Source organism: Pseudoclavibacter soli DSM 23366, assembly GCF_000423505.1.
GTDB classification, from domain to species: Bacteria; Actinomycetota; Actinomycetes; order Actinomycetales; family Microbacteriaceae; genus Pseudoclavibacter_A; species Pseudoclavibacter_A soli.
In genome coordinates, this window is record NZ_AUIC01000006.1 from 1 (window position 1) to 55,318 (window position 55,318).

Genomic DNA, 55,318 nt, shown 5'->3' on the forward strand with positions numbered 1-55,318 from the left:
CGCCGAAAAGCATCATGCCGACGTTGATCAGGCTGAACACCATGTAGCCGACCATGGCGATCATGAGGATCTTGGCGCCGCGAGCCGAGGCGCGCACCTTGCCGCTGGCGAACAGCGCGAGCGTCACGCCGAACACCGAGAAGGTGGCGATGACTGCCTGCACGACAACACCGGGGTAGATGCTCTCGAATACGCCCGAAATGGCACCGATGAACACGCCCTCGGCTGCGCCGTAGAGCAGAATCAGCGGCACAGAGGGCTGCTTCTTGAACGAGTTGACGAGACCGAGCACCAGGCCGACGATCATGCCGGGCACAAGAAGTGCGGGGATCATCCAGCCGATGACCGCACCCGCGATGAGAACGCCAAACAGGGTGAACGACTTGACGATCACGCCGTCGTAGGTGAGGCGGTCGGCTGAGTCTGCCAGGGGGCGTGTCTGCTGGCCTGCAGCAGCGGGTTGCGCCTGCACTGGCTCGGCGGCGGCTGGGCGGTCGTAGAGGTCGCGCAGCTGCTGGGCAGTGGCGGTCTCGCCGACGGCGGGCGCCTTGCCATTGAAGTATGCGTTGTTCGAGAGAACGGGGTTGTCCAGAGCCACAAGGCCTCCTCAGTCAGCGGAGTGCCCGCCTACACCACCTATATGCGTCAGGCTTCGGGCTCGTGCCAGAAGAGGTTGACGCCAATACCGCCGACACCTTCGATCAGACGTGTGCCTTGGGTGCCTGCGCCCGCTCTGTTCGTGGTGCGCAAGGGTGAGCCCGAACTGATGGTGCCTGCAAGCCCGTTCTGGAAATTTTCGAGGGCTTGCGCCCTGTCAGCGACCTTCGAGGTACCCGTGTCTGCCTCGATCACGAGGCTGCGGCTGGTGTCCCGGCTGGCTTCGATGGGATCGCCCACGATGGTGCTCCGATACTGGTACCCGACCAGCTGAGCAATCCGTTCCGCCTCCGCGTCACTGATGTCCCGGTCGAATTCGAGCCGCATCGCCGTCGGTGGCCCCTGTGGCGGGAACAGGCGCGGATCTCTGAATTCTCGGTCCCCGACACGTACGATTCCGGCTCCGATGTGCCGTGTCTGTGCCTCCCCGGGAGCGTCTCCGTTGATACCGCGCCGGATGGCGTGCTCCAGTGCTTCGTCGACCACCACAGAGGGCTCCCGAGCGCGGAGGTTGCGTTCGAGCTCATTGGCACGCGGGAGGTCGCCGCGTTCGAAGGCGTCGCCAAGCTGTTCCAGAGCATCGCCTGAATTCACGGGAATCCGATCCCCATACGTGGTGCCGTCCGGCTCCGCGACATTGGCGAGGAAGCCCTGCTGATGCATCTGGATGGCATCGGCGATCAGCATGCCGACCATCTTCTCCTGAGGCTTGGCGCGCAGAGCCGTGATTGCATCCGCACCAGCTGCGTAATCACCTGCGGCAAAGGCGCTGCGAATGCTCTCGTAAGTGAGCTTCCTGGGGGCGGTATCCAGACCTATTTCGGCGCCTGTCTGCTGCTTGGTGGCGAATTGGCCGGCATGTCCGGTGAGGGCGTTACCGCGGGGGTGCTGGTTGGGGTCGAAGGTGCTCATGGGAGTGGATGTGGGCGGCGGCTCAGGCGATCGTGCGGTTCTTCCCGCCCTCATAGCTGTCGACGAAGGCAACACCGGAGATTCCGGCATCGCGTGCGGCGGCCCATTGCTTGGAGACGCGGTCGACGTCGCGCACATGGACGTTCTCACTGCCGAGCACCATACTGCACACCCAATGGTTCGCCTTGCGTCTGGCGCTCAGCTGCATCCGTTTCAGTGTGGTGCCCGGGGTGTAGTCGTCGTAGACGTCAAGAGCGTCGGCGATCTGCTCCACGGTGTCTCTGGCCTCAGGGCGCTCTTGCATCTGCCCGGTTTCGAGTAGGACAAGTACCCCCTGAGCGTAGAGTCTCGCCTCGTCGGGGGTGCCGAATGCCCCTGCCGCGGTGGTGATGCCGTCCCATTTCCCGACGGCGACGCCGGTGGGGGAGTCGAGCTCGAAGCGGACGAGGGCAGCGTTCGCAACCACGTTGGCTTTCAGCTCGGGCGGGGTGGTGCCGCTCGGGCTGCTGAATTGGAGTTCGCCGGTGTCACTGGTGAACACATAGTGCCGTCGCCCCTCAGTATCTCGGATGAGCAGAGCCGGAGTGACACCGGGGTGGTCCGCCCCGCCGGAGATTCGTGTTCTGACAACGTCGTACTGTCCACTGCCGAGCACATCAACGAGGCGTGTGGCAGCGTCCAGATGAGCTTCGGGCACGCTTTGTGCTTTCGCAGCGAACTGCCCCGCATGGCCGGTGAGGGCGTTACCGCGCGGGTGCTGGCTGGGGTCGAAGGTCATTGCTGCTCCTGCGCACGAATGTAGTAATTGCCGGTGCTGGTGGCACCTGCAGGCGGTTTATCGGTGAGGAACTGGTAGGCATCCTCCACGCGGGTGGAGTACAGGTTGTCCCAGAGGGCGTCATTCAGCTCATCGTAAAGTCCGTCCGGGTCCGAATACTCGAGGTCCACGGGCTGGCCGTCCACATCGAGAGCACGGACAACGGTGAAGCGATCAATCCCATCATTGTTGTCACCGCCGTCAGATTCAAGTTCAACGGTGGCAACGTCCGGGTACTCCTCCCTCAGCAGCTTGCGGAAAACTTCGACCCCCTCCTGATTCGCCCGCTTGTCGTATTCGGCTGCCAGACTCGAGGACGAGTTCTCAGTGCGCACCGCGGTGTAGAGATCCGACAATTCGGCAAGGTCGATCTCCCCGTGTTCGAGGGAGCCCGAACCGTCGTCATCCCACTTGGAGATCACATCCCAGTCGGCGAGCGTCTCGGGGTCTGTTTCAGTCCAGTCCCAGTCAAACTCTTCAGCAAGGACGGAACCGGATGCGTCGCGGACTTCAACCCACGAGCTCACACCTCCGTCCTCAGTGGTGTGGACACGGATACTCCGAGCATCCGGATGGGCGGTGACGGTGCGCGCAGCGTTCTCTGCCGCTTCTGACACAGCCGCTGCACGGGCCGCTCGGCGGGCATCCGCAACAAATTGGGCGTACTTTCCATGGTCACGATGCGTGATGAAGCTGAAATCGGGCGCAGAGAGGGTGGTCTCGGCGCCCGTCTGCTGCTTGATGGCGAACTGTCCGGCGTGCCCGGTGACTGCATTCCCTCGGGGGTGCTGTGTGGGGTCGAATGTGCTCATGCGCGTGGATGTGGGCTGGGCGGTCAACAGGTGTAATACTCGCCAGTCTGGAGCCTGAGCTGTTCTTTCAGATGCCGCTCCCGCTGACCAGCTTCAAGCAGAGGGTCGATCCGGGAGACCAGCTGCTGCACGTCTTCCGCATGGTCCGCGACCGTCTTCTCATAACGACGCTGCTTCTGCGAACCATCGCCCCGGGCATGGACGGTGCCGTCTTGGGTGACGAGGATGCGGAACGGGCGTGAGCCGTCTGCGTTGGAGCCCCAGATTGACAGTGCCGGGCCGGCTCCGGTAGCGGTTAAGGCGAAGTCTTTCCGGTCGCAGGAGTCCACGTCACGATTGTCTGGCAGGTCCCTCCAGATGCGCTCATTGGCCTCGTCGAACAGTACCTGGCAGTGATAGGACTCGTCGCTGGCTCGCCAGATCTGCTCTCGCAGACGCACGACCGGCGAGTCATCGACAGCACCGACGAAGCGGTAGCGGTCATCACTGCTGGTGTCGACCTTTCGCGGTGCGCCCTCGCCGTCGACGAACTGCTCCGCTCCACCAGTGGTGACGAGAAAGTCCTCCGGCCGGGCGGTGGTGGTGTCTTTGTCCGCTGGGAGGAATGCGAGCCCGGGCCCCCAGTCGGCGCGACAGAGGAAATGTCCGTGGTACGTCATCTTCGAGGTCGGTGCCGGATCGTTGAGGAAGCGTTCGGTGATCTCGGACAACAGCTCGGTGCCGAGATCGATCTCTGCGCCCGTCTGCTGCTTGGTCGCGAACTGGCCGGCATGACCAGTGAGGGTGTTCCCGCGGGGATGCTGTGTGGGGTCGAAGGTGCTCATGGGAGTGGATGTGGGCTGCGCGCCCGGCTCAGGACAGCGCTCGATGGGTGATGGTGCCCTCGGGATCCATGGCGAACTTGGTCACCTTCTCGCCGTCGGCGCCGTCCTCCACTGTGATGACGTCGTACCAGTCATCTTCGCCGTCAGCCTTGGAAGTCTGCCCGTCGAGGACGTATGGGGCAAAGTCCTCGTGGCCGATCACCTCGCTGATGTACGTGTTGAGCGCCTCCGGAATATAGGAGTTCGGGCCTTCCGTGAGCTTGACATCTGGGTTCGTCTACTGCCTGGTCGCGAACTGGCCGGCATGACCAGTGAGGGTGTTCCCGCGGGGATGCTGTGTGGGGTCGAAGGTGCTCATGCGTGTGGATGTGGGCTGCTCGCCCGGCTCAGGACAGCGCTGGTCGCTGCGAGCGCTCAGGCCTTCTTGCGTCGCTTCAGCTGTTCAGGCGTGGGCGGGTACTCGTGGTCGTGTGTGGCTTGTGCCTCCTTCATGACCTGATCGAGCTCGCGGAGCATCTTGCGTCCACGGGTGGCGCTTCCGCGCCCGAGCCCGCGGATCACGCTCTCTCGCTGAGCAGCCTGGTCTCCAAAGGCGATGCCGCCATAGCCTCGCCATTTCCGACCGCCGTGATAGTAGAGGCTGGTGTTCCCGAGCGTCTCACCGGGCAGAGACACCCATGCTTTGCCGCCCGTGGTGTGAACGTCCATGCGTGTTCGAGCCCACGCATCGGCGTTATTCGGGCTGTGCCGGAGCCTTGCGGTGATGTCCACCGACAGCAGGGTGCCTTCGATGTTGTTGCCGAGATCCCCCCGTGTATTCGGGAAGACGGTATCGCGTGGGGATAGGTTGCGGGGGATCCAGTATGTCGAGTGCGCGATCTGTTTCTGGTCGGCATTCTTGACAGTGATGTACCCGGTACCGGATCCCGTGCCCATCCGCTCAATGACTTCGATGTCGAAGGGGTGCCCCTTGTACTGCAGGCGCCCCTCGAGCGCCTCATATTCGCGGCCGTTCTGGGTGATCTTCTTCACACCGCGTGCGAAGTCCACCGAGTCGACACCGTCGAAGAGGGTGATCGTTCGGGCTGCTCGTTCGATGTTTTCGGGCGACCACGTTCCGGTGCCTCCGGTCATTTCGGGCGAGAGACTCACATCGGAGCTGGTCTGCTGCTTGGTCGCGAACTGGCCGGCGTGCCCGGTGGTGGCGTTACCGCGCGGGTGCTGAGTGGGGTCGAATGTGCTCATCGAGATTCCCCGCTATAGCTCGGATTGCTGCGGACCTCATAGCTCACCTTCTTGTCCTCGTCAGTGCTGAGCAGCTGGAGGTCTTCTTCTGGTGTGTTCGGGTGCCTCGCGACAAACCATCGAACGAGTGCTGATTTATCGCGGGCAAGGCGACTCAGGGTGTCCGAGTTGGTGTTTCTGTGGCCGGCGACCGCTGCTCGAATGCTGGTCTTGCGCTCTCCGGCAAGACGACTGAGGATACGACCGTCAGCCGATGGGTTCGAGGCAACTTGAGAACGGACCTTCGGGGAATCATCGAGAGACAGCTCGTCCAGTACGTTGGGCGATGTCTCAGGGTCACGGGCGAGACGTTCACGCTCGCCAATGTCCTCGGGAAGGTTGTGCAGAAGGGCTATGTCCGCATTGGTCTGCTGCTTTGTGGTGAACTGGCCGGCATGACCGGTGCTGGCGTTACCGCGGGGGTGCTGGGTGGGGTCGAATGTGCTCATACGCGTGGATGTGGGCTGCCCAGTTAGTACAGCTCGCTCACGTTTGCGATGCCGTCGGTCACGTCGTCGCCAGTGCGAAGCGCATCGGCGAAGGTTCGTGGGGATTGCACTGGTACGTCGATTCGGCCACCGTGGCATTGCAGATCCGAGAGCCGGATGGAACCGTGTTCGCTGGTCAGTCCGGTTCCGGGCGGGAAGACGAACGCGCCGTTGATGATCGGGTCGTCACCGTCTGGTGTGATGTCAGTCGCGTAGATGACGGATCCGCGTGCGGGGCCGTCGCCGAAGTCGGGGCCGTTGTAGACGAACACCGCGTTGACATCATCCGTACCGGGTTCCCCCTCAAGCGGTATGCCGTCGACGTCGGCCCTGCGAGTGGCTGGCAGAGTCTCTGCGGTGCGTCGGACAATGGTCTCCATATGGTCGGCATCGTAACCGTCGCGGACGTCGATCACGTCTAACTGATCGACCGTATACGCCTTCGACTTGGAGCCTTTCAGCACAAGGTAGTCCTTGCCCTGCAGGTTCATCGCACGGCCTTCGATGATTCGAATGTCGCCGGCCCGACCTGTGGTTAGAACGGTCACTTTCCGCTCCTGCTGGCCGGTGAGCATCCGTCGGTTCGCCTCCGCGTCAGAGCGCCACCGGAGCTTGTTCGTGAGCATGCCGGAGAAACCCTTCCGATCGCCGTGATTGGCGCTCACACGCATCCGCACGATACTGGGGAAATCCGGATCTTCCTCTTCGAAGACGGCTGCGTTGAACAGCTGGCGTTCCGCGCGATTGAGCTGCTCCGTTTTCAGCATCTCGAGGCCGGTTCGACGTGGCGTCGTGCCAAGGCTCACCTCAGCGCCTGTCTGCTGCTTGATGGCGAACTGGCCGGCGTGACCGGTGGAGACGTTCCCTCGTGGGTGCTGTGTGGGGTCGAAGCTGCTCATGGGAACGGATGTGGGCTGCGCGTCAGAGGTCGAACAGGGGAGGGGGTTCATCGACCACCACGTCGTGCTTGCCTGCTGGCAGTCGGAGCAGGCGTCCGTCCACTTTAGATTGCGCATGCCAGCCGTCGGTTCGAGCAGCGCGCGGCGGAACCAGCCCAGCTCTTTCGAGCTCACCTCGCTGACCGCTCTGGGCAGGGCTCTCTGGGGAACCGGTGCGGACGCTCACCTCTGCGGCGGTCTCAGCCGAGCGTCCGATGAGTCGGCAGGGCTCTCCTTCCCACACCACAACATCGTTCGCTTTCGGTATCCGTCGGGTAGTGGCCAGCTGTGGGTATAGGGAGACCTCTGCGGGGGCTTGCTGCTTGGTGGCGAATTGTCCGGCCTGCCCGGTGGAGGCGTTACCGCGCGGGTGCTGGGCGGGGTCGAAGCTGCTCATAGAGCCGCATGTGGGCTGGCCCCACCTTTTGGAGCAGAGCGCCGGCCCAATCGCTCAGGCCCTCCGCCGGGCCACGATGATGGCGCTTCCCAGAAGCATCGCGGCGCCCCCAGCGGCGATGATCGCCGAGGACTCGTCACCAACACCCGTTCGGGCAAGCTCACCAGTTGACGAGTCCTGCGAACTGACCTCTGGGGTGCCCGTGTCATCAGCCGTATCGTTTGTTTCCGCGACCGGTGTAGTCTCGTCGTCCGGGGCGGTCGAGTCATCCGTCTCGGGGGTCTCGGGGGTCTCGGGAACTTCAGTCTGGTCTTCGGCCCCGACGATGCGCTGGATGAGTGGGGTCTCACCAGCCTTATAGCTGGCCACGCCGAAGCTTACGTTGGTAGCTTGCACCTGCCAGATGTCGCCATCGATCGCAGCGGAATGTGCCTTGCCATCTAGGTAGATGGTGTCGGTTCCTGCCGCGCCACTGCCATTAGCCTCATCTTCGGCTGAGTTGATGATTCCCCAGAAGCTGTCGACTTTGTTCCCGCTGGCATCAAATTGGTTCCAGACATAGACGTACCCAGGGATTCCGCGAACAGTCACCTGAGTGTCACCGGCATTGATCGGGTCGATGCTCAGTGTGCTGCCGTCCACGATCTTCACCTCGTCATCGGGCACGGTGATCTGCCGCAGCACCTGATTGCCGTAGCCGTCCGTGTATCGGAGCTCGATGACCTGGCCTGCTACGATGTCGGGGTAGAAGAAGCTTAGACTGAGCGACCGGCTATGAGATGTCCTGAGCCATTCGCCGCCGTCAACGCGGTACTCCCAGCCACCCGAAATGAGCTCATCCGCGGTGAGATCCCGGTACGCGTTACCGAAGATCACCAGTGTCCCTGAAGAGTCGTAGGAGTACCTGAGCAGCCCAGCATCGACGGAACCAGTGCTGTCCACACGTTCCGGCTGTTCAACTCCGCCGCCTCGAATCGACGGCTGGACAAGACCGACGCCGTATTCGAGCTGGTAGGAACGCTTGAAGGTCGAGCCCTCGGCGTTCTTAGCATACAGTCGAATGAGGATCCGGTCACCTTGCTTGAGTTCTTTGAATGCGGATGCGAAGGGTTGGTCGGCCATGTTTGCGAGGCTGTCCCAAGAACCGTCGGAGTTGGTCGTCCATGTGGCGCTGTTATTCGGCCAGTCGCTCGAGTCGGGGTCGATCTTCCCCACACTGATCGAGTATTCACCGGGGACGCTGACCTTCCCGGAACCATCGGCATTTATCGTTGCCGCAAGCTGGTCGTAAGTGTCGGTGTTGATCGTCACTGTTACGGGTGCGGTGGCCTGCCATGCGTTCGTGTATCCGACCACGGTGACCACGTCTCCCTTTTCCGGCAGGACCTGGGAGTACAGGGACGTGGAGTTGATATTCTCCGAGAAAGTCAGCACCTCTTTGTACTCGATACCGTTGTGCGTCCAAGTCGCGACCGCTGCGCTGATATCTGAACCTTGTGCTCGTGTAACCTTCAGGCCACTCCACGGGGTCGGCTCGTCATCCACAGTGATCGCCTCGGACGTGGCCCCGGGTGTGGGGATCGTATAGGAGATCGGATCCCCATAGAAGCTGCTGGAGAACGTATCGCCATCAAACGGGGTCAGCTTGAGGACGTTATAGCCATAACCGCTGTCTTTGCCGTAACTGCTCAATACAGAACTGATGTCCAAAGTCCACTCCCCATCAGAGGCAGGTTTCACCCAACCGCTCCGGTTGAATTGCGCAGCGGTGTAGCCGGTGGTCGCGACAGTCAGACCCTTGCCGGTCTTGAATTCGGGGGTGCCGAAAGAATAGCCCTGCAGGTCACTGGCGGGGAGAACTTCGCCCTCGAAGAGAACCTCGGCATCGGCAGATTCGCCGGCTTTAGCAGTGAAGTGGTCGCCGGCGCGCATCGACGTGGAGAATTTGCCGTTACCTTCCTCGTCCAGGAGGACGGTGAAGCTGTAGGGGCTGTCCCCGTCACCAATGATGTACACCCTGCCATTCGGTGTGCCGCTGACGATGCCGCCGACACCCTGATAGATTGCCAGCGACGAGATCTCAGTGGCATCGACCGTGGAGGCTGTGGCCTCAGCTGAGCCGAATGACCCGGCCGCGGTGGCAGCCGTGGCCGGGAGTGCGCCGAGCCCGCTAGTGAGGACGGCGGCGAGTGCGGCAGCGGCAATGAATCGGGTGCGTGTCGACAAGATAGTCCCTTTCCTGAGTCTGTTAGACACTTATGCGGAGGCGGGCAGTTCGACGACCACACCGCCGTCGTCCGTCGGTCGCACCTTGTACCCGGCGCCGGAGATGGACTGTTCACGGGCGTCAAACATCTCGTCCCACTGGTACGTGAATTCAGATGTTTCGTCGAACGTGCCGATTACCTCGTCGTTGGCACCGCGCACGTCTTTGATGCGCACATAATCGCTTCCGTCCAAGTCGGCGGTGATGCCAACGGAGGCTGCGCCAGGGTAGGTTTCGCGCAGCTTACCGGTGAAATTCTGGAGGTCCCGCTTGGTCGCTTCGGCCTGCGCATGAAACGCCCGGTTGACTGGGTTGAGTGCGTACTGCGCTGCTGCATCCAACCGACTGAGTTGAGCGAGGTCAACCGTACTGCTGTCCCGATCAAGGATGTCGAAAGCTTCGAGGTCGTCGAAGTCGAATTCTCGAATATTCAGGTAGACGTCCTCGGCGATCTCGTTGCCGTCTCCGTCGAGGACGTCGGCAAAGGCTGAGATGTCATTCAGCTCGCCCATATGGACACGGATGCTCTCGGCTGCAGGGTGCTCAGCGATGATTCGGCGGGCGTTGTCTGCCCAGTTGACAATCGCAGCGTTGCGGCGAGTCTGCCACGCGAGCAGCTGGGCTGCTTTGACGTCAGTATGATTCGGCGCGAACCGCACCGCCGGGGTCTCGAGTGTCACGTCAGCGCTCGTCTGCTGCTTAGTCGCGAACTGACCGGCGTGACCGGTGACGCTGTTGCCGCGCGGATGCTGTGTGGGGTCGAATGTGCTCATAGAACCCCATGTGGGCTGCTACAGCCCCTGTGTGAAAAAGGTCACGAGTGCGCTGTACACCGGGTTGTTGGGGTTCCAGCGGAACATTCGAGCGAGCTCAGCGCCGATCTCTTCGGTGTCAAACTCGGCTCCATGAGCAAAGTCGACACATGCCGAATAGACCTCGGCGTCGTTGATACGCATTGCAAGCACATAGCGTATGGCGGCCACGGCCTCGGCGTCACTGTACTCACGCTCCCCGGCGATATCTAGGGTGGTACCCCAGATATCCCACATCTCATCGGCGCCCCGCGCGGCTTCAGCCAGCCTTGAAGAGGGCCAGTCACTGGTCAGCCGCAGCCGATAGCTCTCAGCGTCGAAGCTGTCGAACCCGGCCTCGATCAGTTCCGCAGAAGTGAGTCCCGCGGGCCATTCCCCGGTGAAAGCATCCGCGGTGTCTAGTGTGTTGCCGCTCCGGTCGACGAGCCTCTCCGGGCGCAGGCTGCCAGAGCTGTCTGGGCTCACGACGAGCGCGTCGCCCGCGTGCAGGCCGGCACTGCGCATCTGGGACTGCAGGGTGTCGACGAGGGTGATGAGTGCATCTGGTGCGGCTGTTGTGTTCATGCCGTCCCTTGTGCGCGGAGACATCAGGCGTCCTGCTCTCCAGCCACTTCGAGAGCGTGCTGGTACCAGTCTGTTCTGTCCTGATAGTGAAGGTGCGCTGGCTGGGGTCGTGTTTCGTTTTGTGCCCACATACGCAGGTCGCGGTGGCCGCGGCCCATTTGTCAAGCACGGTTGACGCATCATCTGCACCGGGCTGTGCCGCTCTATGCGCGACCTTCATCGAGCTCATGCCACTGGCTGACGATCTGATCGAAGACCACTTGATCTTCGCCGTCTTCGATATCCTGCTGTGCTGTCAACTCCACCCACTCGCGCTCGGTGATCTCACCGGCGTCGAGACGGTGGTCGCTCGGCCGATCAACGTAGAACACAGCTCGCAGCGTCTCCACTACACCCGCGTGCAGCTCGTCATCGTCATACATGCTCAGCACCTCGCCGACATAGAACTCCTCGAGCGGCTCGAAGGCATTCTCAGCGTTCGCGCAGGCGGTCGCGTAGTCTTCCGGGCCGTCAAAATCTTCGGCGGTGTGCCATGCCGGATAGATGCGCTGCAGGTGGCTCATGCGGTCACGGCCCCGGCGACCGAGCTCTGCGCGCTCTTCGGAAAGGAAGTCCAGACCAATCTCGGGGTTCGTCTGCTCCTTGGTCGCGAACTGGCCGGCGTGGCCGGTGAGGGTGTTACCGCGCGGATGCTGGGTGGGGTCGAAGCTGCTCATGAGTCCGGATGTGAGCTGCTGTCGTTCGCCCGATTCACAGCGTGCGCCAGCCCCGCCAAAAACAGGACGCGCCGAGCCAGCAGGATTGGGTCTCCATCTGCCGAAGTCAGCCAGCGCGGCTGGACGGTTGCATGCACCTCGAGACGTCCGTCGTCGGTACGGCGAGCACTGGTGTCGATGTCGATCTCCACCGAAGCCGGGTCGATGTCGAACAGGTTCGCAAGCGGCGCGATGGTTTCTGCGGAAAGCTGCTGATGTCCAGTCGGCAGTGCCTCCAGACCAAACTCGGCCCCCGTCTGCTCTTTGGTGGCAAATTGCCCGGCGTGACCGGTGAGAGTGTTGCCGCGCGGGTGCTGGGTGGGGTCGAAGGTGCTCATGGGAGCGTATGTGGGCTGCACTGTGACGAGATTAACTCGCGTTTCCAACGTCTTTGGTCTCATTTGTCTGCAGCCGGTGGGTGAACGCAGCAACCGCGATGTCCCGGGCCACGGAGCCGCTCACTGGCAGTGCTGGTGCGTCTTCGGTGACGGCGGGGATTTCTGCGCTCCAGATTGAGTGCACGGTACTCACCCCAGCGCGACCGGTGTACGCAGCGTATACCTGCCCGCTTGGAACCGTGTACCCCGTGAGGTACCAGTGCCAGCCGTCCAGATGCAGCAACACGTCCAATTGGACGTACACGAGACGTTCGGCATGCTGATCCCAGATGCGGCGGGAGATTGCGTCAAAGATGTGCGAATCCGTATTGATCAGCCATCTGCGCATCACTGGGTCTGAGAAATCCTCCGACCCGATGGCCTCAGCCACCAACGCTTCGGCGTGCTCGAATTGGTTGATTTCCAGACTGAGTCGAGCAAGGTCGTCCTCCGCCCATTTCAGCTGAGACTGTGCCGAAGAGAGTGCCGCACGAGCCTGCTCGACTGCTGCCACAGCATTCTCCACGCGCACTCGATCGGACGCAGTGGCACCGTCACGAACAAAAGTCATGGAACGCAGCCCGTGTTGCCACGTCACAACCCGGATGTCGGAACTCTCGAACTCACTGGTGTCTTCGTCGTGCGTGGGTATATGCCAGCCTGCGTCCGGATCGAAGAACAGCTGTGCAGTCTTCGCCTCGTGCTCGTTGATGCAGCTCAGGCTCGGGTCTCCCTCCGCGCCCCAGAATGTGTCCACCAGATAGGCTTCGCCAGTGTCGCGGTAGGTGTGAGCGCAGGCGATGCCCTCGCGGCAGTGCCGGTCTTTGGGGGTGTAGCGGTAATAGGCGCCTGGAATCAGCTGATCGGTCATATGAGCCTCCCTCGTCAGGGAGGCTGTGCGCGGACGGCCTATTCTTCGTGTTGATGCCGCATAATGGCGAGCACGTGAGGCCGCATGATGCGGGCGACCTCGGCGATCATGGGAACCACTACGGAGTTGCCGAACTGTCGGTAGGCCTGTGTGTCGGAAACGGGGATGCGAAAACTGTCGGGGAACCCCATGAGCCGTGCACACTCGCGCGGGGTAAGCCTTCGGGGGCGTTCACCGAACCCTTGGGCGACGAGAATTTCGGAGCCGTCCTTGTAGTACCGAGCGGATAGCGTCCGTGAACGATCGTCCGGACCGACCAGCCCGTAGCCGAAGCCATTGCCTGCGGCTCGGTGCTTTGCCGCGTAGTTTTGCAGGTACTCCCACAAGCGGGGCGTGAGCGTGTATTTGTCCTGCACTTTCTGCGACTCGTGGTCGAAAAAGCGATCCCCGTCCCACGGCAACCGTGGTTCGGTGCCGTCAGTGCGGTGCAGAATGTCTCGCATGACGGGTTTGTGCTCGGGGAACACCATGTCGTCGAAGCTGAAGTCGGGTCGCGGTTCTCGAAACCCGACAAGCATGATGCGTTCCCGGTGCTGCGGCACGAACGCGCCGCCATCGATGACTCGTTCGTGCAGATCGTAGCCGAGCTCCTCAGTCAACGTCTGTCTGATCACCTCGAATGTGCGCCCCCGGTCGTGCGACTTGAGATTCTTCACATTCTCCAGCAGGAAAGCTGCTGGGCGTTTAGCGGCGATGATGCGAGCAACGTCGAAGAACAGTGTCCCTTGGGTCTTGTCTTTGAAGCCGGTCGGTCTTCCCAACGCGTTCTTTTTACTCACGCCGGCGATCGAGAACGGCTGACAGGGGAAACCCGCCAGCAATACGTCGTGGTTCGGCACCTCGTCTTCGGAGTATGTGGTGATGTCGCCGATGAAGGGGTCGGTATCGTTTCCAGCGAGAGGGAAGTTCGCACGGTAGGTCTTCTCCGACCACTTGTTCCACTCGCTCGTCATGACGCACTGACCGCCTGAGGCCTCGAAAGCACTGCGAATCCCGCCAATGCCAGCGAATAGATCAATGGTGTCGAAAGCGGGGGAGTCCACCTTCCCCATCGGCGCCTGAGCCAGCTGTCGAAGAGCAGTGACGAGATACGGGCGCTGCGGTGGGTTTCCGCTGAGCCAGCGCTGCACCGTTCGCGTCTGCACACCAAGCTGTTCAGCTATCCACTCGAGCGAATAGGACTTGTGTAGATCTTCAAGGAGGGCGAGAGTCTCATCCGCTGGCGCAATTGGGGAATCCATTAGGACATTATGTCGCGAAGATGACACATATGCCAGGCGGGCGCTGGGCGCGTCGCTCGAGCGGATAGAATCGTCGGACCTGCTGAGCGCAGACATGAGTGTACGGCAGGCGTCTGACACGAATGGGTCTTCGAGGGGCGAACTATGGGGCGGATACCCGACATCGATTATGGGCGGTGGCTGAACGACTTGACGGTTGACGGCATTCGAGACCGTCTCGCAGACCTCGGCTGTGACCGTGCAATCGTGAAACGGCTGAGTCAGAACCACAACTCCAAGAACCAGATCTACGTCGGCAAAGACCTCACTGAGCTCAATGGACTGCCCATCGGACCTTTGAGCGCATCCGAATCAACCTCATCCAAGCACGGCGGACCAACGAAACCGAAGTTCCAAGCGCCGGTGGCTCTGAGCTGGCTGGTACCAGATTCATCCGTCACAGTGCCAGCGCCCAGCACCAAAGTGATCTACTATCCCCAGTACCCGGAAGTGCGCCTGTCCGGGTTCCTGAAAGGGTGCCCGGAATCGCCGGCTTTCCTGATGAGCCCGGATGCGCGTGGCAAAGACGAGGGGCGAATCCTCATCCTTGGTCTTGCCGCCGAGGAGGGCGACACATGCCCGTCGAACAGCGTGTTCGCGATCGTCTTGCCACCGGAGGCTCGTGCCGCGGAAGCGGTCTGGGAACTGGCCACACCGGCCGAGGGTGGATTTCGGCTCTGGAGCATCGGGCAAGCTGAGCCGGCCTCAGCGGATCCGCGTAGATCTCTGATCTCACGAGCGAGCGAGATCAGAGGCCGCGGGTGGTTGCCGCTCACGCGAATGCTCCCGGATGGTTCAGTCATCTCCTATAACGCGCAGAACGCCCACGGCTATACGATTGAAGCAGCATTCGGGGTGCGCCCGAATGGGCGGGCGGAACCAGATTTCGAAGGCTGGGAGCTCAAATCGCATGTAAGTGCGTCAGGCTCAGGTGCAGGCAGCCCGTTGACGCTGCTGACCCCCGAGCCTGACGGCGGCATGTACTTGACGGACGGGCAAACAGGGCTGCTCTCATTCATGCTTGCTGTGGGGCATCGTGTCCCGGAGCAGAAGTCAAGCGCGTCGCAGCCGTTCGGCACCAAGTGGTACTTCACCGGCGCGCACCAGGTCGGGATCGTCAACGCGAAACCAACCCCGACACTCCTGCAGCTCAGCGGATTCACCGACGCTCAGACATTCGATGCGCAAGGGCACGTGGAGCTGTTAGGACCCGGTCAAAACGTTCTCGCCTCCTGGAGCTTTTCGAAGCTGCTCGATCATTGGAAGACGAAGCATGCGTCAACCTGTTATCTGCCGGTGGAGCTCGATCGCGCGAACAACAGGTTGCGCCTCAAAGACGAGATATGGGTCGCTGAAGGTACGCGTTTCGGACTGTTCCTCGATGGTCTGTGTCGCGGTGACGTCTTCTACGACCCCGGTACGTCCGCCACGCTCATGGGAAGCACCGGACAGTGGCGTTTCAAACGACGCAACCAGTTCAGAGCAAAGCCCGGCAATCTCGCCAGCCTGTATGACTCGTTTGTCAAGATCCCACTGGCTTAGGCTCGTCGGTCAATGCCCGGCTTGGTATGTCTCGTCCAGGTGCACCGCGGCCGATAAGTAGAGTCGATAGCCACCTTCGTCGCGGCGGTCTGCAAGCCCAGCTCGCTCGAGGCGGGCGATGTCGTCATCTGACCACGGATTCTCTGTCGAGCCGAGCGGGGTGTCTTTCGCACCACGGATGCTGAGCTGGTCGCTGTCATCAACGAAGGCGTACCGTGCCCCCGGTAAATCGGACATCAGCTGCCTTGCCCAGTCCGCGCTGCGAGTCACGATAGTGCGATTGGTGGCTGTGGCCTGTGCCTCTTCCGAACGCAGACCGGCAGCGATTTTGACTTCAGCTCGACTCTGGGGTTTGGTCGCGAACCGGCCAGCGCTGCCTCGGGGATGCTCTGTTGGGTCAAACGAAGTGCTCATGGGAGTGGATGTGCGCTGGCGCACTAGAGGGTGTAGGCGACCTCCGCAGTGAATGCAGCTGTCAGCGCAGCAACACCTGTGAGAGCGATCACCATAGATGACCCTCGCTGTGAGCGAAACACAACAGGCAGTGCCGTAAGAGCTGCAATGGGAATCAGATACCTGCCCTGCACACCCGTGACGATCTCCGCGTCTACTGGGGCGAAGGCAATGTACATGGAAAGGGTGACGATCCCCAGTGTTGCTATGGCGATCCCTGCTACAGCTACGCTCGCAGGGAGGGGAAAGCTGTGTGTCACTGTGTGGAGGCCATAGCTCACGCCGAGCAGAAGACCGAGCACCACAAGAGTCCACAGTGGGGCTCGGACGCTGTTCCACATCGCGGATCCGGCAAATTGCTCACCGATCTGCTGGAGACTGAGTGGATCGATCCACGTCCGGACGGATGCAGTCAACACGCCGAGTGGGTCGTTTACCAGCCGGTCGAGCTTCTGGTGCAACCCCACCTCACCCTGATAGGCGTTCGGTGCGCCGGCGTTGACCACTGTCTGCCAGAGCACGGCCGGCAATACTGCCAGCGCAGCCCCCGAAACGCTCAACCAGACCCACGTCCTTGATCGTGCTCGCCGCGCGAGAGGAACTACTATGAGCAGCGCGGTCAAAGGCGCATACGCCGATTTTGACAGCACCAACGCGGTGAGGGCGACACCTGCCCAGACTGACGCATTCCAGGCATGAGCATCCGACTCGGCTCTGATCGACCTAATGACTAAAGCTACACTCAACAGCGCCAGTGAATTCACCACAGCGTCTGCTCCCAACACCGCGCTCTGAGCGACAGTCACTGGAAGACAGGCGATGACGGCGAGCACCGTAGCTGAGGCGCCGCCTGCGAGCCTGACGGACAATGCCGCTGCGCCGGCTGAGAAGATGACGCCGGCCAATCGAGCGAGGTAGACGATTGCAACCACCGGAAGTCCAATTGCAGTGCCAGTCATAACGGTGAACGTCTGCGGTAGATATGCGATCGGTGAGTATATGGCGACGTTGTAAAAACCAGCGTCAACGACCGCCTCGTGTGAGGGCAGGGACCATACCGCGCTCCAGTCAATTTGGGAGGCATGTTCGCTCGGAACCATCTGTGACCACGAGAGCGGATATAGATGGACGGCCTTGATCAACCGAATGACTGACAGCTCTGTTGCGCCGCCCCATGCCGGGCCCGTGCTAAAACCGAAGAGGCTTTCGAATGCATCGCTGCCGGATACGTCATGGCCCACAGACTGCCCGTGGGCGATCTGCCAAATTCTCATCATGTGGACTGGTTCGTCCTGCCCGTATGCAGGAGGGATCATCAGCGCGAGTATGCCTCCGAATATGAGCACCGTGACGAAGGTCCACAATTCAGGTCTGCGGAGGTGTTGCATGCCACCACATCCGTTCATGGGCTGCTATTGCATCTATATGGCGAACCGCATCTTTGACGGGGCGTATGTGACTCGAACGTCCTGCCAGCGGTGTCTTCAGACGAACTGGTGGCTGCACAAAACGGAGTCCCATATCTGCTGCGTCAAGGATGCTCGTTGACGCCCATTCAAAGCCGGTGGAGCCGCGACCGAGCCTGCGCACCGTCTCTGTGTATCCACCTCTCATACCGCAATGGAAGTCGCGTACATCGACCTTGGCTATTGTCCGACCGAAGGCGCTCAGAATGCTGGTCCCGATTCTGTTGAGTAGGGGGCCGCGCGACCCGGTGCCGTGAGCCCACCGATTGCCGACGACAAAGCTGTCCTCAGTCATATCAGCCAAGAACCGACGTATTGTCTCTTGATCGCCGACTGGGTATGTGTCGTCTGCATCAGCGATGATCACCCGATTCGTACGGACGTGTTCTAGGCCGTAACGTATAGCAGCGCCATACCCGTGCTGTGTATCCCGATCTAGCGTGACCACACGGGCTCCAGCTTCGAGTGCAAGCACCGCGCTGTCGTCAGTTGAGGCGTCGTCCGCGACGAGCACTTCGGTGATACCTTCGATCCCTGCCAGGCCGTCCACGGCGCGGTAGACGGTTCGAGCGACGGTGCGTCGCTCGTTCAGACAGGGGAGCAGTATTGTCAGCCCCGGTTGGAGTGTTGAGTCTGGCAAAGTTCCTCCTGTCATGTATGGCTATGCGAGCGGCTGTCAGGACTACTGCAGTGGCACCGATCAGATCGATGACCAACCACCATGGGAAGGACACCTCGGGGACGTCCAGTGTGGTTGCGTCATCAGTAGTAGCCACCCGCTCCGCATTGACGACGAGGCGCTGAGTATTGATGCCGATCGGGGTGCAGGTAATCAGGCTGATCATGTCTTGGTTCGGGTCGGCTTCCAAAAGGTCGATACGATCTGGGTCGATCGTTTGAATGTCGGTGACTTTGTAGGTGAGCACCCGTCCGAATGTGCTGATCTGTATCGTCATCCCGACCGTCGCGTGGTGCAGCGGGGTGAACAGCGCGGCTGATTGCAGTCCGGAATGGCTTGTCAGAACCGATCGAGTTCCCGTTCCACCGACTGGCAGGTCGGATCCGGGCAGATGTCCAATACCGGTGCGCAGGACGGTATCGGACACTCCGTGGTATATCGGGAGGTCGATGTTCAATTCTGGCATCGTCAACTGAGCCATTGGCGAGTCAGAGCCGACATTGAGCTGATCAATGTACTGCTGAACAGACTCACTCGCCGAGTCGTCTCCGAAAGGGTCCGCCAACGAACGAGCGCCCTTAGATCGGTTGTAGTCTTCGGCGGCTTCGAGCACGTCAGAGCGCTCGCCTTCCGGCAGTTGAGCGACTGTCTGCTGGTAGGCGAGACTTGCCGAACGGTGTTCTCGCTGTGCAAACCAGTCGGCTGTAGCTGGGTAAGTCGCCATGAGCAGCCCAATGAGGAGTATGGCGCCGGCTGCTGCTGCACGGGGAAGGGGCACTCGACGGTGTTGACGCGAGTGCCCCTTGTCGCCGCCCATGCGCTTATGCGTCAGCCGATGTGAGCGCGGCGCTGTGCACGAATCAGCAGCCCGGCACCGATCGCTGCTACGCCAAGCCCAGATGCGATGAGCAGCCATGTGCCGGCACCGCCAGTGAGCGGCAGAGTCCCACCCGAGGTGTAGTTTGTGATGGTGACCGTCGTGGTCTCACCACCGGCGATTTCCACCTCAACGGGCTCGGCCTGGAGTACGTAGCCGTCGGGCGCCTTGGTTTCCACGAGCCAGTACGTCAGCTCAGGAACAGTGCAGTAATCTTGGCAGGTTCCGGCGGTGACGGGGGAGCCGTTAGCGAAGTCACTGGCAGTCAGACCAGTAAGCGTCGCAGTACCGTCTACAGTGCCAAAGCCTTCATCAAAACCCGTAATCGAGTCGTCCAGCAAACCGGGATGGTAACCACTGGTGAGATCCACAGCCAGACTGCGGCTAAGTACGGTGTTCCAGCTCACATCCCGCGATGCAGTGACCGCGTCTTCCTTGCTGGCAAAGATGGCGAACTCGGCCCCGTCACTAGTAATCGGCTTGCCGGAACCATCGACCTTATTCACAGTCAGGCTGCCTCGCCGGTACTCCACCTCGTTCGACGATGCGGGTGTGCCCGCATCGATAGCGCTTTGGCTGGCGTACAGAACACCGGAGTTCAGGATTGATGAGTTGTTGACGTCATCGAGGTTTGTGGAGATGTCACCGTCGTTGTCTGTGATCGCAGTAGCTGAGACTGACGCCGTAAGCGTGTGAGTTGTCGAGTTCTTAGCGAGCTCCAGACCCGGGGCAAGAAGAGAGATCGTCACAGTGTGTGTGCCGTCGCCATTCTCAACGTTGGTGTACTCCCAGTCGACCCCTTGCTCGAGCTCCGTACCGTCGATTGTGACTGTCTCGGGGTAGACATTGATGAGCTGTTTGTCCAGCACATCCACGATTTTGTAGGCGTCAGTACCACCCACCGGCAAAGCTGCGGTGAATGTGTAGTTGATATTCTCGCGCCGATCGGTGCTCGTGGTATCGGAGATAGCCAGCGACAGGCCCGCACGCTCGTTCTTCGGATAGACGTGGATGTCGGTGTTCCATGTGGACACATTGATCTCGCCCTCGTTGGAGCCGAAATAGACGCTCTGGTTCTCACCGGGCATGGGAATTGTCACCAGGAAAGGCTCAGCAAGCCAGTAGCCTGCCGCGATCTGGTCCGCGGTGAGTGGCGATGGCGTCACCAGATACTGACCGGTTTCGCCCCAGACGCTCACGCTTGAGTCTGTGCCCTCTTCGTTGATATGGGTGGTGACCGTCACGACCGGCTCTTCCTCGTCGTAGAGGTACACGGAAGCACTGGTGTCGACTGCAGGGTACGTGCTTGTATCCCCTGCAACGAAGTTGGTCTCATTCAAAGCTGCCTGCTGCCAGCCGCTGTTCGTCGTCAGATCAACGCCGGTCACCTTGTGAATGTCGTAGGAGACACCGTCAATGGGGGTGGCGCCGTTGAGATCCTCGATTAGCGATCCATCTGCCTCGCCAAGATCTGTGTCTCCTTGCTGAAGAGAGTGGATGGTCAGATAGCCCGAGTCAGGAACGTCTAGGCTCTCAGCACTGGCCGCAACGGGCAGTGACAAGCCGAAGAGGGCAAGTGCTCCGGTAAAAGCCGCTGCAGCCCGTAGCGCGTGTGGTCTGGTGGACATGTGTTCTCCTCGCTTGGCCTGTGCGCCGGGTAGGTGCACAGGGTTGTCGTATCAACGAACACTTATGCGTAGGGGGTGCACCCCTTCGAGAGACATGCGACGTGCACCGCTCGCATAGCCCTCTCTAAGCCGAAGGCCAAGGAGGGTCAGGGAGGTGCATCATGGGCAGACGGGGACAGCGAGAACGTGAGTCGACAGCACAAGCGCGCACGTCGGCAATCACCACGCAGACATTGATTGATAGGTACAGGAGAGGCGCCGGTGAGACTGGTGAACAGGCGCAGGCTGACGTTGAAGCATGGTGCCGCGAGGTACGGGCTCGCGCCCTCCAGGAAGCGTCAGATGCGCTCTTAGCACTATCCCAGGAGCGCATGAGCCGGGCTCCCGGCGAAGTGGAGACAATGAACGAGTGCATGCTGCTGCACAGCGCCAGCAACCTTGTCCGGTCGCTCTGAACGCCCGCTGCTCAGAGCTGGTTGCGCACCTCGTCCCAGAGACCCTCCGGGAGGTCGTCGGCGTCAGCCAGGTGCAGCTGATCGATGACCTCATCTCGGTACACTGACGGGTCGATGTGTGCGTAGAGGTCGGCTGCCGGTTCCTCTTCGACAAAGCCGCGCCTCTGATCCTGACGGATCATCTGGGCAATCAGTCGAGGGGCCGCATCGGCCACAGTTTCGCGACTCGGCCAGTCATACACCCCCGAAGCGGCACCAGTGGAGGTGAGCTCCAGTCGCCCGATGCCCTCTTCCTCATCAATGCTGGTGCTCGCTCCGGCCGCTGCGAGCCATGAGTCGCTCTCAATGCCCTCGGCAACCAGATCGCTGGGGATGAGTGAGTCGGCGGGCTGCCACTTCCGCTCGCCGGGACGCAGAATCCAATGGGGGCGCCAGCGCCCGTCGGGGTGATCGTTCTTGAAGTCCAAGCGTGTTCCGACCGGCTGCTGCTCCAGTGCACCGATGAGGCGACGGCTCAGCCGCTTGTCGTGTGTGTCGGTGCTGGAGTCCCTCTCGGACACGTCCGCAGCCAGGATGTCGAGCGCACCCTGCACACGCGAGATCGGCACATCCATCACCCGCTCCAACTCATCTTGACCATGGGCGTCTCGGAAATCGTCCTGCAGCCGCTCTCGAATGAAGCGGTCGGCGAGATCGGGAGAGAGGTTGACGCCGTAGTCTTCCCAGACTTGACTGAGGTAGCCCGCATAGGCATCGTGCCCGACATCCAACGTGGTCTCAGCGCTCGTCTGCTCTTTGACGGCGAATTGTCCGGCGTGGCCGGTGACGGTGTTCCCGCGGGGGTGCTGGTTGGGGTCGAAGGTGCTCATAGGAGCTTATGTGGGCTGCGCTGGTTCAGGCTCACTCACGGCCGGGCGCCGGAATGGCATCCCAGAGTTCTCTGCTCACGGGGTAGTAGGCCCCGAGGGGGGAGCCCTCCTCCCACTGCTGCTCCAGCCAATACGTTCGTTCACCGGTGGCCTCATCGGCGTGGACGAATTTCCCAGTGAATCCATGCTCTTGCGCGATCTCGCGAAGAGTCGGGGAGGTGCGGTCCGCCCGAGGTCGGTCCAGTTCCTCGTTGACTCGCGCAAGGTCCTCGCCAACCAGCCCAGACGTGTCCACACCCCGATATGAGGGCGGCGCCACCACATCAGCGAAGGTGTGATCCGGTTCGATGAACGGCACCCCATCGGGAGAACGCACGAAGCCGTTGTAGTCCTCATCTGAAACGTGGAACCGATGCACTACGTCGGGATCGTCCGCGTCCAGCGCACTCACCACGACCAGACCGGCCCGCAGACGCTGCACACCAGTGACCATCAGGTGTTCGGGGTGGGACCGGCAGAACCGGGCCTCCGCCTCGGAGATCTCTCCACCGAAGAGGTCGACCTCAGCTTCTGACTGGGGCTTGGACGAGAACTGACCGGCGTTACCGCGGGGGTGCTGGGTGGGATCGAATGCGCTCATGGCAGTGGATGTGGGCTGCCACCCCGATGGTCAGCCCACGCCTGCGCGATCCCCATCAGTAGCAATACCAGCCGTTGCCGGCGTTATATGCGCCCTCTATGACTCCGTTGCCGTCGCCCCAGAAGCCGCGGCTGAACCCGAGCGCAGCACAGGGGTCACTGCCACTGCTGGAAGAACCCGAGCCGCCCGATGACCCTGAGCCCGAGCCCGACGAGCCTGAACCGCCACCTGACGAGCCGGATGAGCCCGACCCGCCAGTGCTGGGTGACATGGTCTGCTGCTGCGGTGTCGACGAGCTCCCGCTGGAGCCGGAAGAACCACTGCTACCTCCGCTGGAGCCGGAACTTCCCGGAGCTGCCAGAGCTGCTCTTGCCCGAGCCAGTGCTCGAGCCTGTTGAGCCTGATTTCGAGCTGCCAGAGCTGCTCTTGCCCGACCCAGTGCTCGACCCGGAGCTGCCCGTGTTGCCGGTCGAGCCCGTGTCAGCGGTACCGGTATCGGTGGCTTCGGGGGTCTCTGTTGTCTCGGCGCTGTCTGCGGGGGTCTCTTCGGTGGGCTCCGGCGAGGGTTCCACGGCCTCGGTCGTTTCCGAGGTGGTCGATTCTGGGGAGGTCGTCTCCGGCGTGCTTGATCTAGTCAGTGCGATACCGGTGGTGGCCAGCCCCACGGTGATGAGGGCGGCCACCCCGATGGTCAGCCCACGCATGAGCGGCGTGGACCAGCACGCCTGCGCGATTCCCATCAGTAGCAGTACCAGCCGTTGCCAGCGTTATATGCACCCTCTGTACCTCCAGTGCCGTCGCTCCAGACGCCATTCATGCCCATCGCTGCACATGGGTTCGATCCACTACTTGACGAACCCGAGCTGCCCGATGACCCCGAGCCCGACGAGCCTGAACCGCCACCTGACGAGCCGGAAGATCCGGACCCGCCAGTGCTGGGAGAAGTGGTCTGCTGCGGTGTCGACGAGCTCCCGCTGGAGCCGGAAGAACCACTGCTACCCCCGCTGACGCCAGAACTCCCGGAGCTGCCAGAGCTACTCTTGCCCGAGCCAGCGCTCGATCCTGACGAGCCTGATTTCGAGCTGCCGGAGCTGCTGCTCTTCCCCGAGCCTGAATTCGTCCCGGAGCTGCCCGCGCTGCCGGTCGAGCCCGCGTCAGCGTTACCGGTGTCGGTCGCTTCGGGAGTCTCTGTTGTCTCGGCGCTGTCTGCGGGGGTTTCTTCGGCGGGGTCCGACGAGGGTTCCACGGCCTCGGTCGTTTCCGAGGTGGTCGGTTCCGGGGAGGGCGTCTCCGGCGTACTCGCACGGGTCAGTGCGATACCGGTGGTGGCCAACCCCACGGTGATGAGGGTGGCCACCCCGATAGTCAGTCCACGCCTGAGCGGTGTGGACCAGCACGCCTGCGCGATCCAGTGCCCTACAGTGTTGATCCCTGCTGAAAGTGCCATGATGCAACTCCTTCTGTGTTCATCCTAGTCGAGCCCGGGTTGGACTCGTCGAACACAGTGTGCGCGGCGACTCAGTTCAGGCGACGACGGGCCAGCAGGATCGCACCGGCCGCAGCAGCCAGCGCCCCGGCAACACCCAGCGTCCACAAGGTCGCGGATGCCCCAGTGACGGCGAGAGGTGTCGCGACGGTGATGGTCTGGTTGTCGTCGTTGATGTCCTCGTGAACGGCGACCGGTGACTCAGGTGCACTGGCGTCGTAGAGCTGCTCGAAGACGACCAGCTTGGAGCCGGCCAGCTTGGTGGCGTCGTCGGCGCTGAGGGTGAACGTCACCTTCGCAGTGCCGGAGGCGGTCTCGGGCGTGAACACCGCCTCGCCGGTGATGCCGGTGTCGGCACCGTCGCCGGTGACCAGTTTGCCGGTCAGGCGGTACTCCGTACCCGGGGTCAGGTTCTCGTAGGAGACCGTGTCCGTCACAGTGGCGCCGGTCAGCGGGACAACCTTGTTGTCGGCGGCATTGTCAGTGGTCGCCTGCGTGGCGATCTTCGGCCCCTCGGCGACGGTGATGGTCTGGTTGTCGTCGTTGATGTCCTCGTGAACGGCGACCGGTGACTCAGGTGCACTGGCGTCGTAGAGCTGCTCGAAGACGACCAGCTTGGAGCCGGCCAGCTTGGTGGCGTCGTCGGCGCTGAGGGTGAACGTCACCTTCGCAGTGCCGGAGGCGGTCTCGGGCGTGAACACCGCCTCACCGGTGATGCCCGTGTCGGCACCGTCACCGGTGACCAGTTTGCCGGTCAAGTGGTACTGCGTACCCGGGGTCAGGTTCTCGTAGGAGACCGTGTCCGTGACAGTGGCGCCGGTCAGCGGGACAACCTTGTTGTCGGCGGCATTGTCAGTGGTCGCCTGCGTGGCGATGGTGGGGGTGATCTCGCCGGTGGTGACCACCGTCTCCTCCACCGCACCGCACTCGCCCTCATGGACGTCGATGGTGTTGCGAGCCACATCTGATGCGCTGGTATGCTCGCCGCCGAACACGAACGTCAGCTTCTCCACCCACCCGTACGTTCCGAGCTGGTCGATGGTGGTTTCGTCGGAGACATGCGTGCCGTTACGGTCGATGACACGGGCTTCCTGCGTGAACTGCGGAGTCTGGCAGACCGGCTGCGCAGCACCATCGACTGAGTTGTCGAAGCGGTAGAGGTTGAAGCCCAGCAGGGTGCTGATGTCATTGGTGCTGTTGGCCACGGGCACATCACCGGTGACGGTCGCCGTGTCGTGCACGGTCGCGGGGATCGAGACCGCCTTCGTGGTCTGTGTGGTCACACTCGGACGAGTCAGATCGTATGTCTCATCCGGCTGCAGATGCTTGCCCGTCCACGGGGTTGTGTCCTGCGTGCCTGCAATCGATTCCTGCCAGTACAGGTTCGGCCAGCTCAGGTTCGCCAGACGATCAGCTTGGTCGTACGGGTTCTCCGAAGCGGACTCATACCGGGACTTCTCACCAGCCCAGTCGAGGATGCGCGTCCATGGGACATCGACTGATTCGGTCTCGTAGGTTCCGTCACCCTTGATGGTGGTCTCCACAGTGGCGACCAGCTCCGCATCGGCGGGAGCCGTGTCAGTGCCGCCCTCCACTGCGGCTGCGTCAGTCAGATACAGCTTGGAGACAACGGTGAGCTCACGATTCGGGTTCGCCCCCGTCACGACCAGCGTGTCCGAGATGGTGCCGTCAGCGACGCCCGACGTCTCAGTGGAGACCTCTGGGGTCCACGGGATGATCTCTTCCTCGTTCTCATCATGGAAAGCCGCAGTCCAATCACCGCGGATATACGTCTGCACGTCCGCGGCCTGATCGTCCTTCACCACCGAGATGACGGGGTAGTAGTACCCTTCCTTGTCGGCGGGTTTGGTCGAGGTGACGTCATAGCTGCCCTCGCCGTTGGCGGTGAAGGTAGTTGAGTCGAACAAGACCGCGTCATCGGGGATTTCCGCTGATTCGGGGAGTTGGGTCTCGTTGTAGTACCAGTCGACGTTGTAGATGACATTGACCGGGGTGATCTGACCGTTGACGACCCGCTTGGCCCAGACGTTGCCGACAGTGGAGTCACTGGTGTCGATGGCGACGTTGACCTTATCCTTCAGCTTCTCGCCGACGAGCTTTGCATCTTCGGCCTCCGTGCCGACCTCGTACGTGTCCGACTCACTGGTGGCGATGGGCTGGAAGTTGTAGTCCGCCAGATGGGGATCACCGGCAGCTTGAATGTGCCCGACGCTCGGTGCACCCAGCGCCATCATCACCTGACCGGTGCTCTTCGACGGGTAGGCGATCTTGAGGGTGTAGCCGCCGGGAACATCGGCGTTCACCGTCACCGTGTATTTGCCGTTGCCGGTCGCGGTGACGGGCACGGTGGGAGACTGGTTGCCTTGATAGGTGAGGGTCTGTGTGCCGTTGTCAAAGACGCCCGGGCCGCTGATGGTCGCGGTCACCGTGATGGACGAGACGTCTGAGCTCGACGAAATGTTCGGGAGCGTCCAACTCCGGACGCGTGTGTCTGAAATGCTGCCGGAGCTGTCCGGCTTGCCGTTGAAGCTCGCATCGGTGATCGCGGTACCGGCATTCGCCTGCGCCTCAGCGATCATCTGGTCAGCGCGGGCCGCGACATCGTTGGTGTTGTACTTCCAATTGCCTCGTGGCTCCGTGTCGATTCCGGTGGCATTCTCGTAGATCAGGTGCTCGGCGCGGTATACGGCGCGTGCCTCGTTGTTATCCGATGTGCTGCCCCACGTGCCGACGATATAGGCCAGCTGATTGTAGAGCGCGCCAGAGATGTTTACCCCACCGGCATTGGTGAACCCCGCCGCAGAATTGGTTTGTACCCAATCGCCCCACGAGAGAGAGGAATCGTCGTGGGGGCCGGCTTTGCTGACGTCCATCGCACACCAGACAATGGTGCCGTCAGCCAGCCGATAAGAGCCGACCCAGTAGCCATTGCCACTGCCGTACTGCGCCCCGTAGGCTTCGTCGCCTGTACCCGCGGCGGCATTTGCAGCTTGGATTGGCAGCAGCAGGGACGAGGCAGCAACCGCCCCGATGCCAATGGCGGCAAGTGCGCGGCGCGTGGTGCGGCCGAATCGGCTGCTGAGTCTATTCAGCACGGACTGCGTCTTGGTGGACGTCATGAAACTCGCTTTCAACAGTCTGTTCGTTCCAAAACATGCTTATGCGTAGGACGGTTTCAGACTCGGGCGATCGCCTCATCCAGCGTGGATCCAGAACGAATCGCGTCGCTGAGACGACGGGCGCGGTACTCGCGATCCTCTGTGAACACGAAGCCAGCTGAGGTGTCAGCGCAGGCGAGGGTATAGCGCTCAGCTCGAACTTGCAGGGCGCGTTGGGCTTCGCCTGCCCGCTGAGTGCTCAGAGCGGCGGACTTTCGGCTCAGAGCGGCCAGCCGCTTCGTCACCTGCTCGGCGCGTTCGAGGGAGATGTCATCCACACGCACTTCGAGGACGTCTCTGGCAATCTGGGCGACCGGCTGTCCTGTCTGCTCACTCAGTTCAGTCAGGGTGACTGCCTGTCGTTCGATCGAGGCGTCGTCGAGGGTATCCGCATCCGCGCTGCACAGCAGCATGTGCACGGCGGCGACGTGTGCTTGCGCATCATGCTCGAGCTGTCGACCGTCGGGGGTGCGTGAGACCGCAGAGAAGTAGGCCAGCACGGATTCCGCAGGAGTCGACGGGGTGAGGTCTGGGCCCTCGAACTCAGTGTGCCGCACGGCTGCGAAACTTCCCGGGGTTCCGTTACCGGGGGTGAATCCGGCGTCGCGTCCGCGAACCTGCTGTGTGGATGATGGCATGTGTGTTCCTCTCGTCATACGAGAGATGTGTGCTGCATTCACGCCGCGATGGCCCCCTCATTTAGACCTCGCACGAACATGAGTGCGATCGGGCTCAGTCCGGTGACGAACACCGCGCCATTGCGCCGCCGCCCGAGCGCCACACCATGCCGGTTCAGTGCGGAGCGCAGCAGATAGTCGACTCGGTTGTCTGGGTCGTCGAAGTCGTAGGTGGCGATCTCCAGCGTTCCGGTCTCGTCGGCGTACTCAAGTGATTCATCTGAGACGATGACTGCGCCGAGCAGTCCGCTGTCGTAGAGGCGCCCGAAGTTGATGCGCTTCAGCGGCACCCCCACAAGGACTGCGATGTTGCCGAAGTTGTCCCGCACATCGGTGATCGACTCGACGACTGATTTGGCACTGGTTCCCATGGAAACTCCTCTTTTCGCTGTTGGCACCCCTGTGCGCGGGAGCTCAACTGTCTCGGCGGAAGCGTTTCAGTCCGGCGTCGAACGCCTGCAGGGAGGCGTATTCCGGTTTGCGCTCGAGGAAGGTCGAACCCGATGGATCGGTGTTCAGCTGGTAGATCTCGTCTGCTGCGGCGTCAACGTCGTAGAGGTCGTTGGTGATGCCGAGCTCGTCGAAGATGAGGGCGTGCACACTGCTGCGGCCATTCGCGTCCAGTGGACGTGGTCCTGTCGGCGTGGCCAACCCGACCTCCGCCTCGCTCTGGAGTTTCTCGGCGAAACGACCTGCCCGACTCCGGGGGTGCAGCCACGACTTCCATCTGCTCATGTACGACACATATGCGGTCTCCGCGCACAAGGTGGGTATGAGCATATTCAGCACACCCAGAGTCATTGGCATCGGCGGGCACCTGCGGGCGGGCAAAGACACCCTCGCGAATCTGCTGGCGCAACAGCTTCCCAATGTGGTGGTCATCGGTTTCTCCGACGCACTCAGCCATGCGCTAGAAGTACTGAACCCGGTCATCGACAACGGTTGGGAGGGAGAGATCCGCTACGCCACCGCCCTGCAGCTGTACGGCTACACGGAGACCAAGCGCCGTTTCCCTGAGGCGCGGGCACTGCTGCAGAGGCTTGGCACTGATGTGGGGCGAAACCTGATCGACGAGAACATCTGGGTGCGGATCACGGAGCAGCGCATCCATGACCTTCTCGAAAGCGGTCACACGGTCATCGTGACGGGCGTCCGATTCGGCAACGAACTGGAGATGATCGTGTCCGTCGGCGGAACGACTGTCTGGGTGGAGCGGCCAGAGGTGCACGCTACCTCGGGGCATATCAGCGAGCGGGCGGTCTCGGCGGAGGACTTCGATCTCGTCGTTGTCAATGACGGAACTGTCGAGGATCTTCGCCGGCGAGCCAGCACTGCACTGGATCCGCGAGCCGCGGCCTGAACGAGTCCTAGGCTGCTTCGGCACCGGCCAGTCGACCCATTCGCACGCCGGTGAGGGCAATGGAATGTGGGTCGAGATCGAAACCGATCGCCTCGCAGCCGAGCTCCACCGCGGCCTGCAGTGTGGTTCCGCTGCCGCAGAACGGATCGAGGACTGTCTGTCCTGGACGTGCCAGCAGACTGACCAACCATCGCATCACCCCAGCAGGTTTGACGGTGATGTGTCCTCGCCCGTCAACTACGGGTCTCTCTGCCCGCGTGGCTTTGCTGCTGTAGAAGACCACGTCCTCCACATGCGGAAACAGGGGCGCCACCTCACGTGCACGTCCAGTCACCACAAGTCCCTGGACGGCTTCGTCGACCGCTGCACTCCCATCGTCAACAAGTACGACATTGGTGGGGAAGCGTCCGCCGGGGTGATCATGGCTGGGGAGGCTGCGTGACCCTAGAGGTAGCACCGCAGTCGGTTCGCCGGGCACGCGTGCGAGTCGATCTGCCGTCGGGGTGCGACAGGCGTCCACCTGCAGTGTGCCCGTACCCCATCGGGCAACGTTGTCAGCCATGGTGGGTTCGCTGATAGGGGCCTGAGCCAGCCAGACCGGCTCGAATGCCGGTTTCAGCTTCGAATGAGTGCCGGCGAACTCCCGGGCGAGATCTGGGCGCCCTGTCTTCGCGAACACTCGATCGTAGGCGAGTCCCTTGACCATCCCCGAGGCGTACATCCACGCCATCTGATCCCGGATGACAAACCCCGCCTCATCGAGAGCGGCTGCGAGACGCCAACTGGTTTTCGTTGCTCCAAAAGCGGCGAGGTGCCCGCCGGGTTTGAGCACCCTCAGGCACTCTCGCCACAACGGAACGTCAAAGGCAATGCCGTGGTCGTCCCAGCGCAGCCCACGAGCCTGTGTCTGACCGATTTCGTATGGGGGATCGGTGATGATGACGTCTACGGAATGATCGGCCAGCTGGGCGATCAGCTCACGTGCATCGCCGGCGCGCGCCTGCCACCCCATCAGGATGCCTCCGGCACATCGACGAGCTGTTCACGAGCCATGATGTCCTGACGGTTCGTGGAAGCTCGTGCGAGGAATTCGGCAGACAGCTGGATCAGCGTGGGCACGCTCCGGCCAGCGAGGTCTGTGATGATGAACACGCTGCCACGAACCACTTCGCTGGTACCGTCTGGGTTCTGTCGGCGAAGGGACGCCATCGACGACCAGTTGACCACCTGCACTCCGTCGGAGCCACCTCGAGTCGGCTTCTCCATGATGCGGTTGACCAGCTCCGGTGTGGGCTCGATGCGCGCCACCTGCAGGGCGGCGACCGCCTGCTCCTTCTCTCGAATATGACCGATGGCCACTCGCGAGACATGTGGGCCGAGGCCGGCGCGAATTGCACCGGTGATGTCCTGAGAGAAGAACACCGGAAGCACACGCATGGAACGACAGAGGCGGCCGGCTTCTTCAGCTGCCTCAGGTGAGGTGTTCGTCAGCAGCCATGATTCATCCTGCAGGAGCACACCATCTCGGTTGGTGAGACTCATCATCGCGCCAACGAACATCATCTTGACCGTGGCGACGCCGAGTCGCTCGTTCAGCGAGTGCCTCGCCGCCATATTGGTAGGCAGACTCAGGCGGGTCCGTCCCAGCTTCAACAGAGTGGTTCCCGCGAACGCGCCGAGCGGAGCCGACTCCGGGTGAATGCCGAAGAAGGCACTGAAGAGGCTCGAGTCCTGCTTCAGCTGGAAGATCGGTTCCACCAGCGCTCGTGAGGCCTTACCGTCCTTATAGGCGTAGATGAGCGCCTCGCCGGTGCACTTGGCGCCGCGTTGACGCACACCATAGGAGATCGCTGAGTTGAGTTCACGCTCGAAACGCTCGGGTGGTTCAGACCACGGGGCGATCTGCAGAATGGTCGCAGCCGCCGTGTCAATCTGTTCCTGCGGGTTCTCCACGCTGAAGCGGAGCGGGTCGAGAGCGCCGTCCGAGGATTTCAGATCATCCATGGAGATGACCTGGCCACCGGAGGCGAGGACAGCTGCGCTGTGGTCTGATCCGTATTTCGGGTCGACGATGATGTTCGGCACACCCATGCGTGAGAACTGGTCGGCCATGTTCAGAAGCATCATTGTCTTGCCAGACCCCGAACCTGCGGCCACGAGGAAGATCGGAGGCACATCCTCATCGGAGACAGCGGTCGGGCTCAGCCATACCGGCTGCGAGTCGGTCTCTGTGAACCCCATCAAAATCCCGGTGCGATCGCCGACCCGAGATTCGTTGACGATGCCGCTGTAGGCGACCGTGGTTGAGGGCAGATCCTCAAGATTCGGATTTGCGCGCACGGACGAGGCGAGCTGCGCCTCCATCCACGCGATGTCCTGACGGTCCTCCATGGCGGCCAGATGGAACACTGAGTCCATGGACAGGTCTTCGAGGTCGGAGACTTGCCCCGGCACCGCGGCGATGATCGAGGTCTTCACCAGCGTGGGCGGGGCAGCCCCGGCCGCGGAATACGCTTGGTCGATACTCTCCAGCTCCGCCAGCTTCGTGTCGAGCTCGTCTTTGGAGAGCTTGCCGGCATCGTGACGGTCACGGATGTCTCCGCGGAATTGAACGATCTGGCCCCGAACCTCGGAGCGAGTGATCTTGGCCGGCTCGACCAGTCCACGAATCGAGAGCATGGGGCAGCCCATGTCCTGCAGCTGCTGCGCCCAACGCACCCACGTCTGCGACTCATCCACATAAGGGAGTTCGAAGTCGGAGACCGCGGCGAAGGTGATGGGTCGTTGCCCCTCAATATCGTCCCAGAGCTCTGGCTTGTCGAACCCCATCAGCTCAGCGGCACGCTCCGCTTTGCGATCGACGAAGAACCGGATGTGGTCGCTGTAGGTGACCAGCGGAATGTCTGGGGCGGAGCCGTAATTCCACCAGCCGTTGACCGCACGAAAGTCCTGATCGCGCATGGGCAGCAGACCGGCGCGCTCGAGCGCTGCGTCCACTTTCTGCAGGTCTAGATCGAAGTCGGACATGGGAACGCCACCCTGGATGAAGGTGTCTACGACGGACTCCACCGCAGCCTTGATACCGACGTTGGCAATGCTGGAACGCAGCTGCACGCCGAAGAGTACGACTTTGTCATGCACGACAACATCGCCGTGACTGTCGCGCAGATATTCGGCGATCTTGTGCGAGGTCGGGGGACGAAAGAACCTCGGGATCGTCACCGATATGAGGTGAAATGACCTATACCCGTTCTGGTTCATGGCACGTTTGGAACCATGGATACTGGCGAGGTTCGCGCAGGCGGAGAACGCGTTGTCGATCACACGCTGGACATTCAGCGCATCCTGAACAGTTTTAGCGTCCCGAACCGGGCCGAGCGGCACACGCCGGTACAGCCAGACGGAGCCGTCAAGCCCCTGCACTGCGCCATTGCTGCGGCGCGAACGCACTGTCGTCGGCCAGTCAGGCGCGGTTGGCAGCTGTGCAAGAACACGTGCTCGTGCCATCATTCACCTCCCGTGGTCGGTGTCTCTGTCTGCGGCTGAGCTGTGGACTCCGGGGTGCTGCTCTCAGACGGTGATGCGCCGGCGCTCATGGTTGGCGAGCTGGTGGCGCTCGGAGACGGTGAGGCACTCGTACTCGGAGATGTCGTCTTCTCCTTGATCTGCCGCCCTGTGATCGCGTTGTCTCCGGCTTTCAGTGTCGGCCCGGTGCCAACGGCACCCCAAGCCACTACTTTCGGGCTGGCGGTATCGGCCCCGGTGATCAGCACATCCATGCTCTGCGTGACACCCTTAGACTCGACCTCTTTCGCGTCTTGCCCACTCCACGTGATCTGCAGTTTCAACTGAGCGATGATCGTCGAGGGGTTCTCCTGCTTGTTGGTCACCGTTTTGCCGTCGGTTTCGGCCACGTAGCCGGATCGAACTATGGTGGCCTTGACCGCATCTACGCCGCTGAGAGCCATGTAGGTGTGACTGGCATCACCATCGCCAACAGCCAGTCGCAGTGTTGCCGAGTCGCCGGAGGTGTAGGCCTTCGCCCAGTTGCTGACGGCCTCGTCGACCGACTCGCCTGCGGTGACGTCGATGACGTTCATCCATGCCCCGTCATTCGACCAGCCTGTGGATGAGGGTGCGACAGGCAGCGCCGTCGGTGTTCCAATCACTTCGGATTGCCCGTATTGGTCAACGGCTACAGTGACATCGGCGGCATAGTTGACACCGGAGCTGCCGGCGAGCGTGAAGTGGTGAATCTCGATGCTGTAATCGCGTTCGCCCCACTGCTGCAGGACGGTCTGTGCCACGTTTGAGTCCTGGGCGGCAGTGTCATAACCATCCCAGGACAGGATGGTTGCACCCGGCAGCGGCGCGGGCTCATTCGCCAGCCAGTCTTCGAGTTCGAGATAAGCCGCTGACTTGCCGACGGAAGACACTTGGTTGTACTCGCTGGATTGGGTCTGCCCATAGTTCGGGTTCATCAGTGCACTGACCATGGCGATGTCGGCGATACTGACCAGCGGAAGCCCAATCACCGCTGACCAGACGGCCAAGCGGTAGCGCTTGCGCCATTTGACCGTCTTCGCATTGGCCGGAGACGATTCGTCGATCGCCTCGATCTGTTCCTGCCGGACGGCTTCCGCCCATGCATCAGCACCAGTTGTGCTTTCTGGCTCCGCAGTGTCCTGTTGTCGTTTCTTCTTCCGCGCCACGGTCACTCACCGAATCCGAAATCGCCGACCGATCCGTAATCGGGCTCTGGTGCGGAAGCCTCGGGCGTCGCGGGCTGGAAGGGCTGCTGCTCTGGATGTGATGGGATATCGGATGCAGTTTCGACTCGCCAGCGGTCGATATGCCCACTGGCGAGGGCTTCGCCGGCGTTGAGCAGTTCCAGCTGCTCGGCATCGAGTGTGGCGATTACGCCGGCGATTCGTCGCGCGGCCTTCACGTCGGCCGCAGGCAGCCGAGCAATGTTCTCGTCGACATCCGGCAGAGCCGCCAACACAGCCGCGACGGAACGGAGCCCATCACGCCCGAGAGCCAGAGCCTCAATGGCGAGATCGAGGGGGTCGAACCCCGCGAGTCGAATGGCCGCTGCAATCGCTGTCGGCGAGTCGTGGGGGAGGACGATGGCCGAGATGAGGTCGGTAGAGCCTGCGTTGCGTGCGAGCCCCAGCCCGGCGGAGGCGAGAGCGATCACCTCCGCCGGGATCACCTGGCGATCGAGTGCGACAGCGAGGTCAGCGACGTTACCCACCGTCTTGCGTGTCAGGGGTGTCTGCTTGACGGTGCGTTCGGTCTGGTCTGACATGGGTGAGCTCCTCAGGTCCGGTGTTCGGTCACCACAGGACTATGCGAAGAGCCCTATCCGATCAGTCCGAGAACCGTCTGCTCGAAGACGACAGCTGACATACCGGCGGCACGTGCGGCCTCAGAGACGACGAGCTCGACGGCTGCGTCGTCCCAGCTCGCAAGGCCACTGGCGCGCTCGAGGCGGCCGTCCGTGCGCAGGCGTGAGCAATGGGTGGCGACGACTGCATCGACTACCTGTGGGGCGAGGTGCTCTGCGTATTCAGGCAGCAGCGCTCCGAGCGAGAGCACTGCTGCCCCTCGCTGGGTAGGTGTCGGTCTGGCAGCGCCCTCCACGTAGCCACGCATGACCAGCGCGCTCACCCTCGGCCCGCGCTCGAGCAGGTGTGTGCCCTCATCCAGCGTGAACCCATCCCAGAAACGCAGCGCCGCATCTGGCATGCCGTCGGCGGGCTCTACGCCTTGCAGCGCTGCCACCCACGCTGCCAGCGACTCGTGGGGGAGACTCGGGCGAGCCCGCAGCAGTACGGACAGCTCACGACGCAGCTGCACAGTGACTACTGGGCTGCCTGATATTCCGAAATGCTCGAGCAGGGCGCGCGCAGCCGCGTGCTTGAATTCGTCCGGGCGTCGTCGGGTCTCGCTCAACAGACGGTCGAAGCCAGCTGCAAGTCTGCTCTGCAAACGAGCGTCATCATCAACATCTTCGGGCAGACGAGCCGAGGCAGCAGACTCGATGACCGCCTCACGACGGTATTCAGCGGTTGCCTCATTGGAACCGAGGTAGCTGGTCATGTCGGTGACCTGGCGAAGGCGGTTGTCGATGTCTCGCAGTTTCGAGCGGGTGGTCATCTTCATCATGTTCCGTGCCCAGCCGATCAGCGAGGTGCCACCAGCCACTCTGGCGAGATCGAGTGTCGAGTGGGACCGGTCGGTCTCTCGAATACCGGCGATCTTGCGCAGGATGTCGCCCCGAACTTCGACGAGAACGTCAGCACCACGTTGCCCAGCCAAACCGAAATGTCCGTAGACCACCTGCTCGGGGATGCCTGCTTCGAGTACGATGCGGGCCAGCTCGCCACGCACCCGGTTCTCTGCCTCAGGTGTCTGCGGCCCAGCAAAGAATTGTCTGGCCTGATTCATGGCTGATTCGTCGGCTAGATTGTGCAACCGATGAAAGGCGTTGACTTTGTTCTGATGTGCAACGGACATATGCGTGAATGGGCGTTTTCAGGCCCGCGACCGGCGCCACGGTGGAAACCCCTGCCCCCTCCGCGTGGGGATGTGCGCGGCGAACCACGTTTTCGATTCGCCGCATATAGAGACGGTCTGTTACTTAGGCTGGACGGCAGCCTCACGGGCTGCGACATTCGAGGCCTTCACCCCCTTAGCGTCCTCGGTGCGAACACCGAAGCGACGCTTAATTCGCTTTGGGTCGTAGGCGCGTCCGGTGACGGGGTCGATCTCGACAGCGGCGCGCTTGACGTGACCTTTGACCAAGGCGTTGTAGACCGCGCCGGGACTGCGGGACTCAAGCAGGCGGGCAGCAGTCTGCTCATCGGTCTTGTACCCATAGGCCCTACCCGACATAGTGAGCACGAGCACGCCGCGGCCACGGTCGTAACCGGCATGCGAGATGAAACTGTTCCGTGCGGAAAGGGGTCGCATCGCCACTCCAACCTCTCGTGCACGTGCACGGCGGCGGGCCACCAAGTTGCGTGCCTCGGCAAGCGCAGTGCGTGGACGCCGCGACTCAAGAACTGCATTGACAGCTTCGGCGACCTTCAGGCCGCGCGGATCATTCGGCGCAAACCCGACCGCTTTCGTCGACCAGAGTCGAGGCCCATGCGAAGTGACACGCACCCACGCGGTCACCGTGCGCCCGTCGACCTCAGCGGAGACAGGCACATCAAATGTGTGGTTGTTGTGCTCAGTCGAGTACCGGCGGATGGCGGTGGCGCTGGGCATCCGCAGCGCCACGCCGGCGCCCTCATACTTCACACGCGATGTCCGTCGGTGCCCCGACAGGGCGCGCCCAGCTTTCATACCCGGGGTGTAGTCATCAGGCATCTTCTCGAAGCCCTCGCCGGATGCGCCATATTCGGCAGCAACGAAACTCCCAGCCCACCACCGGTCGATGCCCGCGGTCTTTCGCGGGTCCAGACGCGTGCCTGTAGCGCGAGCAGCCACCGCCCGTGACGTATCCGCCAGCTGTGCGGCTCGGGTGGCCGCCTCTTGCGCGCCGAGCTCCAGCGCGTTCGCAGACAAGAGCACTTCGGGCGCGCTCTGTCGCTTCGTTGCGAAACTTCCGGGGGTGCCTTCGCCGGGAGTGATGCCGATGTCCTTGCCGCGAGTTCTGCTCATACACGCAGATGTGGGCTGCCCGCGCACATATGTGCGTATGAGACAGCTTGCAGGGAAATTCACCGTTGTTCTGATCACATTGGTGGTCGCAGCCGGACTGATCGCCGCACGCCCAGAGGCGCTCAGTGCGCTCACGAACGCGATCGGCCAGACGCTCGGCAGTCAACAGGCACAGGACACACTGTCAGACCTCGGTGACACCGGCCGCACCATTCTCTCCGACGGCTCAAAAGTGATCGGGGACTTTGCACAGACTATCGCCGGCAGCAGCGGCCAGACTGGCACTGTCTCCGGTGGCGACCTCGCTTTTGACGTCGACGAGGTGACTACGGCGCTGAACGGGCTGGCCGTGCACGCCGACGACAACGGCAGTGACTACGACCGCGAGGGGCAGTTCGGCACAGCGTGGCTGGACGTCGATGGAAACGGCTGCGACACCCGCAACGACATCCTCGCCCGAGACCTCAGCAACGTCGTCAAGGACGGCAGCTGCACTGTCACATCCGGAACGCTCGACGACCCATACACGAACACGACTATCAACTTCGTCCGCGGGCGCTCCACCTCGACCGCTGTGCAGATCGATCACCTGGTCGCTCTGAAAAACGCATGGCAGTCCGGCGCTCGCAACCTCACGCAGGAACAGCGACAGCAGCTTGCCAATGACCCGCTGAACCTCATGGCGGTTGACGGCCCCACCAATGGTTCGAAATCCGACTCAGACGCCTCTGAGTGGCTGCCGCCGAACCAGTCATTCCAGTGCCAATACGTTGAACGTCAGGTCATGGTCAAGGCAAAGTACGGGCTGTGGGTGACTGCCGCCGAGAAGTCAGCCATCGCCGGTGTGCTGGCAACCTGCCAGTCCTGAGCTGGGCTAGAAGTCATCCAAGGGATCGTCAACCGGAGGTGCTGACGCCTGCGGCACCACGGGCGGCGCGATTGGGGCGGCTGCTGGCTCCTGCAATATCTCTGGCTCTGGCAATGCCTCTGGCTGTGGTTCTGGTTCCACCTGTGGCGCAGCAAAGAAACTGGCCAGATCGTCGGCGAGGTCGACCGCGTCAACCACGCCTGCGTCCTCGATAACATCCTCGGCGGGCAGGTCGATGACCTCGACGTCCCCGTCGAATTCCTGGAGCACCCCGAGGCGCTGGCCGGTGTCGACGTTGATGAACTGGCTGAGGTCTGGCTTCATCTCCTCCGGTAGGGGCGCTCGACGGGCGGCGAGCTCCGTGGCGAGCGCGCTCTGAGGCGCAAACCAACTCTGCACCACCTGGGTGGGGCCGACTAGAGGCTCCCAGAGACCGCGGCCCTTCGGTATGAAACTCCCCAGATCGGGGGCATCGTCTGGGTTCCTCAGTGCGCTCATGCGGTCGCCGTAGGATGCCTTGCCCAATAGGGTGCGGGCGAGGTTCGTTTTCAGGTCACCGCCGGGGATGGCGTCAAGCGTCTTGGCTGAGAGCTTCTGCGTGCCCAGTAAGAGCGTCACCCCCGCTGAACGTGCCTCTCGGGCGATCTTCCCGGTCATCACACCGATAGTGGCCTTGTCCTGATTGAGGCGGATGATGTGCTCGCGTTCGGCTTCCTGCTCTGGGTCATTTGACGCGTCGGGCACAATCTCCTTGCCCAGCAGACTGGTGAACTCGTCGATGAGAACCCAGATGCGCTGCGGACGCACTTCACTCGGCAAATCGGTGAACGACGGGACACCGTGTGTCGCATTCAGATTCTTGCGCTCGACCACTTGCGCGTACACGCACTTCAACGCGGCGGCAGCGGTCTCGATCGAGTCTGCGAACGCGGACGCGTACGGGCGAACGAAGTTGAAGTCCGCTCCGCCTTTCATCGGGTCGATGATGTAGACCAGCTCGCTGTGTGCGGCGGCCGAGGTGATGAAGGTCTGGGCGAGGACTGACTTGCCGGCTCCAGAAACTCCGGCCAGCATGGCATGACCGTCCTTCGGGTCGAAGATGACGGGTTCCCCCTCAACGCCCATCGCGAAGGGTACCTTGCCGCTGTCGGCAAGTGAGTCGATCAGGTCGAAGTCGTAGGGGACCAGCGACGGCAGGGGGTTCTGTCGGCAGACGAGCATCCTCACATGGTCTGGCCCCTCCTCCGAGTCACGGATGTCGATGAAGTCGTTGCCGCTGGCGGCGCGCAGCTTCGCCGTCTTCTCGCGGATGTCTGAGGCTGCGAGCCCGAGTGGTAGCCGGAACGTCAGATCCGCCACCTGCTCATTGTGCGGCAGCGTAGATACTGTGAGCAGCTGGGGTACGACGCCCGTCTCGGAGACCACTTTCGCGGCGAGGAAGGTCTGCTCCCAGCTGAGGCGGGAGACGAACTCTCGAGCATCGTCGTCTGCGAACACGATTCCGGGCGCGCCGGGGTCAGCGCCGGTGACGATGGTCACCTGGCCGGTGCCGGCACGGTCGACAATCAGCCATTCGGCCCCAAGTGTCTGCCGAATACGGTCGGAGACGCGGCGCAGCGCGTCCAGAGTGACACCGTCTGCAAGGAAGAACTCCATCTTCCAGATGGTTCCGCTGCTGTCTGCCGCGGTCAGCGCGGTCAGCCGGAACAAGTGGGAACGCCCGAGCTTCGCTGCGTCGAACGCGTGATTCATGAACCCGGCGAGCAGCAGCCGTTGGGGTTCGTTTCCGCGGCGGGACGGGGTGAGATCCTGCGGCAGTGTGGGTAAGTCGGTGCCCGCTGGGACTGAGACCACCATGAGTGCTTCTGCATGCGCACGCCCCTCGCGCGAAGCGGGATCTTTCCACGGCTGCACCGAGGCAAACGGGGCCGCCTTCAAGGTGGTGCGCAGCTTGTGCTCGGTGTCTTGGTTGGAGAACTCTTTCGGTGTCACGCCCTGCGGTGTGACGAACCCCCATGTGCCGACCGTGATACGACGATGTGCGCCTGTAGCACGGTCGATGTGCTCGTAGACCTGTGTGCGTTCCGTGGACGGCTGCAGGACGGGCTTTCGCCCACCCTGTTTGACGATGTCGGTCCAGCGCTGATCCCAGCGCCTGATCTTTTCCAACTCAGCGAATCTGGCCGTCCAATGCGGCTGGATGCGTGCGGAAGGGCGATCAGGTGACGAGATCAGTGCACCGAGATAGGTGCAGTCATTCTCCGGGTCAGTGATCATTTCGACGCCGAGTTCGGCGCCGACACGGTCGAAGATCCCCAGATCCGCCAGCACCTGGGTGCTCGCGTCCGGCATCATCGGGCACACCCACATCGCGCCATAGGCGGTCAGTGAGTCGTCGAAGTTCATGCCGCCGTTCTGCTCGCTTGGCGGGTCTGTGATTGGAGCCAGTTGAGTGAGCACCAGCGGCGGCAGCTTCTGCACGGCATTGCATGTGCGGGCGGCCACGGACTCCAGTGCCAGACGAGCCACCTGTTCATCTGTCTCGACAGAGTTCAGATCCGGCCAACCGTCACTGTTCCACGTGACCGCACGGAACCGCGTAGGGTGCGCCGTGCCCTCGACCGGCTGCCCCTGCGTGTCGACGCTCGGTTCCGTCAGCAAAGCGATGGTCGAGCTCGGGTCGATGACAGTCTCGAAGTCTGCCAGTCGGGGGAACATGCCCTTTGCCCCGACTTCCGGCGGTGCGTCGAAAGTGTCGATGTGAATGGCCCCATCCTGAAGGATGCGGCGCCCGATCAGACGAGGTGCGGGGTCGATTTTGAGCACCTCCCAGCGTGGCCCCCACTCAGCACGAGCATCTCGGTCGGCTCTCCACTGCGCAGTGGCATCACGGTGACCTGCCACCTGAACCCCGGCGAGCAGCACAGCCACACCGGAGGCGACCACCGTGGCAACACCCAGCTGCGGCAGCCAGAGCAACCCGACGACGACAACGCCGGCCGCGAACAAAGCGGCTGTCGCAGTGATCAGCACCGGTCGCAGCTTTCGAGTCCTCAACGTGGCAATGGCGTCTGCAACGGAAACTCCCGGGCGTGGCTGTACATCGTCGGCGTAGGCGCGCGCCAGCGCCGGCAAACCGAGCGTGAGCATGAAACCCGCCCATGCGTCAAGGATGGCGAACAGCGGTGCCGCGGTGGTTGCGAACACTGACGCCAGCGGCAGAAACCAGCAGGCAACGCCGACGGCTGCGGCCGTCAGGACATTGACCAGCGGCGGCCACCCAATGGCAGCCCGGTCGGGCATCAACAGACCGAAACGCAGATCACGGAGCATCTGGTGACGGCGCATGGCGCGCGCCTCACCGGGGTGCGCCGGCTGGATGCGTCCGGTCTTATCCTTGCGTCCGGTGAGAATCGGCGGCTGCGTCAGCCAGCCTGCGAACATCCCGAGACCCCACAGCACCAGCGGCGCCGGCGCGCGCCACACGAGCCACACGATCACCGCGACAGGCAGCGCTGCAGCCAATGCCCACGGTGCGTAATCGGTCTCGCCGGTCGGTGTGCGTACGGCCATGGAGTCCTCTCAGGCGTTGATGGCCAGTTCGGCCAGTCGGTCAGTGATTGCAGGTGTGCCTGAGCGCCGCCGAATAATCGGGTGACGCGCGAAGACTGGCCCGCTGACCGCCTTGGTTGCCCCCACCGGGTGGTAGGCAAATGTGCGCAGGGGAGTCGACTGGTTAGACGGCCAGATCACCAGCAGCTGGTGGATACGAGCACCAGTGCGCAGGAATCCACGGATGCCGTCCGCGGCCATTGGCAGCGTTCGCTTATCCGCAGGTGGGAAACGTGTCAGTCCTCGCCGTGTAGTGCCACCGAGCGTCCAGTAGAAGCCCGGCTTCCAGACCTTTGAGTCGATCAGCCAGACGTCGGCTCCGCTGACGACAATGTGGTCGATGTTCGCTGAGATGCCCGGGATCGGGATTCGGCAATCGTGGATCACGTCAGGACCGCCGGGCTGGTTCGCCAGGCGGTTGAGGATCTCTGCCGTCCGCTGTTCGCCGGCAGCCCCGATCCTCGCGACATCCTGATTGGCGGCCCAAGCCTCAGAATGGCCGAGCGACCCCGCCGCATTGCCGAGAATCCTTCCGGATGGGCGCATCAGATGAACGCCCGGATGAGGGTGATCACCGTGCCGATGACCAGCAGTGCCGCCAGCCCATACATGACCCCCTGAGCCCGGGGGTCGTCGATGAGTTTCGAATGGTCGCTCTTATTGTGTTCTGCCATGTCACATGGCTATGCGGCGGACGGCTCAGACTTCCGGGATTCCCGGCAGGCAGGTGTTGCCGATCGGGTGCTTCGAGTCGGCGGTGACAGCTCCATCCGGATAGCGCTTGACGATCACGCAGTGCCCGTCTTGTAGACGAGCCCCGACTTCGATGAAATCCGCAGCGAGATCGCCGGGGGTGCGGTCAGGGGAGACCTGCAGCCGGTAAAGGCTCACGTCGGTGCTCTGCACTGCAGCGGTGATCGAGTCATGACCGTACTCGGCGCCCGTGACCGCATCGACGATCGTCTGGTCGGCGCCGGACAGCGCAGATGTTGACGGGGTGGTCGTGTGGGGTGACTCCGGGGCGGAGGTCTCGAGTGCGGCACAGCCAGTGAGTCCGACGCTGACGGCGAGCAGGACTGCGAATGGGGACATCCTCACGAGCCGACCACCTCAGACCCAGTCTCGACGAACCGCTCGGTCATCCATGGGTAGACGATCGGGTTCAGCAGCCACACGTAGGCAATCGCTGCAAGTGCACCCAGTGCGACCAGCACCAGCAGCAGACGGGCCCAGCGCGGGGCTGAAACCAAATTCCAGATGAGGGTGATCACTGAAGCTCCTTCGGTGTGCCGCCGTCACGGGGGTAGAACCCCACATAGTCGGCGTAGGTGATCAGGCGTTCGCCGTTTGTCGACGGATATGGGTTGCAGGTGGTCAGGGTGAGTGTGGCATCTGAGGCTTGCAGGACACCCAGCTGAGTCGATGTATGCGGCACTGGGTTGAGTACATCCACCGCATTCGCCCAGACGTATTCCTGCGATCGGTAGGTGTACTGATACCAGCCGGCCTCAGTCTCCATCCAGATGCTGTCACCAGGGCGCAGCTGCGGTGCATCTTTCAGAGACGAGCCGAACCCGCCCCGATGCGAGGCGACGGCGAAATTGCCCGCCTGCCCGAGCAGACTCGTACTCGGATAATGCCCGGCACCAATATGGTTCAGCGAGTTGGCGCCGGTGTTCTCCGCGACTGCCCGGGACCACCCCTGACCGAGCCGGGGGATATGCATCACAGCGAACGTCTGTCCATCGGACACGGGAGTCACAGGTGCGTCTGTCTGCGGTTCGGGGTCGCCGTCCGTCGCCGGAGTTGCCCATTGCGATGAGACCCCGTCGGCGATCTCCTGCTGAGCGGAGGCGACTTCTGGATTATGTACATACAGGAACCATGGCAGGAACCCTCCAGCGAGCACGCCGAATGCGAGCAGCAGCTCAGAGAGCACACCGAGTGCGACCGAGGCCGGCGTGGCCCTACGTGTGCGACGAGTCATGGATAAGCCTCTCTGCGAGCGAGACCGCTCACACGAAGGGACTATGCGGCACCAGTTGGACACCTGCGGCTGGCTGCCAGCTCGATCTCGGCTTTCGAGCCGTTTTTGGGGCTTGTCCTACTTGTCCGCGGCTTGTCCGCAGAGCTTGCGGACAGATTTTCCCTTGTGATTACTGGGCTGTAGGGGCCTGTCCTCTCTGTCTGTCTATTTAAGTGATCTGTTAAAGAGAGAGAGATATATATAGGGGCTGGGGGAGATATATATTTCTCTCTCACATACGAAGGGGGTCCCCTCGGGCGTTTTTTGCGGACAGGGTGTTGGAGGGCTGTTTTGCCCCGGAATTCCGGGGTTTTTGTTGTCCGCGGGCTGTGCGGACAGGCTGCGGACAGGTAGGACGTGGGTGGGTTTTTGGGTGTTTTCGGGGTGTGTGGTTTTTGGTGGTGGGGTGTCCGCGAGGGGGCTGGTTCCGCGTGTTTCCGGGGAAGAACGGGGTTTTGGGGTGGTGATTTTTGGGGGTTGTGGGGGTTGACAGGGGGTGTTAGGCTTGGCTGCACCAGCTTCGCTACTGTCCTCCGCTCACCTGCCGCAGCCAAGCCTAAAAGTGCTTTTCGGGGGTGTTTTCTGGGGCTTCTGGCTTGTTTCTCCTTCTCTTGTGACTCTGTTTGGGGTGCATTTGTGCCTATTTTCGGTACAAAGGTGCCCGTTTTGGGGGTTGTGTGGGGGGTTGACAGGGGTGTTAGGCTTGGCCGCGGCAGCTTCACTCAAGTGCCCGCTCACCTGCCGCGGCCAAGCCTAAAGTACTCTTCAGAGCTGCTGAAGCGGGTTCTGAGCCCCCCGCGCGCGATCTCTCACGATCGATTGAATGGCAGCAAGATCAGTTCCAGTGCACCACTTCGACGGGGTTCGGGAGGATGTCAAGTTCGCATAACTGTCTGGCGTGGGACAACCGAACGATCAACAAGGTCAATACACGCAGAGAGCTCTCCCGAGTCGCGCCGGCCGAAGTTCTGGATGCTCTGAAGAATGAGCATGCAGGCCGACCCCGGCGTGGTGGCAGTCAGCTGAGAGGCCTCCGTGCACTCATCCGCCGCGCCGCAACGAACGCAGGCAAGTGCGACACCTGCAGCAGGGCGGTCTCGCGGGCAGTGGAGCAGGCACGGCGCGGCGGCGACCCAGTGCTTCCGAGAGGCTCTGGCTACGCAGATGAGGACTTGATCGCAGAGCTCTGCTGTGTGATCGAAGACGCGGCTAAGGCACGCCGAATGCATAGTCACGATCTGGGCCAGTCGAATCAACTGCTCGAAGCTGTCCTCGCTGACGACAGCGCACGGCAACTGCGGGCGAGCGACGGAACCCTGAGCGGACTCGGCGCCGACCTGATCGCGTTGGCGGTCCTGCTGGAGGGCCCGCGCACAACAGAGGAACAGGAAGGGGGTGGTGTCTGATGCACACGAAGATCACCTGTTCCGAGCGCGACCACCTGCTCGGGACACCCATTGGGAAAGACTGGTGCGTTGTTTCGTCACTGACCGACCCTTGGGGCGAATTCGGTGCACCAAAGATCACAACCACCTGGGGCCGCGGCTCAGAGCGTGTCCGAGATACCCGGCATCCAGAGATCGGGCAATATGCGCCGAGTCCCGGGCATCCAGACACAGCACCGTGCGAACACGAGCACTGGTTCGAACAGGAGTTTGAGTGATCTTGACAGCAGTTGTTGCAGGAATTGTCGTTGTCGTTGCACTGGCGGCGGGCGCCTACCAACGCATCAGCCTTCGCAGTGCCGAATGTGCGCCGGATGATGCTCGCTGGGAAGCGGAACAAATCGCCTCCTGCGCTGCACGCCGGAGTGCCTGATCCTCAGTCGGCCCTTCCGCGCACAGGTATCTGCGTACAACACGAAGGAGTCCATATGCACACCCGTTCATTTGCCAGAGCGTTCGCCGCCACTCTGCTGATCCCCCTCTCTCTCTGCTTGCCCTGTCCGGGTGCGCCAGAGACGACGCAGATGTCACTCCAGTGACCGTGACGAGCACCTCCGGACTGACCGTCCAGCATGTGGACGTGGACGGTCGCGATATCACCTGCGTAGTGCTCACCGGGTCGCAGGGAAGAGGGCTCAGCTGCGACTGGTCCGGCTCGGGCCAGAATTGATCGCCCCGCGCACAGTGGTTCAGTCAAAGAAACGGCTAAGAGGAGATCATCATGCGCGCACTGTTCCTACTTCACGGGGCACCTGGTACCGGTAAGTCCACGCTCATTGATAAGCTCCAGCTCGGGCACCTGACCCTCAGTTACGACCATTTTCGCAGCCTCTTCTCGGCTGCGTTTCCGTGCGCTGAAGACGGTGGTCCAGTCGGTATGACACTGCGCCTCACACCGGAAACGCAGAAGGCTGCAGTGGCCGCGGCCCAGCAGGCGCTGAAGGCGCGTCTTGCTGCGGGGACGACGGTGTTCTTCGACTCGACCACCTCTCGTACCGCTGACCAGACGAAGCTTGCCCAGCTAGCTGCGAAGTACGGCTATAAGACCTACCTGATTGATTGTCAGGGCAACACCGCACTGAAAACCCTGCTGGATCGCAACAAGCACCGCGGGATTGACCGGGTGGATGAGCAGGTGATCGCCGACATGCACGAGCGCTGCGCGACCAGCCAGCCGAGCCACGCAATCACGGAGGTCATTGACGGCACGAAGCCGGCAGATGAGGTGTACCACGACATCATGCGGATCACGGCGGTGCCCACACTCAAACTGGCTGAGGGCGCAAAAGTCGTTGTGGTCGGTGACGTGCACTCCTGCGCCGAAGCGCTGCAGGACGCTCTTGACGCGCACGAAGGCGACGCGACTCATTGGGTGTTCGCCGGCGATCTGTTTGACCGTGGTCCGGATCCGGTCGGCGTGTGGCGAATCGTGAACACGCTGGTCGCAGCTGGTCAAGCCACTGTCGTCACCGGAAACCATGAGCTCAACCTGCGAGCGGTGAACACGCACACCGCCTCGACTCGATTCACCGAGACCCGTGCCACCCGAGACGCCCTGCTCGCGGCTGGCATATTTGCAGGTGAGCAGACCGCCTTTGTGAATGCGACCATCCCGCTGCTTCGACTGCAGGCGGGCGAAGTCGAATGGCTGGTCACCCACGGTGGCGTCTCACACGTCACTAAGTGGAAGGCTGATCACGCAGGGCTGCTGAACATCAGTGATGCCGAGTGCGTCTACGGCATCGGTGACCGTGCCCACACGTACCGAGGGAAATCCTCGTACAACGTTGCAGACATGCCGTTGGTGGGATTCCAGCTGCACGGACACCGCAGAGGACGTATCGGCGAAGAGCCCGTTGCCGCCATCACCCACGATTTCCGCGGGCACCCCATAGTCTGTCTCGAGTCCGGTGTGGCCAGCGGGGGAGCCTTGTCGGTTGCGGTGGTCGATGGTGCTGTCTCCGTGCAGCGGTTCTCCGATCATGTCACCCCTGACACTGCAGCCCGTAATCGCCTCGCGCCGTGGCAGCGCAAACCGAAGCATGACCCCGAAGACGTGACCGCGCTGCTGACGCGGATGCGCAACTGCGAGTATGTGCGGGTGAAGCCCCTCGAATCCGTCCAAGGCGTGCTCGCCTGCAACTTCACCCGTGCGGCGTTCACGCAGGGTGCATGGGATGACGTCACTGTGCACGCCCGCGGGCTGTTCATCGACGAGGCGGCGGGTAGGATCGTCGCACGTGGCTACGAGAAGTTCTTTCATATCGGCGAAGTGCCCGGACGCACCTTGAGCCAGTGGCAGGACGAGGCCGTCGCCGCCTACCCGGTCACGCTTCGGAAGAAGATGAACGGCTATCTGGCACTGGTGGCCTGTGTCCGTGGCAAGCTTGAGGTCTTCTCGAAGTCGGGGATCACACCCTATTCGAAGTTCGCCCGAGGCCTGCTCCAAGGCGCCATCGGAGACAAGGGGATCGGTGAACTTGCTGGGATGCTTGCCCGCACGAACACGACAGCTGCGTTCGAGGTGATCGCCGCACGCGACACTCACCCGATCGCCGAGCCCGGGCCGGATCGGCTGGTCTTGCTCGACTGCATCCGAAACACCGTGCAGTTCGACACCGACGACGACATCCGACTCGGCATTGCCCGCCGTTTCGGGCTCGAGGTCGCCGAGACAGTGGCGGTTGCAAGTACCCCAGACGAGCTCACCCAGACCCTCGATGCCGCTCGCCATCGCGATGATGAAGGCGTGGTCCTTGTCGACCGAGACGGGTACCGCAGCAAGTTGAAAGCAGAGGGCTACGCAAACCGAAAAGCTGCCCGCACCTCACTCGAACGCGTGTGGGGAGGCCGCGCCGACACCCTCGGCAAGCGTTTCGCCGAGCTTGAATCGCGGCTGATCGCCACGGGGATCTGGGATCGCATCACGGGCGGGGATTTCGACGTCGTGGGTGTGGATGGAGCCTCACGTCTCGATCTGGCGGGAGTCTTCGACGAGCTGGAACAGTCAACTGCTGAGACTGGAGAGGGCTGAACGATGAGCCGATTGATTGCGCACGCTACACCTGAGACCACACTGACGCCAGCTGATCTGGCCGACCTGATTCGCAACGACCCGAAGGTTGCCGAACAGTTCGAGCAGGCCTATGCAAATGCCATGCGCGATGCCGGCAACAATGACGGTGTCCTCGGCCCGAACCCGCGCACGAGCACACCCGCTGCTGGTGTTGCTATGCTGGAGACCACCGAACACAACCTGACTGATCTCATTGCACCGATCATTGATGACCTCGTCGCAGACACGTGGACATGGTCGACTGCTGATCTCGCCGGCGACACCAGCACTGTGCTGGCTGCGGTCCAGCCGCCGGCGTCAAGCACGATGTTCACCGCCGCACAGCTCAATGCTGCACAAGAGCACACAGCGGCCATAGCATCGCTGGATCCCTCGATCCGACCGCAGGCCACCGCGACCGCGATGCAGCGCGACATCGATGCCCCGACCGGAGCACTGCTCGCCTCGATGTTGATGCACACGCAGGACGAGAACGCCGACGACCGCGTGCGCCGCAGCTTCTATAACCGCTTCCGACAGGGTCTCGACATCCTCGATCTGGATTCGATCGCCTACCAGATGATCGACATGAACCCCGATTCAATGAGCCACTGGCTGCCCCAGCTGGCTGCCGCGAATGCGCTCCACCAGGAATTCCGTATTCCCGAGACCACGATCGCTCGCGCACCCCTGTCGCTGCTGCAGCTGCCTCGTCTCGGCTACGGCGCGCTGAACGCAACCACGCACGAGATTCTCAACCGCTGGGCCGAGCGCGTCTTCGCACTCGAGCCGCAGGGTGATTATTTCGTCAAGACCGGGACGTTCTCCTCCAAGTTCGACTTCAGAAACGCCCGCGTGGTGAGCCCAAGCGAGGTCGCCGAGCTCGGTGACTACCTCGTCGCCATCCATGAGCAGGCACTGCAGATGGCGAGCCCACTGAACGAGCGCATCGTCTACGGTGCTGGCACGACAACCGAGTGGGTCGTACGCGAGTTCGTCCCAGACACAGAGGACTCACCAACGATCTATCACGGGCTCCCGCTGCGCTGCGAGTTCCGTGTGTTCGTCGACTGTGACAACGACACCGTGCTCACCAGCGTCCCCTACTGGGAGTCGAAGACCATGCGGCATCGCTTTGCTGCGATGGAAGACGCCAACCATCCGGACAACCGCCACGACCTGATCACGTATCTGGCCGCCGAGCCCAAGCTCAAGCGGCGCTTCAAGCTTCAGCATCGTGACGTCGAACGCCGCATTGAGCGACTGCTGCCCGATCTCGATCTGGTCGGTCAGTGGTCAATCGATGTCATGGCTGACGGGTCTGACCTCTGGCTGATCGACATGGCACAGGCCTCGTCCAGCGCGTTCTTCGACCGCGTGCCCGCTCGACTGCGCCAGCCTGCCGAGGATCCCTGGATCGCGCAGATCGCACATGCGCTGCCCAATTGGCACTGAACATTGCCCGGCTGGAGCCTCCTCCGCGCACAAAGTCAGTCAGCTGAAGAAAGAGAGACGCGAGCCATGTACCCTGCACCACCTGCGCTGAGCAAGCGAGACTTCGCCGAGCTCGCGCACGTCGATGCCAGCGACATCGTGCTCGCCACAGTGCATGGCTCGCATCTCTATGGTCTGGCTCATCCCGGCAGCGATCTGGATCTCTATGTCGTCGTACGCGAGCAGGCTCACCCAACGCAGCAGATCACCGACAGCACAGACGTCACCGTCATCGGGCTGAAGGGCTTCCTCGGGCAGGCCACCAAGGGTGTGCCCCAGTCGCTCGAAGCGCTGTACTCGCCGGTGGCGATCTACAGCGCTGCGTGGGAGCCGTTTCTGCGCTCATGGGTCTCCGGCGGGCCTCAGGTGCTCCACACCTTCGATCGCACGATCACTGCGTTTAGAAAAGTGCGCGTCACCCCAAAGCGGCTCGTCCATGCCGAACGCATCGCCATCGAACGCGAGCAGCTCGTCCGATACCGCCGTCTGTTCCCCAGACTCAGCAACGCCGAGCGCGAGCGCGCACTTTCCCGCGCTGCACAACAGCAACATGTCTAAGCGGCCGGATCGGGCGAAACGCGCGCAGCAGTCCTGGTGCCCATACTGTTCCAGTCCTGCAGGGTATGACTGCCCGGATATGTCCATCTCGAAGCGTGCCGCGCACAAGAGAGATCGACGACAAGTGCGTGCTGACATCAGACGAGAACAAGGAGGCCGCTACCATGGCTGAGCAACTGTCCGAGCACGTCCGTTTCAGCGGCGGGCAACTCACACAGCTCGCCGGCGGCTTCCCCGGTCTGCAGTCACGCTGGGACGCTCGCCTGCGCGAACAGGCCGCGCGTGATCTTGCCCTGGTCGCCGAGCGCGCCCCGGAGATCGCCGATCTCACAGTCGCATCTCCTGTCAGCTCAGACGCAGACGTCGAAGACTTCTGGGAGAACCTCGCTCGCACTGCAGCTGCGATCCGCGCAGCTGACCATGTCGGTGCCGAGTTCACCGTCGTGCCGCCAAATGCTGAGCATCCGGACTGGAACGACTACGAGTTGTCCGAGCGGCTCGGCCCGGTGCTCAGCGCTGAAGAGAACCGACACGGCAGTGATCCGCTGGTGATGCACCAGATGCTCATCGACCACGGCGGCCGCTGGATGCGTCTGGCCGGCTACGGCGATGAGCCAGGAGAGCTGCCCACCGACGAAGACGTCGTCGAACTGGCGCTGCAGCGTGCGAAAGCCGGCGTGCAGGCTCTTGTGGTGAAGCTCGTCGGACGCAAGACCGGCATCATCCGCATCGACCTGCGCACTGACATCACTGCGCCGGAGATTCACGAGCGACTGCTCGCGTACGACGAGAATTTCGGCTGGGTGTTCATCCGTATTGCCGGGCGACGACACACGCTGCTCGTTCAAGACTGGATTCCCATGGTCGACGAATACCGACTGTTCGTCGTCGACGGCAAGATCGTCTCCGGTGCCGGTTGCATCGAAGAGTTCACGCCATATGACCGTGCTGATCCAGATGACCGCTTCGATATACGTCTGCGGCGGCACCGCGGCAACGCGGTCACGGGGCAGCGCAGCGAAGGACTGCACATAGACAGCACCGTGGTCGAACGCTACCTGCGTTTCGCTGCGCCGATTGCCGCGGCTCATGGCGGCACACTCGTCATCGACGTCGCCACCACAACTGACAACAAGCCGGTGATCATCGAATTGAACCCGTTGCCGAATTCGGGGCTGTATGCCAGCAACCCGGATGCGGTGTACCGGCGTCTCGTGCGCGCCCGCGATCGCGGCTACGGCGTGTACCCGCTCATGCGTGATGCGCCAAAGCTACTCGAGTTCGCTAGGCCCATCAACGGCTTCGACGACACAGAGCCAGAGCCAGAACGAAAGGACACCCGCTCATGAACCCGATCCTCGATCCTGATGCGCCGCTGCGCACCACGTTCGTCAGTGCCGTTGCGCCAGATGACACAGTGCTCGAACACGTCGACGTCTCGGCGCACAACGACGAAGCCATCCAGCAGGTTGCAGCTGATCTACGACGTGCGCATCCGTCAGCCAGGATCGTCGAGACCCTCGAATGACTCTCTCCGGAAAGCGATGACACACCATGCCCGCACAACCACGAAGCCATAAGCGTCGCCGAATCAGAATCCGACCGTTTCACGCGCGCTCGATTCGACTCGGCATTCGCTATGGTCGCCTGACGCGCTACGGGGAGCTCGACGATCCGTACTACCGACTGCGCTCCAAGCTTCTCTTGGGCCCATGGGTGCAGCCTGATGAAGATATCGACTGGGGTCTGGCCGAAGAAGCATTCAGGCGCACACGCATCAGCCTGCAGCGTGCGCGCCTGAGCGCGATGTCGCCAGCTGAACAGGCCGCAGCCCGAGACATCGAAGACACGGTATATCGTCGGTACGTCGAAAGCTCCGAGCAGCGCCGTGCACGACAGCAGCAAGAAGAACTCGACAGTCTGCGCCACCGTGTCGCCACGCTCGAGGCTCGGGCGCTCTCGACTGAGCAGCTCGCTGCGATCTGGCAGCGAGCGCACGACGACGGTGTCGAATACGGCCGTACCGAGGCGCTCTCTCCCGGCTGGGGCGAGCAGACGCAGAATCCATACGAGCAGGACTGAGCCTCTCTTCCGAAGAAAATAGCCTCCCGCGCACAGGTGTTCATGACGGCAACGAAATGAGGAGAACCCATGAGCAACTTAGAACAGACGCAGCCCGGCGATCAGGTAATCGTCACGGCATATTACTCGCGCAGTCCGAGTGCGGTGGTGCAAACCGTAGAGCGCGTCACAAAGAGCCAAGTGGTGACCGAGGATGGCAACCGGTTCGCTCGCCGGACAGGCATCCGCGTCGGAAGCAGTGGCTCGATTTCACCCCTTATTGCTCACCCACGCGGGGAAGAGCGGGCTGAATCATTGCTCCTTGAATGTGCGGAACGGGATCAGCGCGCGCGAGACTCCCACGCCCTGGAATTAGTGGCTGAGCGGATCCGTAGGAAGACCCATTGCACCGCAGGTGAGATAGCTCGAGCTCAGGAGATCCTCTGCAGGCTTTCAGAAAGCGCATCGCCGAGCTGAGGCGTCCGCGCACAGGTGCTGCTGTAGGCAGGCAGCGCCCCAGCAACTGGAACGATAAAGGAGCACGATATGACCGAGGAAATCACCACCGAGTATGTGCGTGCGCAATTTGCGAGGCAAGAGAACTACACCGAGTGCTACGAGGGCGACCTATTTCTTACGCCAGATGGTCAGTGTTCGGCTGCCGAGTTCGACTGCTGGTTGGCGCGTGTGAAAGCCGAGACGCTGCGGGAGTTCGCTGGGTATCTGGAATGTCAGAAGCCCGAAATTGGGCTTGGCATCAATGTCACTGAATATCGGCGCGGCAAGTATGACGGCATTCTGGCCGCACAGGGATATGCCAGAGACCACGCCGCCCAGATTGAAAGCGAGGCAAGCAATGAGTGACTACACGTTGGTCGAAGAGCGTATGAGCGGGAGGCGACTGTACCAGCTTGATCAGCCTGTGCCGTGGCGAGAATACCTTGTACTCGAAGATCGCTGGGTTGCTCGGGATACGACATTCTTCGTCGTGTCACTTGGCCGCCTCGGCGATACGGCGATTTTCCCCGCCGAGCCGGATGGGTCGATTACGCAATTCGAGGCACTGCATGAGACGGATCACTGGATTGTGGACTACGACGAGTTTATCCGGGGGTGGCTGGAGGCGACCAATGAGTGAGCGGCAGTGGGTTGGTACCGAGGTGGTCTGTGACTCGTGTGGCGAACGCATGGAGTCCTTTGACGGTTTCACCGCCATGGAGGATCCGTCGGAGATCCGTGGGTCGAACGAACAGTGGCTGCAGCGATTCGACGGTAAAGACTATTGCCCGGGGTGCACTGTCTTCGACCCCAGCGTCGTAGATGCGGACGAACAGGCATGGGAAGATGGTCAGGTCGAGTATCCACGCAACGGGCTCCGCCCGAGATCATTCTGGAACACGGATCTGCAGCTCCGGCAGATGGTGCTGGACTGCTCACCAGCACAAAATCATTACGTACGCAGACGCGTCGATCTGCTCCTGAGTCACTTGAACCGTCGAACAGAGCAGGTCGCATTCCGGCTCATTCGAGAGGCCGAACGTCTAGCTGAGGGCAGCGCAGCTGGGTGAGTAGCCCGCCGTTTCAACGGGGGCACCCCGCATAGGTAATCGTATGAGCGAAGAAATCACGGCCGACCAGCCGACGCCGGTAAGCGCGCATCTCGAACCGGTCGGAGAAACCGACGGTTTCGTCGAGGTCCCGGACGCCCTGGACATTTTGGGTGCAGAAGCATCTCGCTTGCGCGCCAGCGTGCACGTACTCACCTCTGAACGAGATGCAGCACTCGCCCGCAATGACGAGCTGATCGATATCGTCGGGCGCGCCCAAGCATGGCTCCGATCCCACGAGGGAGCGGACGAGCTTCAGAAGATTCTCTCCATGGCTGGAACGGACCAGTACATGGGCCGTGAGCTCGACGACGGCGTCTTCCGCAACCTGCAGCAGTACATCAGGGAGGCCATCGGGGAGTTCGGGCTGGAAATTGCGCGGGGGTACGACGACAGTCGCAGCCTTCCGGAATCCGTTGACGACGGTGTGTCCGCCTACATACTTCGAGCATTCGCTGACGAGCTCGCCGGTCAGAGCTGGGAGGCAGACGACTTCGCCTCTCGTCTGAGCGAATGGGTGGATCAGACCTTTGGCTCCGAGGCCGATGAGGAGGGCTCTGAGCACGACAGTGCGCCCAGCGAGGCTTCCGCTGATCTGACCACTGTGGCGTACAGCATCATCGCGAGGCGCCTGAGTGCATACGGAAGTGCAGGTGACGAGTGGGAACTCGACGGCATCGACATCGGTGAGTACGACTGGGAGCGAGTGGTTGAGCTGGTCAATTCCACCGCGAGCGCATTCCTCGTTCCCGACAAGCGCTTCAAAGCGGCCTACGATCGGTTGGCATCCAGAGCCAGCACAGCAGCCGACACGGAGGGGAACCATGAACAAGAATGTGCCTGACAGCCCCAACTTCGTATTCAGCCCCGAACAGGCCTCTGCGAATCTGAATGCCATCACTCAACTCATGCGGCATGGCACAGATCGTCCGGTCTACATCGGCGAGCCGTTGGATGCCTCGGAGATCAAGCCAGCGAATTATGAGCCCGCGGCGGTGATCATCTCGGTTGCTGAATACAATCGACTGCTGCGAGCAGATGAGAAGGCTGATGCCTTTGAGCTCTCTGCCCGACGCAGCGTCGCTGACGCCGAGCCCGAGTATGGGCGTGATCTGGACAATGTCATCGCAGACCTCGGACTTGAGGACCTGCTCGCCCAAAACTCTGGACTGCAAAAAGGGGAGGACCCATCATGAGCGGGCACGTCAATGTGGTGACGCGGCTGAGTCGAAACACTTATCTGATTCTGGAGCAGTTGGCTGACTCTCGTGGGTGTCAGATCCATCACCTTCTCGAAGAGCTTGCCGACCAGACTGCGAGCGCTGCACGAGAGTATGTTTCCCCGGTTCCGCCACGCCGCAGCGCCGGACCAGACCAGACACAGGTGGAGCAGTTCCTCCGCCTTCACGCCGAGGGGCTCACCGACCATGAGATTGCCATCGCGATGAACGCACCATACAGCACGGTGGGAGCATGGCGTCGTACACACGGGC

The 55,318-nt window shown here is 62.1% G+C and carries 59 protein-coding genes (1 of these 59 cut by a window edge); 17 read left to right on the forward strand and 42 right to left on the reverse strand.

The annotated features are described in order from the left end of the window. The 17 genes from G557_RS0106275 to dcm all read right to left on the reverse strand — a co-directional run. Positions 1–598: Bax inhibitor-1/YccA family protein (locus G557_RS0106275; RefSeq protein ID WP_028245369.1), on the reverse strand; the 598-nt coding region annotated here is incomplete at its 3' end. 47 nt (positions 599–645) lie between these two features. After that, positions 646–1,569, reverse strand: coding sequence for a hypothetical protein (locus tag G557_RS0106280; protein WP_028245370.1), 924 nt, complete (start codon positions 1,567–1,569; stop codon positions 646–648). A 22-nt stretch (positions 1,570–1,591) separates the two neighbouring features. Beyond that, complete coding sequence (locus G557_RS0106285) at positions 1,592–2,347, reverse strand: hypothetical protein (protein WP_028245371.1); 756 nt, start codon at positions 2,345–2,347, stop codon at positions 1,592–1,594. Next, positions 2,344–3,198: a hypothetical protein gene (locus G557_RS0106290; protein WP_028245372.1), complete on the reverse strand. Its 855-nt coding sequence runs from the start codon at positions 3,196–3,198 to the stop codon at positions 2,344–2,346. Before G557_RS0106290 ends, G557_RS0106285 begins: the two co-directional genes overlap by 4 nt. A 23-nt stretch (positions 3,199–3,221) precedes the next feature. Then, on the reverse strand, positions 3,222–4,022 hold the full coding sequence (locus tag G557_RS0106295) for a hypothetical protein (protein ID WP_028245373.1): 801 nt from the start codon (positions 4,020–4,022) through the stop codon (positions 3,222–3,224). Positions 4,023–4,050: 28 nt separating this feature from the next. Next, positions 4,051–4,224: a hypothetical protein gene (locus tag G557_RS13940; RefSeq protein WP_156877098.1), complete on the reverse strand. Its 174-nt coding sequence runs from the start codon at positions 4,222–4,224 to the stop codon at positions 4,051–4,053. 212 nt (positions 4,225–4,436) lie between these two features. Continuing rightward, positions 4,437–5,267: a hypothetical protein gene (locus tag G557_RS0106305; RefSeq protein ID WP_028245374.1), complete on the reverse strand. Its 831-nt coding sequence runs from the start codon at positions 5,265–5,267 to the stop codon at positions 4,437–4,439. Further along, positions 5,264–5,755: a variant leucine-rich repeat-containing protein gene (locus G557_RS0106310; protein WP_028245375.1), complete on the reverse strand. Its 492-nt coding sequence runs from the start codon at positions 5,753–5,755 to the stop codon at positions 5,264–5,266. The genes G557_RS0106305 and G557_RS0106310 overlap by 4 nt, the downstream gene beginning before the upstream one ends. Before the next feature lie 23 nt (positions 5,756–5,778). Beyond that, positions 5,779–6,693 (reverse strand): hypothetical protein, encoded by a 915-nt coding sequence (locus G557_RS0106315; protein WP_028245376.1) that lies wholly within the window; start codon positions 6,691–6,693, stop codon positions 5,779–5,781. Positions 6,694–6,715: 22 nt separating this feature from the next. Further along, positions 6,716–7,129, reverse strand: coding sequence for a hypothetical protein (locus tag G557_RS0106320; RefSeq protein WP_028245377.1), 414 nt, complete (start codon positions 7,127–7,129; stop codon positions 6,716–6,718). A gap of 54 nt (positions 7,130–7,183) precedes the next feature. Then, complete coding sequence (locus G557_RS0106325; RefSeq protein WP_028245378.1) at positions 7,184–9,355, reverse strand: LPXTG cell wall anchor domain-containing protein; 2,172 nt, start codon at positions 9,353–9,355, stop codon at positions 7,184–7,186. 30 nt (positions 9,356–9,385) lie between these two features. Further along, entirely contained in the window at positions 9,386–10,168 is a 783-nt protein-coding gene (locus G557_RS0106330) for a hypothetical protein (protein WP_028245379.1), read from the reverse strand. Positions 10,169–10,186: 18 nt separating this feature from the next. Further along, positions 10,187–10,771, reverse strand: a complete 585-nt coding sequence (locus G557_RS0106335; RefSeq protein ID WP_028245380.1) for a hypothetical protein — start codon at positions 10,769–10,771, stop codon at positions 10,187–10,189. Between the two features lie 203 nt (positions 10,772–10,974). Beyond that, positions 10,975–11,487, reverse strand: coding sequence for a hypothetical protein (locus G557_RS0106340; RefSeq protein WP_028245381.1), 513 nt, complete (start codon positions 11,485–11,487; stop codon positions 10,975–10,977). Next, entirely contained in the window at positions 11,484–11,864 is a 381-nt protein-coding gene (locus tag G557_RS0106345) for a hypothetical protein (protein ID WP_028245382.1), read from the reverse strand. The genes G557_RS0106340 and G557_RS0106345 overlap by 4 nt, the downstream gene beginning before the upstream one ends. A 31-nt stretch (positions 11,865–11,895) precedes the next feature. Next, positions 11,896–12,774, reverse strand: coding sequence for a hypothetical protein (locus G557_RS0106350; protein ID WP_028245383.1), 879 nt, complete (start codon positions 12,772–12,774; stop codon positions 11,896–11,898). 38 nt (positions 12,775–12,812) lie between these two features. Further along, complete coding sequence (gene dcm / locus G557_RS0106355) at positions 12,813–14,075, reverse strand: DNA (cytosine-5-)-methyltransferase (RefSeq protein ID WP_028245384.1); 1,263 nt, start codon at positions 14,073–14,075, stop codon at positions 12,813–12,815. A gap of 189 nt (positions 14,076–14,264) precedes the next feature. Between dcm and G557_RS0106360 the strand changes: the two genes are divergently transcribed. Further along, complete coding sequence (locus G557_RS0106360) at positions 14,265–15,656, forward strand: MvaI/BcnI family restriction endonuclease (RefSeq protein WP_211220533.1); 1,392 nt, start codon at positions 14,265–14,267, stop codon at positions 15,654–15,656. A 9-nt stretch (positions 15,657–15,665) separates the two neighbouring features. Here G557_RS0106360 and G557_RS0106365 read toward each other — a convergent pair whose 3' ends face one another. The 9 genes from G557_RS0106365 to G557_RS13355 form a co-directional block, all read right to left on the reverse strand. Then, positions 15,666–16,070 (reverse strand): hypothetical protein, encoded by a 405-nt coding sequence (locus G557_RS0106365; protein ID WP_028245386.1) that lies wholly within the window; start codon positions 16,068–16,070, stop codon positions 15,666–15,668. Positions 16,071–16,093: 23 nt separating this feature from the next. Further along, a complete protein-coding gene (locus tag G557_RS0106370; RefSeq protein ID WP_028245387.1) occupies positions 16,094–17,497 on the reverse strand; it encodes a DUF2142 domain-containing protein in 1,404 nt (467 codons plus the stop codon). Next, a complete protein-coding gene (locus G557_RS14440) occupies positions 17,475–18,125 on the reverse strand; it encodes a glycosyltransferase family 2 protein (protein WP_425414037.1) in 651 nt (216 codons plus the stop codon). The genes G557_RS0106370 and G557_RS14440 overlap by 23 nt, the downstream gene beginning before the upstream one ends. Next, complete coding sequence (locus G557_RS13350; protein ID WP_084627051.1) at positions 18,061–19,170, reverse strand: class C sortase; 1,110 nt, start codon at positions 19,168–19,170, stop codon at positions 18,061–18,063. The genes G557_RS14440 and G557_RS13350 overlap by 65 nt, the downstream gene beginning before the upstream one ends. Further along, a complete protein-coding gene (locus G557_RS0106380; protein ID WP_036961707.1) occupies positions 19,083–20,759 on the reverse strand; it encodes a SpaH/EbpB family LPXTG-anchored major pilin in 1,677 nt (558 codons plus the stop codon). The genes G557_RS13350 and G557_RS0106380 overlap by 88 nt, the downstream gene beginning before the upstream one ends. Before the next feature lie 466 nt (positions 20,760–21,225). Then, positions 21,226–22,083, reverse strand: a complete 858-nt coding sequence (locus tag G557_RS0106390) for a hypothetical protein (protein ID WP_028245390.1) — start codon at positions 22,081–22,083, stop codon at positions 21,226–21,228. Between the two features lie 31 nt (positions 22,084–22,114). Further along, positions 22,115–22,723: a hypothetical protein gene (locus G557_RS0106395; protein ID WP_028245391.1), complete on the reverse strand. Its 609-nt coding sequence runs from the start codon at positions 22,721–22,723 to the stop codon at positions 22,115–22,117. 55 nt (positions 22,724–22,778) lie between these two features. Continuing rightward, the gene (locus tag G557_RS13945; protein WP_156877100.1) at positions 22,779–22,994 is read right to left on the reverse strand and encodes a hypothetical protein; all 216 of its coding nucleotides are present in this window, start codon (positions 22,992–22,994) and stop codon (positions 22,779–22,781) included. Between the two features lie 52 nt (positions 22,995–23,046). Next, complete coding sequence (locus G557_RS13355; RefSeq protein ID WP_051224777.1) at positions 23,047–23,427, reverse strand: hypothetical protein; 381 nt, start codon at positions 23,425–23,427, stop codon at positions 23,047–23,049. A gap of 111 nt (positions 23,428–23,538) precedes the next feature. On the opposite strand from G557_RS13355, the gene G557_RS13360 reads away from it, so the two are divergent. Next, entirely contained in the window at positions 23,539–24,198 is a 660-nt protein-coding gene (locus G557_RS13360; RefSeq protein ID WP_028245392.1) for a hypothetical protein, read from the forward strand. A 43-nt stretch (positions 24,199–24,241) separates the two neighbouring features. Here G557_RS13360 and G557_RS0106410 read toward each other — a convergent pair whose 3' ends face one another. From G557_RS0106410 to G557_RS0106425, 4 genes are read right to left on the reverse strand one after another with little or no spacing between them, the layout of a single operon-like run. After that, positions 24,242–27,349 carry a VaFE repeat-containing surface-anchored protein gene (locus G557_RS0106410; RefSeq protein WP_028245393.1) on the reverse strand — a complete coding sequence of 1,036 codons (3,108 nt, stop codon included), beginning with the start codon at positions 27,347–27,349 and terminating at the stop codon, positions 24,242–24,244. Positions 27,350–27,405: 56 nt separating this feature from the next. After that, positions 27,406–28,026, reverse strand: a complete 621-nt coding sequence (locus G557_RS0106415) for a hypothetical protein (protein ID WP_028245394.1) — start codon at positions 28,024–28,026, stop codon at positions 27,406–27,408. Between the two features lie 38 nt (positions 28,027–28,064). Next, the gene (locus G557_RS0106420) at positions 28,065–28,436 is read right to left on the reverse strand and encodes a hypothetical protein (protein WP_028245395.1); all 372 of its coding nucleotides are present in this window, start codon (positions 28,434–28,436) and stop codon (positions 28,065–28,067) included. 43 nt (positions 28,437–28,479) lie between these two features. Then, positions 28,480–28,665 (reverse strand): hypothetical protein, encoded by a 186-nt coding sequence (locus G557_RS0106425; protein WP_028245396.1) that lies wholly within the window; start codon positions 28,663–28,665, stop codon positions 28,480–28,482. Positions 28,666–28,708: 43 nt separating this feature from the next. Between G557_RS0106425 and G557_RS13365 the strand changes: the two genes are divergently transcribed. Continuing rightward, positions 28,709–29,425, forward strand: coding sequence for a deoxynucleotide monophosphate kinase family protein (locus G557_RS13365; protein WP_156877101.1), 717 nt, complete (start codon positions 28,709–28,711; stop codon positions 29,423–29,425). Between the two features lie 7 nt (positions 29,426–29,432). On the opposite strand, the gene G557_RS12150 is transcribed toward G557_RS13365, so the two are convergent. The 6 genes from G557_RS12150 to G557_RS0106460 all read right to left on the reverse strand — a co-directional run bounded on the left by G557_RS12150 (position 29,433) and on the right by G557_RS0106460 (position 37,099). Then, the gene (locus G557_RS12150) at positions 29,433–30,437 is read right to left on the reverse strand and encodes a DNA-methyltransferase (RefSeq protein WP_051224778.1); all 1,005 of its coding nucleotides are present in this window, start codon (positions 30,435–30,437) and stop codon (positions 29,433–29,435) included. Continuing rightward, entirely contained in the window at positions 30,437–32,932 is a 2,496-nt protein-coding gene (locus G557_RS0106440; RefSeq protein WP_028245398.1) for an ATP-binding protein, read from the reverse strand. The genes G557_RS12150 and G557_RS0106440 overlap by 1 nt, the downstream gene beginning before the upstream one ends. Then, a complete protein-coding gene (locus tag G557_RS0106445; RefSeq protein ID WP_028245399.1) occupies positions 32,932–34,137 on the reverse strand; it encodes a hypothetical protein in 1,206 nt (401 codons plus the stop codon). Before G557_RS0106445 ends, G557_RS0106440 begins: the two co-directional genes overlap by 1 nt. A gap of 2 nt (positions 34,138–34,139) precedes the next feature. After that, positions 34,140–34,736: a hypothetical protein gene (locus G557_RS0106450; protein ID WP_028245400.1), complete on the reverse strand. Its 597-nt coding sequence runs from the start codon at positions 34,734–34,736 to the stop codon at positions 34,140–34,142. Positions 34,737–34,789: 53 nt separating this feature from the next. Beyond that, positions 34,790–35,947 (reverse strand): hypothetical protein, encoded by a 1,158-nt coding sequence (locus tag G557_RS0106455; protein WP_028245401.1) that lies wholly within the window; start codon positions 35,945–35,947, stop codon positions 34,790–34,792. Positions 35,948–36,067: 120 nt separating this feature from the next. Beyond that, positions 36,068–37,099, reverse strand: coding sequence for a hypothetical protein (locus tag G557_RS0106460; RefSeq protein WP_028245402.1), 1,032 nt, complete (start codon positions 37,097–37,099; stop codon positions 36,068–36,070). Positions 37,100–37,136: 37 nt separating this feature from the next. Here G557_RS0106460 and G557_RS14380 point away from each other — a divergent pair, with 37 nt between their 5' ends. Continuing rightward, positions 37,137–37,967 carry a GmrSD restriction endonuclease domain-containing protein gene (locus tag G557_RS14380; RefSeq protein WP_084627052.1) on the forward strand — a complete coding sequence of 277 codons (831 nt, stop codon included), beginning with the start codon at positions 37,137–37,139 and terminating at the stop codon, positions 37,965–37,967. A 6-nt stretch (positions 37,968–37,973) separates the two neighbouring features. Here the strand turns inward: G557_RS14380 and G557_RS0106470 are convergent, their stop codons facing one another. The 6 genes from G557_RS0106470 to G557_RS0106495 are packed head-to-tail and all read right to left on the reverse strand — an operon-like array spanning position 37,974 to position 43,566. Next, on the reverse strand, positions 37,974–41,540 hold the full coding sequence (locus tag G557_RS0106470) for an FtsK/SpoIIIE domain-containing protein (protein WP_028245403.1): 3,567 nt from the start codon (positions 41,538–41,540) through the stop codon (positions 37,974–37,976). Positions 41,541–41,549: 9 nt separating this feature from the next. After that, a complete protein-coding gene (locus tag G557_RS0106475; RefSeq protein WP_028245404.1) occupies positions 41,550–42,125 on the reverse strand; it encodes a nuclease-related domain-containing protein in 576 nt (191 codons plus the stop codon). Then, on the reverse strand, positions 42,125–42,253 hold the full coding sequence (locus G557_RS14360; protein WP_281167722.1) for a hypothetical protein: 129 nt from the start codon (positions 42,251–42,253) through the stop codon (positions 42,125–42,127). Before G557_RS14360 ends, G557_RS0106475 begins: the two co-directional genes overlap by 1 nt. A 25-nt stretch (positions 42,254–42,278) precedes the next feature. Next, a complete protein-coding gene (locus G557_RS0106485; RefSeq protein WP_028245405.1) occupies positions 42,279–42,671 on the reverse strand; it encodes a DUF6993 domain-containing protein in 393 nt (130 codons plus the stop codon). Positions 42,672–42,673: 2 nt separating this feature from the next. Continuing rightward, positions 42,674–42,850: a hypothetical protein gene (locus G557_RS13950; protein ID WP_156877103.1), complete on the reverse strand. Its 177-nt coding sequence runs from the start codon at positions 42,848–42,850 to the stop codon at positions 42,674–42,676. Next, complete coding sequence (locus G557_RS0106495; protein ID WP_028245406.1) at positions 42,847–43,566, reverse strand: class E sortase; 720 nt, start codon at positions 43,564–43,566, stop codon at positions 42,847–42,849. The genes G557_RS13950 and G557_RS0106495 overlap by 4 nt, the downstream gene beginning before the upstream one ends. A 1,211-nt stretch (positions 43,567–44,777) precedes the next feature. Between G557_RS0106495 and G557_RS0106500 the strand changes: the two genes are divergently transcribed. From G557_RS0106500 to G557_RS0106565, 13 genes are all read left to right on the forward strand, one after another. Next, a complete protein-coding gene (locus G557_RS0106500; protein WP_156877104.1) occupies positions 44,778–45,011 on the forward strand; it encodes a hypothetical protein in 234 nt (77 codons plus the stop codon). A gap of 760 nt (positions 45,012–45,771) precedes the next feature. Beyond that, positions 45,772–48,084, forward strand: a complete 2,313-nt coding sequence (locus tag G557_RS0106510; protein ID WP_028245409.1) for an RNA ligase — start codon at positions 45,772–45,774, stop codon at positions 48,082–48,084. Between the two features lie 3 nt (positions 48,085–48,087). Further along, entirely contained in the window at positions 48,088–49,560 is a 1,473-nt protein-coding gene (locus G557_RS13370; protein ID WP_051224780.1) for a hypothetical protein, read from the forward strand. Between the two features lie 66 nt (positions 49,561–49,626). After that, a complete protein-coding gene (locus G557_RS0106520) occupies positions 49,627–50,157 on the forward strand; it encodes a DNA polymerase beta superfamily protein (protein WP_028245411.1) in 531 nt (176 codons plus the stop codon). 164 nt (positions 50,158–50,321) lie between these two features. Next, on the forward strand, positions 50,322–51,506 hold the full coding sequence (locus G557_RS0106525) for an ATP-grasp domain-containing protein (protein ID WP_156877105.1): 1,185 nt from the start codon (positions 50,322–50,324) through the stop codon (positions 51,504–51,506). Then, positions 51,503–51,685, forward strand: coding sequence for a hypothetical protein (locus tag G557_RS0106530; protein WP_028245413.1), 183 nt, complete (start codon positions 51,503–51,505; stop codon positions 51,683–51,685). Before G557_RS0106525 ends, G557_RS0106530 begins: the two co-directional genes overlap by 4 nt. A gap of 26 nt (positions 51,686–51,711) precedes the next feature. Next, positions 51,712–52,239, forward strand: coding sequence for a hypothetical protein (locus G557_RS0106535; protein WP_028245414.1), 528 nt, complete (start codon positions 51,712–51,714; stop codon positions 52,237–52,239). Positions 52,240–52,764: 525 nt separating this feature from the next. Next, positions 52,765–53,082 (forward strand): hypothetical protein, encoded by a 318-nt coding sequence (locus G557_RS0106540; RefSeq protein ID WP_028245415.1) that lies wholly within the window; start codon positions 52,765–52,767, stop codon positions 53,080–53,082. Beyond that, positions 53,075–53,356 (forward strand): hypothetical protein, encoded by a 282-nt coding sequence (locus G557_RS0106545; RefSeq protein ID WP_028245416.1) that lies wholly within the window; start codon positions 53,075–53,077, stop codon positions 53,354–53,356. Before G557_RS0106540 ends, G557_RS0106545 begins: the two co-directional genes overlap by 8 nt. Before the next feature lie 49 nt (positions 53,357–53,405). Continuing rightward, a complete protein-coding gene (locus G557_RS0106550; RefSeq protein WP_156877106.1) occupies positions 53,406–53,786 on the forward strand; it encodes a hypothetical protein in 381 nt (126 codons plus the stop codon). Positions 53,787–53,829: 43 nt separating this feature from the next. After that, on the forward strand, positions 53,830–54,669 hold the full coding sequence (locus G557_RS0106555) for a hypothetical protein (protein WP_028245418.1): 840 nt from the start codon (positions 53,830–53,832) through the stop codon (positions 54,667–54,669). Next, a complete protein-coding gene (locus G557_RS0106560; protein ID WP_156877107.1) occupies positions 54,650–55,021 on the forward strand; it encodes a hypothetical protein in 372 nt (123 codons plus the stop codon). The genes G557_RS0106555 and G557_RS0106560 overlap by 20 nt, the downstream gene beginning before the upstream one ends. Beyond that, positions 55,018–55,318: the 5' portion of a helix-turn-helix domain-containing protein gene (locus tag G557_RS0106565; RefSeq protein WP_028245420.1), read on the forward strand. The gene runs 185 nt beyond the window's last position; only the first 301 of its 486 coding nucleotides appear in the window; it begins with the start codon at positions 55,018–55,020; the stop codon falls past the right edge of the window. The genes G557_RS0106560 and G557_RS0106565 overlap by 4 nt, the downstream gene beginning before the upstream one ends.

Excerpts from the sequence above, each read along its gene's own strand:
- G557_RS0106280 (WP_028245370.1), bottom strand. The coding sequence starts at position 1,569 with ATGAGCACCTTCGACCCCAACCAGCACCCCCGCGGTAACGCCCTCACC.
- G557_RS0106285 (WP_028245371.1), bottom strand. The coding sequence starts at position 2,347 with ATGACCTTCGACCCCAGCCAGCACCCGCGCGGTAACGCCCTCACCGGC.
- G557_RS0106290 (WP_028245372.1), bottom strand. The coding sequence starts at position 3,198 with ATGAGCACATTCGACCCCACACAGCACCCCCGAGGGAATGCAGTCACC.
- G557_RS0106295 (WP_028245373.1), bottom strand. The coding sequence starts at position 4,022 with ATGAGCACCTTCGACCCCACACAGCATCCCCGCGGGAACACCCTCACT.
- G557_RS0106305 (WP_028245374.1), bottom strand. The coding sequence starts at position 5,267 with ATGAGCACATTCGACCCCACTCAGCACCCGCGCGGTAACGCCACCACC.
- G557_RS0106310 (WP_028245375.1), bottom strand. The coding sequence starts at position 5,755 with ATGAGCACATTCGACCCCACCCAGCACCCCCGCGGTAACGCCAGCACC.
- G557_RS0106315 (WP_028245376.1), bottom strand. The coding sequence starts at position 6,693 with ATGAGCAGCTTCGACCCCACACAGCACCCACGAGGGAACGTCTCCACC.
- G557_RS0106320 (WP_028245377.1), bottom strand. The coding sequence starts at position 7,129 with ATGAGCAGCTTCGACCCCGCCCAGCACCCGCGCGGTAACGCCTCCACC.
- G557_RS0106330 (WP_028245379.1), bottom strand. The coding sequence starts at position 10,168 with ATGAGCACATTCGACCCCACACAGCATCCGCGCGGCAACAGCGTCACC.
- G557_RS0106335 (WP_028245380.1), bottom strand. The coding sequence starts at position 10,771 with ATGAACACAACAGCCGCACCAGATGCACTCATCACCCTCGTCGACACC.
- G557_RS0106340 (WP_028245381.1), bottom strand. The coding sequence starts at position 11,487 with ATGAGCAGCTTCGACCCCACCCAGCATCCGCGCGGTAACACCCTCACC.
- G557_RS0106345 (WP_028245382.1), bottom strand. The coding sequence starts at position 11,864 with ATGAGCACCTTCGACCCCACCCAGCACCCGCGCGGCAACACTCTCACC.
- G557_RS0106350 (WP_028245383.1), bottom strand. The coding sequence starts at position 12,774 with ATGACCGATCAGCTGATTCCAGGCGCCTATTACCGCTACACCCCCAAA.
- dcm (WP_028245384.1), bottom strand. The coding sequence starts at position 14,075 with ATGGATTCCCCAATTGCGCCAGCGGATGAGACTCTCGCCCTCCTTGAA.
- G557_RS0106365 (WP_028245386.1), bottom strand. The coding sequence starts at position 16,070 with ATGAGCACTTCGTTTGACCCAACAGAGCATCCCCGAGGCAGCGCTGGC.
- G557_RS0106370 (WP_028245387.1), bottom strand. The coding sequence starts at position 17,497 with ATGCAACACCTCCGCAGACCTGAATTGTGGACCTTCGTCACGGTGCTC.
- G557_RS13350 (WP_084627051.1), bottom strand. The coding sequence starts at position 19,170 with ATGGCTGCTCATCGCATCTGGGCTTGGCGTAGCAGCGATCGGTGCCGG.
- G557_RS0106380 (WP_036961707.1), bottom strand. The coding sequence starts at position 20,759 with ATGTCCACCAGACCACACGCGCTACGGGCTGCAGCGGCTTTTACCGGA.
- G557_RS0106390 (WP_028245390.1), bottom strand. The coding sequence starts at position 22,083 with ATGAGCACCTTCGACCCCAACCAGCACCCCCGCGGGAACACCGTCACC.
- G557_RS0106395 (WP_028245391.1), bottom strand. The coding sequence starts at position 22,723 with ATGAGCGCATTCGATCCCACCCAGCACCCCCGCGGTAACGCCGGTCAG.
- G557_RS13945 (WP_156877100.1), bottom strand. The coding sequence starts at position 22,994 with ATGTCACCCAGCACTGGCGGGTCGGGCTCATCCGGCTCGTCAGGTGGC.
- G557_RS13355 (WP_051224777.1), bottom strand. The coding sequence starts at position 23,427 with ATGCGTGGGCTGACCATCGGGGTGGCCGCCCTCATCACCGTGGGGCTG.
- G557_RS13360 (WP_028245392.1), top strand. The coding sequence starts at position 23,539 with ATGCCCATCGCTGCACATGGGTTCGATCCACTACTTGACGAACCCGAG.
- G557_RS0106410 (WP_028245393.1), bottom strand. The coding sequence starts at position 27,349 with ATGACGTCCACCAAGACGCAGTCCGTGCTGAATAGACTCAGCAGCCGA.
- G557_RS0106415 (WP_028245394.1), bottom strand. The coding sequence starts at position 28,026 with ATGCCATCATCCACACAGCAGGTTCGCGGACGCGACGCCGGATTCACC.
- G557_RS0106420 (WP_028245395.1), bottom strand. The coding sequence starts at position 28,436 with ATGGGAACCAGTGCCAAATCAGTCGTCGAGTCGATCACCGATGTGCGG.
- G557_RS12150 (WP_051224778.1), bottom strand. The coding sequence starts at position 30,437 with ATGGGGTGGCAGGCGCGCGCCGGCGATGCACGTGAGCTGATCGCCCAG.
- G557_RS0106440 (WP_028245398.1), bottom strand. The coding sequence starts at position 32,932 with ATGGCACGAGCACGTGTTCTTGCACAGCTGCCAACCGCGCCTGACTGG.
- G557_RS0106450 (WP_028245400.1), bottom strand. The coding sequence starts at position 34,736 with ATGTCAGACCAGACCGAACGCACCGTCAAGCAGACACCCCTGACACGC.
- G557_RS0106455 (WP_028245401.1), bottom strand. The coding sequence starts at position 35,947 with ATGTCCGTTGCACATCAGAACAAAGTCAACGCCTTTCATCGGTTGCAC.
- G557_RS0106460 (WP_028245402.1), bottom strand. The coding sequence starts at position 37,099 with ATGAGCAGAACTCGCGGCAAGGACATCGGCATCACTCCCGGCGAAGGC.
- G557_RS14380 (WP_084627052.1), top strand. The coding sequence starts at position 37,137 with ATGAGACAGCTTGCAGGGAAATTCACCGTTGTTCTGATCACATTGGTG.
- G557_RS0106470 (WP_028245403.1), bottom strand. The coding sequence starts at position 41,540 with ATGGCCGTACGCACACCGACCGGCGAGACCGATTACGCACCGTGGGCA.
- G557_RS0106475 (WP_028245404.1), bottom strand. The coding sequence starts at position 42,125 with ATGCGCCCATCCGGAAGGATTCTCGGCAATGCGGCGGGGTCGCTCGGC.
- G557_RS14360 (WP_281167722.1), bottom strand. The coding sequence starts at position 42,253 with ATGGCAGAACACAATAAGAGCGACCATTCGAAACTCATCGACGACCCC.
- G557_RS0106485 (WP_028245405.1), bottom strand. The coding sequence starts at position 42,671 with ATGTCCCCATTCGCAGTCCTGCTCGCCGTCAGCGTCGGACTCACTGGC.
- G557_RS0106495 (WP_028245406.1), bottom strand. The coding sequence starts at position 43,566 with ATGACTCGTCGCACACGTAGGGCCACGCCGGCCTCGGTCGCACTCGGT.
- G557_RS0106510 (WP_028245409.1), top strand. The coding sequence starts at position 45,772 with ATGCGCGCACTGTTCCTACTTCACGGGGCACCTGGTACCGGTAAGTCC.
- G557_RS13370 (WP_051224780.1), top strand. The coding sequence starts at position 48,088 with ATGAGCCGATTGATTGCGCACGCTACACCTGAGACCACACTGACGCCA.
- G557_RS0106520 (WP_028245411.1), top strand. The coding sequence starts at position 49,627 with ATGTACCCTGCACCACCTGCGCTGAGCAAGCGAGACTTCGCCGAGCTC.
- G557_RS0106525 (WP_156877105.1), top strand. The coding sequence starts at position 50,322 with ATGGCTGAGCAACTGTCCGAGCACGTCCGTTTCAGCGGCGGGCAACTC.
- G557_RS0106530 (WP_028245413.1), top strand. The coding sequence starts at position 51,503 with ATGAACCCGATCCTCGATCCTGATGCGCCGCTGCGCACCACGTTCGTC.
- G557_RS0106535 (WP_028245414.1), top strand. The coding sequence starts at position 51,712 with ATGCCCGCACAACCACGAAGCCATAAGCGTCGCCGAATCAGAATCCGA.
- G557_RS0106540 (WP_028245415.1), top strand. The coding sequence starts at position 52,765 with ATGACCGAGGAAATCACCACCGAGTATGTGCGTGCGCAATTTGCGAGG.
- G557_RS0106545 (WP_028245416.1), top strand. The coding sequence starts at position 53,075 with ATGAGTGACTACACGTTGGTCGAAGAGCGTATGAGCGGGAGGCGACTG.
- G557_RS0106550 (WP_156877106.1), top strand. The coding sequence starts at position 53,406 with ATGGAGTCCTTTGACGGTTTCACCGCCATGGAGGATCCGTCGGAGATC.
- G557_RS0106555 (WP_028245418.1), top strand. The coding sequence starts at position 53,830 with ATGAGCGAAGAAATCACGGCCGACCAGCCGACGCCGGTAAGCGCGCAT.
- G557_RS0106560 (WP_156877107.1), top strand. The coding sequence starts at position 54,650 with ATGAACAAGAATGTGCCTGACAGCCCCAACTTCGTATTCAGCCCCGAA.